The organism is Haliea sp. E17 (assembly GCF_048323675.1).
Taxonomy (GTDB): Bacteria; Pseudomonadota; Gammaproteobacteria; order Pseudomonadales; family Halieaceae; genus Mangrovimicrobium.
Window position 1 is genome coordinate 115,344 of the sequence record NZ_JBLWFK010000003.1, and the last position, 57,671, is coordinate 173,014.

52 protein-coding genes (2 of these 52 cut by a window edge) are annotated in these 57,671 nt (G+C 61.8%); 12 read left to right on the forward strand and 40 right to left on the reverse strand.

Going from position 1 to position 57,671, the window contains the following annotated elements; genetic code table 11:
• Window positions 1-128 carry the 3' portion of an NADH:flavin oxidoreductase gene (locus ACNKU3_RS09145; RefSeq protein WP_418259142.1) on the forward strand. Its footprint begins 949 nt before the window's first position, so the window shows 128 of its 1,077 coding nt (coding positions 950-1,077); the start codon falls outside the window, past its left edge; the stop codon is at window positions 126-128.
• A gap of 30 nt (window positions 129-158) precedes the next feature.
• On the opposite strand, the gene ACNKU3_RS09150 is transcribed toward ACNKU3_RS09145, so the two are convergent.
• The 10 genes from ACNKU3_RS09150 to ACNKU3_RS09195 all read right to left on the reverse strand — a co-directional run bounded on the left by ACNKU3_RS09150 (window position 159) and on the right by ACNKU3_RS09195 (window position 11,842).
• Window positions 159-1,100: an alpha/beta hydrolase gene (locus ACNKU3_RS09150; RefSeq protein WP_418259143.1), complete on the reverse strand. Its 942-nt coding sequence runs from the start codon at window positions 1,098-1,100 to the stop codon at window positions 159-161.
• A gap of 39 nt (window positions 1,101-1,139) precedes the next feature.
• The gene (locus ACNKU3_RS09155) at window positions 1,140-2,546 is read right to left on the reverse strand and encodes an aldehyde dehydrogenase family protein (RefSeq protein ID WP_418259144.1); all 1,407 of its coding nucleotides are present in this window, start codon (window positions 2,544-2,546) and stop codon (window positions 1,140-1,142) included.
• 61 nt (window positions 2,547-2,607) lie between these two features.
• Entirely contained in the window at window positions 2,608-3,714 is a 1,107-nt protein-coding gene (locus tag ACNKU3_RS09160) for an NAD(P)-dependent alcohol dehydrogenase (RefSeq protein WP_418259145.1), read from the reverse strand.
• A 31-nt stretch (window positions 3,715-3,745) separates the two neighbouring features.
• Window positions 3,746-4,579, reverse strand: coding sequence for a hypothetical protein (locus tag ACNKU3_RS09165; RefSeq protein ID WP_418259146.1), 834 nt, complete (start codon window positions 4,577-4,579; stop codon window positions 3,746-3,748).
• Complete coding sequence (locus ACNKU3_RS09170; RefSeq protein ID WP_418259147.1) at window positions 4,576-5,838, reverse strand: sulfotransferase family protein; 1,263 nt, start codon at window positions 5,836-5,838, stop codon at window positions 4,576-4,578. The genes ACNKU3_RS09165 and ACNKU3_RS09170 overlap by 4 nt, the downstream gene beginning before the upstream one ends.
• 20 nt (window positions 5,839-5,858) lie before the next feature.
• On the reverse strand, window positions 5,859-6,995 hold the full coding sequence (locus ACNKU3_RS09175) for a hypothetical protein (protein WP_418259148.1): 1,137 nt from the start codon (window positions 6,993-6,995) through the stop codon (window positions 5,859-5,861).
• Between the two features lie 58 nt (window positions 6,996-7,053).
• On the reverse strand, window positions 7,054-8,094 hold the full coding sequence (locus ACNKU3_RS09180; RefSeq protein WP_418259149.1) for a phosphotransferase: 1,041 nt from the start codon (window positions 8,092-8,094) through the stop codon (window positions 7,054-7,056).
• Window positions 8,091-9,194 carry a TIGR03857 family LLM class F420-dependent oxidoreductase gene (locus ACNKU3_RS09185; protein ID WP_418259150.1) on the reverse strand — a complete coding sequence of 368 codons (1,104 nt, stop codon included), beginning with the start codon at window positions 9,192-9,194 and terminating at the stop codon, window positions 8,091-8,093. Before ACNKU3_RS09185 ends, ACNKU3_RS09180 begins: the two co-directional genes overlap by 4 nt.
• Window positions 9,195-9,378: 184 nt before the next feature.
• Window positions 9,379-10,593, reverse strand: coding sequence for an alpha-hydroxy acid oxidase (locus tag ACNKU3_RS09190; protein WP_418259151.1), 1,215 nt, complete (start codon window positions 10,591-10,593; stop codon window positions 9,379-9,381).
• A gap of 37 nt (window positions 10,594-10,630) precedes the next feature.
• Entirely contained in the window at window positions 10,631-11,842 is a 1,212-nt protein-coding gene (locus tag ACNKU3_RS09195; RefSeq protein ID WP_418259152.1) for a cytochrome P450, read from the reverse strand.
• A 272-nt stretch (window positions 11,843-12,114) separates the two neighbouring features.
• On the opposite strand from ACNKU3_RS09195, the gene ACNKU3_RS09200 reads away from it, so the two are divergent.
• Genes ACNKU3_RS09200 through ACNKU3_RS09220 form a run of 5 tightly spaced genes read left to right on the forward strand, consistent with a single transcriptional unit; the run spans window position 12,115 to window position 17,111 of the window.
• The gene (locus ACNKU3_RS09200) at window positions 12,115-12,516 is read left to right on the forward strand and encodes a Zn-ribbon domain-containing OB-fold protein (protein WP_418259153.1); all 402 of its coding nucleotides are present in this window, start codon (window positions 12,115-12,117) and stop codon (window positions 12,514-12,516) included.
• Between the two features lie 4 nt (window positions 12,517-12,520).
• Window positions 12,521-13,666, forward strand: coding sequence for a thiolase C-terminal domain-containing protein (locus tag ACNKU3_RS09205; protein ID WP_418259154.1), 1,146 nt, complete (start codon window positions 12,521-12,523; stop codon window positions 13,664-13,666).
• A 13-nt stretch (window positions 13,667-13,679) separates the two neighbouring features.
• On the forward strand, window positions 13,680-15,221 hold the full coding sequence (locus ACNKU3_RS09210; protein WP_418259155.1) for an acyl-CoA synthetase: 1,542 nt from the start codon (window positions 13,680-13,682) through the stop codon (window positions 15,219-15,221).
• A 34-nt stretch (window positions 15,222-15,255) separates the two neighbouring features.
• Window positions 15,256-16,119: a MaoC/PaaZ C-terminal domain-containing protein gene (locus ACNKU3_RS09215; RefSeq protein ID WP_418259156.1), complete on the forward strand. Its 864-nt coding sequence runs from the start codon at window positions 15,256-15,258 to the stop codon at window positions 16,117-16,119.
• A gap of 59 nt (window positions 16,120-16,178) precedes the next feature.
• Window positions 16,179-17,111, forward strand: a complete 933-nt coding sequence (locus tag ACNKU3_RS09220; protein ID WP_418259157.1) for an SDR family NAD(P)-dependent oxidoreductase — start codon at window positions 16,179-16,181, stop codon at window positions 17,109-17,111.
• Between the two features lie 6 nt (window positions 17,112-17,117).
• Here the strand turns inward: ACNKU3_RS09220 and ACNKU3_RS09225 are convergent, their stop codons facing one another.
• On the reverse strand, window positions 17,118-18,377 hold the full coding sequence (locus tag ACNKU3_RS09225) for an MFS transporter (protein ID WP_418259158.1): 1,260 nt from the start codon (window positions 18,375-18,377) through the stop codon (window positions 17,118-17,120).
• 51 nt (window positions 18,378-18,428) lie between these two features.
• Window positions 18,429-19,430: a zinc-dependent alcohol dehydrogenase gene (locus ACNKU3_RS09230; RefSeq protein WP_418259159.1), complete on the reverse strand. Its 1,002-nt coding sequence runs from the start codon at window positions 19,428-19,430 to the stop codon at window positions 18,429-18,431.
• A gap of 281 nt (window positions 19,431-19,711) precedes the next feature.
• Here ACNKU3_RS09230 and ACNKU3_RS09235 point away from each other — a divergent pair, with 281 nt between their 5' ends.
• On the forward strand, window positions 19,712-21,877 hold the full coding sequence (locus ACNKU3_RS09235; protein WP_418259160.1) for a TonB-dependent receptor: 2,166 nt from the start codon (window positions 19,712-19,714) through the stop codon (window positions 21,875-21,877).
• A gap of 45 nt (window positions 21,878-21,922) precedes the next feature.
• On the opposite strand, the gene ACNKU3_RS09240 is transcribed toward ACNKU3_RS09235, so the two are convergent.
• The 4 genes from ACNKU3_RS09240 to ACNKU3_RS09255 all read right to left on the reverse strand — a co-directional run bounded on the left by ACNKU3_RS09240 (window position 21,923) and on the right by ACNKU3_RS09255 (window position 25,970).
• Window positions 21,923-22,336, reverse strand: a complete 414-nt coding sequence (locus tag ACNKU3_RS09240) for a nuclear transport factor 2 family protein (RefSeq protein WP_418259161.1) — start codon at window positions 22,334-22,336, stop codon at window positions 21,923-21,925.
• Window positions 22,337-22,368: 32 nt separating this feature from the next.
• Window positions 22,369-23,124: an SDR family NAD(P)-dependent oxidoreductase gene (locus ACNKU3_RS09245; RefSeq protein WP_418259162.1), complete on the reverse strand. Its 756-nt coding sequence runs from the start codon at window positions 23,122-23,124 to the stop codon at window positions 22,369-22,371.
• Window positions 23,125-23,159: 35 nt separating this feature from the next.
• Window positions 23,160-23,588: an SRPBCC family protein gene (locus tag ACNKU3_RS09250; protein ID WP_418259163.1), complete on the reverse strand. Its 429-nt coding sequence runs from the start codon at window positions 23,586-23,588 to the stop codon at window positions 23,160-23,162.
• Window positions 23,589-23,873: 285 nt separating this feature from the next.
• Window positions 23,874-25,970 (reverse strand): PQQ-dependent dehydrogenase, methanol/ethanol family, encoded by a 2,097-nt coding sequence (locus tag ACNKU3_RS09255; RefSeq protein WP_418259164.1) that lies wholly within the window; start codon window positions 25,968-25,970, stop codon window positions 23,874-23,876.
• Window positions 25,971-26,266: 296 nt separating this feature from the next.
• On the opposite strand from ACNKU3_RS09255, the gene ACNKU3_RS09260 reads away from it, so the two are divergent.
• A complete protein-coding gene (locus tag ACNKU3_RS09260; protein WP_418259165.1) occupies window positions 26,267-26,674 on the forward strand; it encodes a hypothetical protein in 408 nt (135 codons plus the stop codon).
• A gap of 41 nt (window positions 26,675-26,715) precedes the next feature.
• Here the strand turns inward: ACNKU3_RS09260 and ACNKU3_RS09265 are convergent, their stop codons facing one another.
• From ACNKU3_RS09265 to ACNKU3_RS09340, 16 genes are all read right to left on the reverse strand, one after another.
• A complete protein-coding gene (locus ACNKU3_RS09265; RefSeq protein WP_418259166.1) occupies window positions 26,716-26,994 on the reverse strand; it encodes a hypothetical protein in 279 nt (92 codons plus the stop codon).
• 53 nt (window positions 26,995-27,047) lie between these two features.
• Window positions 27,048-29,246: a molybdopterin cofactor-binding domain-containing protein gene (locus ACNKU3_RS09270; RefSeq protein ID WP_418259167.1), complete on the reverse strand. Its 2,199-nt coding sequence runs from the start codon at window positions 29,244-29,246 to the stop codon at window positions 27,048-27,050.
• Window positions 29,243-29,752 (reverse strand): (2Fe-2S)-binding protein, encoded by a 510-nt coding sequence (locus ACNKU3_RS09275; protein ID WP_418259168.1) that lies wholly within the window; start codon window positions 29,750-29,752, stop codon window positions 29,243-29,245. The genes ACNKU3_RS09270 and ACNKU3_RS09275 overlap by 4 nt, the downstream gene beginning before the upstream one ends.
• A gap of 10 nt (window positions 29,753-29,762) precedes the next feature.
• The gene (locus ACNKU3_RS09280; protein WP_418259169.1) at window positions 29,763-30,935 is read right to left on the reverse strand and encodes a sulfotransferase family protein; all 1,173 of its coding nucleotides are present in this window, start codon (window positions 30,933-30,935) and stop codon (window positions 29,763-29,765) included.
• A 213-nt stretch (window positions 30,936-31,148) separates the two neighbouring features.
• Window positions 31,149-31,661 (reverse strand): cupin domain-containing protein, encoded by a 513-nt coding sequence (locus ACNKU3_RS09285; RefSeq protein WP_418259170.1) that lies wholly within the window; start codon window positions 31,659-31,661, stop codon window positions 31,149-31,151.
• A gap of 30 nt (window positions 31,662-31,691) precedes the next feature.
• The gene (locus ACNKU3_RS09290) at window positions 31,692-32,483 is read right to left on the reverse strand and encodes a phytanoyl-CoA dioxygenase family protein (RefSeq protein ID WP_418259171.1); all 792 of its coding nucleotides are present in this window, start codon (window positions 32,481-32,483) and stop codon (window positions 31,692-31,694) included.
• 44 nt (window positions 32,484-32,527) lie between these two features.
• Window positions 32,528-33,331, reverse strand: a complete 804-nt coding sequence (locus tag ACNKU3_RS09295; protein ID WP_418259172.1) for a phytanoyl-CoA dioxygenase family protein — start codon at window positions 33,329-33,331, stop codon at window positions 32,528-32,530.
• Window positions 33,318-33,713, reverse strand: coding sequence for a nuclear transport factor 2 family protein (locus ACNKU3_RS09300; protein ID WP_418259173.1), 396 nt, complete (start codon window positions 33,711-33,713; stop codon window positions 33,318-33,320). Before ACNKU3_RS09300 ends, ACNKU3_RS09295 begins: the two co-directional genes overlap by 14 nt.
• 232 nt (window positions 33,714-33,945) lie before the next feature.
• Window positions 33,946-34,323, reverse strand: a complete 378-nt coding sequence (locus tag ACNKU3_RS09305) for a nuclear transport factor 2 family protein (protein WP_418259174.1) — start codon at window positions 34,321-34,323, stop codon at window positions 33,946-33,948.
• A gap of 43 nt (window positions 34,324-34,366) precedes the next feature.
• A complete protein-coding gene (locus tag ACNKU3_RS09310) occupies window positions 34,367-35,905 on the reverse strand; it encodes a class I adenylate-forming enzyme family protein (protein ID WP_418259175.1) in 1,539 nt (512 codons plus the stop codon).
• Between the two features lie 298 nt (window positions 35,906-36,203).
• Window positions 36,204-36,764, reverse strand: coding sequence for a cobalamin B12-binding domain-containing protein (locus tag ACNKU3_RS09315; protein WP_418259176.1), 561 nt, complete (start codon window positions 36,762-36,764; stop codon window positions 36,204-36,206).
• A 256-nt stretch (window positions 36,765-37,020) separates the two neighbouring features.
• The gene (locus ACNKU3_RS09320; protein WP_418259177.1) at window positions 37,021-38,232 is read right to left on the reverse strand and encodes a cytochrome P450; all 1,212 of its coding nucleotides are present in this window, start codon (window positions 38,230-38,232) and stop codon (window positions 37,021-37,023) included.
• A 110-nt stretch (window positions 38,233-38,342) separates the two neighbouring features.
• Window positions 38,343-39,941 (reverse strand): GMC family oxidoreductase, encoded by a 1,599-nt coding sequence (locus tag ACNKU3_RS09325; RefSeq protein WP_418259178.1) that lies wholly within the window; start codon window positions 39,939-39,941, stop codon window positions 38,343-38,345.
• A 19-nt stretch (window positions 39,942-39,960) separates the two neighbouring features.
• Window positions 39,961-40,992, reverse strand: a complete 1,032-nt coding sequence (locus ACNKU3_RS09330) for an aldo/keto reductase (RefSeq protein WP_418259179.1) — start codon at window positions 40,990-40,992, stop codon at window positions 39,961-39,963.
• 104 nt (window positions 40,993-41,096) lie between these two features.
• Window positions 41,097-42,533 carry an NAD-dependent succinate-semialdehyde dehydrogenase gene (locus ACNKU3_RS09335; RefSeq protein WP_418259180.1) on the reverse strand — a complete coding sequence of 479 codons (1,437 nt, stop codon included), beginning with the start codon at window positions 42,531-42,533 and terminating at the stop codon, window positions 41,097-41,099.
• A gap of 239 nt (window positions 42,534-42,772) precedes the next feature.
• Window positions 42,773-45,160 carry a TonB-dependent receptor gene (locus ACNKU3_RS09340; protein ID WP_418259181.1) on the reverse strand — a complete coding sequence of 796 codons (2,388 nt, stop codon included), beginning with the start codon at window positions 45,158-45,160 and terminating at the stop codon, window positions 42,773-42,775.
• A gap of 415 nt (window positions 45,161-45,575) precedes the next feature.
• Here ACNKU3_RS09340 and ACNKU3_RS09345 point away from each other — a divergent pair, with 415 nt between their 5' ends.
• On the forward strand, window positions 45,576-47,033 hold the full coding sequence (locus ACNKU3_RS09345; RefSeq protein ID WP_418259415.1) for an FAD-binding oxidoreductase: 1,458 nt from the start codon (window positions 45,576-45,578) through the stop codon (window positions 47,031-47,033).
• Between the two features lie 45 nt (window positions 47,034-47,078).
• Here the strand turns inward: ACNKU3_RS09345 and ACNKU3_RS09350 are convergent, their stop codons facing one another.
• Window positions 47,079-47,561 (reverse strand): MarR family winged helix-turn-helix transcriptional regulator, encoded by a 483-nt coding sequence (locus ACNKU3_RS09350; protein WP_418259182.1) that lies wholly within the window; start codon window positions 47,559-47,561, stop codon window positions 47,079-47,081.
• 218 nt (window positions 47,562-47,779) lie between these two features.
• Here ACNKU3_RS09350 and ACNKU3_RS09355 point away from each other — a divergent pair, with 218 nt between their 5' ends.
• Genes ACNKU3_RS09355 through ACNKU3_RS09365 form a run of 3 tightly spaced genes read left to right on the forward strand, consistent with a single transcriptional unit; the run spans window position 47,780 to window position 52,394 of the window.
• Window positions 47,780-49,012, forward strand: a complete 1,233-nt coding sequence (locus ACNKU3_RS09355; protein ID WP_418259183.1) for a thiolase family protein — start codon at window positions 47,780-47,782, stop codon at window positions 49,010-49,012.
• A gap of 33 nt (window positions 49,013-49,045) precedes the next feature.
• The gene (locus ACNKU3_RS09360) at window positions 49,046-50,716 is read left to right on the forward strand and encodes a thiamine pyrophosphate-binding protein (protein ID WP_418259184.1); all 1,671 of its coding nucleotides are present in this window, start codon (window positions 49,046-49,048) and stop codon (window positions 50,714-50,716) included.
• A gap of 34 nt (window positions 50,717-50,750) precedes the next feature.
• Window positions 50,751-52,394 carry a methylmalonyl-CoA mutase family protein gene (locus ACNKU3_RS09365; protein ID WP_418259185.1) on the forward strand — a complete coding sequence of 548 codons (1,644 nt, stop codon included), beginning with the start codon at window positions 50,751-50,753 and terminating at the stop codon, window positions 52,392-52,394.
• A 15-nt stretch (window positions 52,395-52,409) separates the two neighbouring features.
• Here the strand turns inward: ACNKU3_RS09365 and ACNKU3_RS09370 are convergent, their stop codons facing one another.
• From ACNKU3_RS09370 to ACNKU3_RS09400, 7 genes are all read right to left on the reverse strand, one after another.
• Window positions 52,410-53,399: an alpha/beta hydrolase family protein gene (locus ACNKU3_RS09370; protein WP_418259186.1), complete on the reverse strand. Its 990-nt coding sequence runs from the start codon at window positions 53,397-53,399 to the stop codon at window positions 52,410-52,412.
• A 97-nt stretch (window positions 53,400-53,496) separates the two neighbouring features.
• Window positions 53,497-54,072 carry a VOC family protein gene (locus ACNKU3_RS09375; RefSeq protein WP_418259187.1) on the reverse strand — a complete coding sequence of 192 codons (576 nt, stop codon included), beginning with the start codon at window positions 54,070-54,072 and terminating at the stop codon, window positions 53,497-53,499.
• 27 nt (window positions 54,073-54,099) lie between these two features.
• Entirely contained in the window at window positions 54,100-55,167 is a 1,068-nt protein-coding gene (locus tag ACNKU3_RS09380; RefSeq protein ID WP_418259188.1) for a phosphotransferase, read from the reverse strand.
• An 11-nt stretch (window positions 55,168-55,178) separates the two neighbouring features.
• Window positions 55,179-55,619, reverse strand: a complete 441-nt coding sequence (locus ACNKU3_RS09385; RefSeq protein WP_418259189.1) for a nitroreductase family deazaflavin-dependent oxidoreductase — start codon at window positions 55,617-55,619, stop codon at window positions 55,179-55,181.
• Between the two features lie 21 nt (window positions 55,620-55,640).
• Entirely contained in the window at window positions 55,641-56,831 is a 1,191-nt protein-coding gene (locus tag ACNKU3_RS09390; protein ID WP_418259190.1) for an amidohydrolase family protein, read from the reverse strand.
• Between the two features lie 45 nt (window positions 56,832-56,876).
• On the reverse strand, window positions 56,877-57,320 hold the full coding sequence (locus ACNKU3_RS09395; RefSeq protein WP_418259191.1) for a Zn-ribbon domain-containing OB-fold protein: 444 nt from the start codon (window positions 57,318-57,320) through the stop codon (window positions 56,877-56,879).
• A gap of 15 nt (window positions 57,321-57,335) precedes the next feature.
• Window positions 57,336-57,671 carry the end of a thiolase family protein gene (locus tag ACNKU3_RS09400; RefSeq protein WP_418259192.1) on the reverse strand. Its footprint extends 804 nt past the window's final position, so only the last 336 of its 1,140 coding nucleotides appear in the window; its start codon lies off the right edge, out of view; its stop codon occupies window positions 57,336-57,338.

The window sequence follows — 57,671 nt, forward strand, 5'->3', positions numbered from 1 at the left end:
CGGAAAACGATCCGGAATTCAGCAGTATTGCGCTGCCGGTAAGCGCGCAATACCTGCGCCGGGAAGGGTTGGGCGAGGCGTTTATCCGCTACATCGAAGGCCAGTGGCCGGACTTTATCGCCGGCTAAGCACAGGCAAGCCCCTGAGGGTTCAGGGCCTCAGGCAAGCGAGCGCAGTGTAATTACCTCTTCGGCAAACAGGCGCAGCCGTGTCCACAGCAGTTCGCGGCTGCCCGCCATGTTATGTGAATGCCCCATCGCCGGGACAATGGCCAATGCCACGGAGGGCGCGCTGCGAAAGGTAGCGACGTCCTCGAGTGGCTCAAGCGTGACGTCCTGTTCACCGTAGACCAGTAACACCGGTACCTGGATATTGGCGGCCTGGCGCGCACTGGCGAAGGGCTGTACCAGTTCACCGGCGAACATCGGGACATTGCGCGTGCGCCACGGCGCAAGCGGTTCTCTCGCGCTGTCCGCGGCGAGCACTGCCTCCGGTACATCCCCCCAGTGGTCATTCTGCTTCCAGTCGACCTGCGCTGTAGCGGCCAGGCGATCGCGGTCACTGGCACTCGCCCGGTAGGGATAGCGCAGGCCTTCGCGCAGATACAGGTGGGTCCCGACCATACTGGCGCCCAGCGGCGCGATAGCGTCGAAGACCCGGTGCGTCGCCTGGGTACCGACAATCACGTGACCGCCCACCGAGTGGCCTGCCCCCAGCACGAGGCTGATCTCGACCGCTGGCAGGCCCTCACACAGCTGCCCTGCTTCCAGGCGGGAAACCACCTGGCGAACTGCGGAAGCTACACCCTGTTCGACCTGGGCCCGCGTCGGCGGCACGCCGTCGACATCGAGGCTGCTGTCGCCGGCCCCGGGATAGTCCATGGCCACCACCAGGAACCCCCGGCGGGCAAACCAGCGGGCCTGGCTGTAGGCATCGTCGCCCTCGATAACGATATCAAAGTAGCGCCGGGACAGGCCGCCGCCGGGGAGCAGAAACAACAGGGGAAGCGCGGAACCCGGCATCAGTTCCGGACGGTAGAGTGTGGCGGCAACAGACGCCATTTCCTCTGTCTGCAATGCAAGCTCTTCGACGGTAATCAAAGCTCGAGTTCCTCCAGCGACCGGGTCTGGCGCAGCGTATCAGCTTTTCGGGACGGTAATAATCCGCGCCTGGGTGTATTCCAGCAAACCCTCACGCGCCTGCTCCACGCCGATACCGGACTGCTTGGCGCCACGGAAAGGCACTTCCGGGTCCAGCGCCATGTGGCTGTTGATCCACACGGTCCCGGACTCGATGCGCTGGGCCACCTGTTCGGCGCGTGCCGGATCGCTGCTCCAGACAGAACCGGCGAGGCCGTAGATCGAGGCATTGACCCGGGCAATGGCATCGTCGAGGTCCGTGTAGGACAGTACCGGCAGAATCGGCGCGAACTGTTCGTCGGCGACAATCGGGTCCTGGTCGGTGACGTCGCGCACCACGGTGGGGGCGATGAAAAAGCCCGGGCGATCCAGCGCCGCGCCGCCGGCGATCACCTTGCCGGTTTTAGCGGTTTCCTCGAGCAGGGCGCGGACCTTGTCGTACTGCATTTTGTTCTGCAGGGGGCCGATCTGGGTGCCCGCTTCCATGCCGTCGCCCACCACCGACTGCGCGGCCTGGGCGGCCAGCGCGTCGCAGAACTCGTCGTACATTGCCGCCGGCACGTAGATGCGTTTCACCGCCACGCAGATCTGGCCGGCGTTGTAGGTGCCCGCGTGGTAGATCTTCGCCGCGACCTCCTGCACGTTGACGTCGTCCAATACCAGCGCGGCGTCGTTGCCGCCCAGTTCCAGGGTGACCCGCTTCAGGGTGTCGGTGCTGCTGGACAGGACTTTCTTGCCGGTCGCGGTCGAGCCGGTAAACGACACCTTGGCCACGTCGGGGTGGGCGGAGAGCAGCCCGCCGAGGTCATTCTGGTCGACGATCGCGTTCACCACACCGGCGGGGAACACCTCCGCGCACAGGGCGGCGATCATCAGCGTGGACAGCGGCGTGGTCGGCGCCGGCTTGATCACCAGGGTATTGCCCGCCAGCAGGGCCGGTACGACCTTGTTCATCAGCAGCATCACCGGGAAATTCCACGGCGTGATCGCGGCGACCACCCCCAGCGGTTTGCGGTGCTCCACCACACGCTGGTTGTCGTCTTCCTTCACTGTGCGCGGCGCCAGATCCAGGGCCGCGTTGAGGCGGAGCGAATAACCCGCGAAAAAGACCTCGCCCTGGGCGTCCTGCAGCGGCTTGCCCTGCTCCCGGGTCAGCACTTCGGCAATCTGCGGCAGTGCCGCATCAATTTTATCGGCCAGCGCCATCAACATGGCGCGGCGCTCTTCCAGCGCAGTCGCGGACCAGGCGGGAAAAGCCGCCTTCGCCGCCGCCACGGCCTGCTCGAGCTGGGCGGCATCGGCGCGCGGCGCCTGGGTGTAGACCTCACCGGTCGCCGGGTTGATCACGTCCAGGGTGGAAGCCCCGTCCACCAGCTCGCCGTTGATCAGCAATTTGAAAGTCGTCATATCTGGAACCTCGTCGGGTGAACTGTTTTGTGCGGCCGGCGGATGGCCGGCCTGTAGATGACTAGTCGGGCATCCGCACGATGGCCTTGATGGTCGCGCCGCGCTCGGAGTCCTCGATGGCCTGGTTGATCTCGGCGAGATCGTAGAAGCGAACCAGCTTGTCCACCGGGAAGCGGCCGGCCTGGAAATGCGCCATCAGGCTGGGAATGAAATTCACGATGTCGCTGTCCCCTTCCATGACACCGACAATTTTCTTGCCGCTGGTCATCAGGCTGACCGTGTTGAAGGAGAAGGCATCCTCCGGGGGGTAGGAAGCCACCAACGCCAGGGTACCGCGCGCGGCCAGCAGCGGGACCCAGCGTTCCGCGAAGGCGGTCTTCCCCGTGGTATCAATCACATAGTCGACACCACCCGGGGACGCAGCCATCACCTGCTCCTGCAGGTCATCGGCGGTACCCACCAGGCTATGGCTGGCGCCGACTGCAGCGGCAACTTCCAGCCGTTCCTGGTGGATATCCACGGCAATCACGGTTGCCGCGCCGGCGATATGGCGCGCCGCGGCCACGGCGGCGAGGCCGACGGCACCAGCGCCGAGTACCGCGATGGAGGCACCGGCGGGCACCTTGAGGGAATTCAGCACGGCGCCGGCGCCGGTCTGGAAACCGCAACCGAAGGGACCGGCCAGTTCCAGGGGAAAATCTTCTTCAACCTTGACCAGGCTGGCGGCGGGACACAGGCAGTGGCTAGCGAATGAGGACTGGCCGAACACGTGGGAGTGCACTTTCTCGCCGTCTTTCTCCAGGCCGCAGGAGCCGTCGAGGCGGGCGCCGAAAAAATTGAGCGGGAAAAACTGCTCGCAGTAGCCGGGCACGTCCTGCTCGCAATGCCTGCAGCTGCCGCAGGCGGCAAAGCTGATCGCCACCCGGTCTCCCGCGGCAAACCCGCTCACACCCGGCCCGACCTCTTCCACCACGCCGGCGCCCTCGTGGCCCAGCACCACGGGACGCGGGGTAATGCCCGCGTCGCGCAGCACCATGTCGGTGTGGCAGATACCGGTCGCCACGACCCTGACCAGTACCTCGCCCTCGCGGGGGGCCTCGATAGCCAGTTGTTCCAGTGCCAGGTCCCGCTTACCGGGCCAGAGTACCGCCGCCTGTATTTCCTTCATGTAACGCTCCGTAACTGAGTTTTCTGGTCGCTTACAAACGGCGCGAGTCCGCGGGCATCGCACCCGGCGGCCAACGCGTCCCGGGACCGATGGCCAGCGCGGTATCGGTGCCGCCGATCGCCGGCAGCCAGGTGCGGCTGATCCGCTCGTTCTCGATGGCAAAGGCCTGCACCCAGTCCCACTGGCGGCCGTCGTCCAGCCTGCAGCTGCAGGTGGCGAAGACCACACCGTCCTGTTCGATCAGGAAATGGCGGAAATCGCTGGCGGATTCGCTGCGCATCAGTGTGCGCATTTCGTCGAAATACTGCGCCGCCGTTACCCTGCGGTCGCCGTCCAGTTGGTCGTGCACCCGGATTTCCGCGGCGAGAAAATCCTCCGCCCTGGCCGCATCGGTGGGCGCGAACAGGAACGCATACCAGTCCAGCACCCGCTGCTTGGCCGGATTCAGCGGTAGCGCCTCGGGAAATTCCTCGCCGGTCCAGGCATTGCGCGGGTGCGGATAACCGAGCGCATCGGTACCACCCATCCCGGTCAGCCAGGTTTCCGCGAGCCGCCCGTCGGCCAGGCGGAACACCTGTACCCAGTCCCACTGGCGATCTCCTTCGAGGATGTAGCGTCCCAGCGCGCCGACGTAGTCGCCTTCGGTAATCAGGTAGTACTCGAATTCCTGGACTTCGAGATGGCCGATATTCGGCTTGAGCATGTCGCGGTAGTCTTCCGCCGGCATCAGGTTGTTGGCGCCGGTCATGTCGTGGCGCAGGTATTTGGCCGCGGCGATGTCGGGGATCAGGTCGAAGTCGGTCTTGCCCCACATGTGGTCGTACCAGTGTTCCAGCACGGCACGGTTGGTTGATTCTGTACTCACTGATGGGTCTCCTCGATTTCTACTGCAAAGCGATCGGTGTAATAGGCGAATTCCTGGCGCACTTCCTCGCGGCTCAGTCCGAAGTCCGCCTCGAGGTCGTAGACCACCTTGCCCTGGCGGTCGCGGGTGTGGGTTGCGGACTCGTCGATCACCCGCTGTTCAGCCGCGGCGTCGAAGTCGAGGCCCGCTGCGTCGTAAATACGTTTGACCGTACCGGTCTTGTCGCGCATGAACTGGTGGAAGTACACGTGTTCCACCGGCCCCTGCAGGCTATCGATATCGCGCACCAGGCCGCGCAGGAAGCCGTGCTGCATGCGCAGGGTCTTGTCGATGATCTGCTGCCGGGTCGGGTTGGCGTAGGTGGAACGCAGCACATAGCCGATCATGGTAATCAGCGATGTGAACACCGACGCCGGATCGCGGTGGGTGAATACCAGGGTGGCATCGGGGAACACGTTCTTGACCGCGCCCAGCGCGCCCAGGTGCTGCGGCGACTTGAGCAGCCAGCGCTGCCCCGGCGGGTATTTTTCCGTCCACTGCACGGCCTGCAGGAAGCGATACAGGAAACGGTAGGCCTCGCTCTGGTCGCTGCCGTAAAACTGCCGGTCGAATTCCGGCAGGTCGCCCTGGAACGACAGGGTGACGCCGTAACAGGCCTTGGACATCACCTCGATTTCCTCGGTGGCGTCGGCGGCGCTGACATCGAAGAGGGCGCGAAAATGCGGCAGGGTGATGTCGAGGGTGGCGTCTTTCTGCGCGCCGATCTCGCGGCGGTTGTCCACTTCGCGGCCCTCGAGCATGGCCCGGGAGGGAAACGAACGGTAGGTCTGCCAGCGCTGCAGGGTGCGGAACTGCGGATCCGCGGAGAGCAGTTTCAGCAGGTGCGTGGTGCCCGAGCGCGGCATGCCGGCAACCACCAGGGGTTTTTCGATCGGGGCTGCGCCCACCTCCGGCCAGCTGTCGTGGATATACTCCATGCGGCTGATATCGGCGATCCCGTCCACCGCCCGGGTATGCAGGGCCATGCGGCCCATGGCGTGGACCTCGCCGTTGGCGAAGACCTCGCGATAGATGGCCTGGAAGCGCTCCAGCATGTCCGGGTCCACGTAAAGGGGCACATCGATTGCCTGCTGTGCAGCTTGCAGCAGGCTGTCGTTGTCCAGCGGAATATCCATGTCCGCCAGCGCCTGGATCAACTCCCGCATTCTCGGGGTGTATACCGGCTGTTCAAAATCGTTGATACGAATCGCTTCTGTCATTATCGTTTTTACCCTGCTCTCTACTTTGCTCCGGCGCCTTCAAACCAGCCCTGCAGGTCGTAGGGCGCGTAGGGGCCGATGTGCATCTGTTCCAGCACGCCGTAACCGACCTGGTCACCGCTGCGCGCGATCACCAGCTGCTGGATGTGCATGTTTTCCCAGGTCAGGGGATCGGGTTCATCGCAGGCCCAGCTCTCGCCGCCGATGGCGAGTTCGCCCTTCCACTGCCCGTGCCCCCACTCGGGATGCTGGTAACCCAGGCCTTTCATGCGGAACAGCGTGCCGGGTTGCAGGCTGATATCCAGCGTCTGGCCGCTGAAGTCGCGCATGCGGAAACTCGCGGCTTGCGCCCGCCTGGTCCCCGGCTCGAACTCCAGCTGGTGTTCGACGGTGCCGCGCCAGCGGCTGATTCCCGGGTCGTGGCCCGCGGGCAGCGCTACGCCCTCCGGGTAGATGGGGGCGGTCACCTGGTCGTTGTGCCACTGGTAACCGTCGCTGTCCTCGAACATCCCCGCCAGGGTTACCCGGTCGGGCCAGTGAATCGGCAGCCACAGGAAATGCACGCTGTGGCGGCTTTCCAGCGGTGCACCGCCGGTATAGCGCGCACCGACCTGGCGGATACCCCAGGAACGGTCCTTGATGCCGTAGACGGGCCGGGAGCCGTCGAGCAGGATTTCCCGGCCGCCACAGCGGATCACACCGCGCCAGGAACCGAACTGGTCGAAGCGCGTCACGTCCTGGATCACGTGCCGCTCGTTGCGCATCAACTGGCGGCCCTCTTCGATGGCCGCGGTGCAGGGCGTGAACACCAGGTCGCACTCGATACCGGTTTCGTTGGGTCCAACGATGACCTGGTGGCGTCCCATGGGCTCGAGAATCGTCAGTTCAAAAGGCCCGATAATGGTCTCGGTGGGTTCGTCGGGCGCGCGGCGCGACGCATGGAAGGCGTACTGGCGCCCGTCGACCACCACGCTGAAAGCGCCGTCCATGATGCCGAGGTTCGGGTAGCGGCCCAGCGCCACACCGAAAAACACCGAGCCATCGCCGCTGTAGCCGTTGTACCAGTAGCGATCGTAGGTGAAGCGGTCGCTGGTCGCTGTGGCGGCCAGCGGCTCCGGCGTCTGGTGAATCGGGTAATCGTCAAATTGGGTAATCATGCTTCAAAACCTTGCCTCGCCAGTGTGCGACGCCCTTGCCGCGCCTCGCGGAAATCCTTCAGTGCGCCAGTTCGAGGGTGCCGAGATCGCGAATCGCCGCGCAGGAGCGCGTCGCCATGGCCAGGAACATGGCATCGCTGTCCGCGCTGCGTTCCCCGGTCGCGTAGATCGCGCCGATCACGGTGATCATCGTAGCCTGCAGCATGTCCCGGCGGTAATCCGCGAAGCAGCGTTCAAAGGGATAATCGTCGATACCGCGCGCGCGCAGTTCGTCGTGGTACAGCCGCACCAGCTGACCTTCCGCATCGCGGCGCTGCGACTCCTCCAGGCAGGTGCCGATGAAGTAGGCGAGATCGCGGGTCGGGGAACCCACGGCGGCGGTCTGCCAGTCCAGCGCCACCACATCGTCAGGTGATTCGCCAAACATCAGGTTATCCAGCCGGTAGTCCCCGTGCAGCACGGTAAACGGTTGCTGTTCAGCACCCAGCCAGGCTTCCAGCTGCGGCACAGCGGCGCGCACGGTGGCGAGGTTTTCCGGCCCCAGCTGGGCGGCATAGCGTTCCTCGAATTCAACTACCGCGGCCACCGCAATGCCGGCGACCGAGGCGGCACTGCGCTGGCCGCTGGTCCCGAGCAGGAAAGTCTGCTCGTACAATTCCGGGTTGTTCCACAGCGGCGCGTGCAGGCCGGCGAGATTGCGCAGCGCCCCCGCCGCCTGTTGTGTGGTGCAGCCGGCTGCCTGCACGCCGGGCCGGCGTGGCGCGAGGTCTTCCAGCAACAGGGTGAAATGCAGGCGGTCATCGGAGATCGCCGCGTAGTAGCAGGCCGGGGTATTGACGGCCACCCGGTCCACCAGGTGGGCGTAGAAGCCCACCTCGGCGGCGTAGCCGCCCTTGACCCGGGCGCGGGCCTCGAGGTCGCCAGCGGCGACTTTGGCCAGCAGGGTTTTCGGCCCCTGCGGCGCTTCCAGAGTGAGCCGGTAGGAGGCGCCGGTCTGGCCGGTGCCGACCTTGGCGCTGCTGCAGCTGGCAACCTCGTAGCCGAGGATGTCGGAGAGACAGCCCGCGTCGATCTGTTCGATATCGAGTGCCTTGTTCATGCGGGATTCCAACCTGGGTTGGCGGGCATCGCCGCGCAGGATGCGCGGCGGATTTCCCGGTAAGCGGGCAGGATCGGCGCCAGTTCATCCGGCGTCGCGCCGTGCAGGATGACGCTGTCGCAGCCGATATCGAGCTGGTGCTGGATCGCGGCCGCACACTGCGCCGGCGTCCCGGTGGCCGCGGTCGCGAGCCACTCAGTGGGGATGATTTCCGCAATCAGCTCCAGTTCCGGGGTCGTCGCGACCGCGTCGATGGCGCCCTTGAAGTCGCGGATGAAGGGGTGCTCGCGGAAGCGCTGCAGGGCGGCGGGGTCCCAGTCATTGGAAGACACCAGCACGTCACCGTATCCCTTGAGATACGAGGCCAGGCGCCCCACGGTCTTTTTCAGCCGCTGGTCTTCCGGGATGTGGTCGCCCACCGTGGCGAGAATCGACCAGATGCGCACGCTGGCCGGATCGCGACCGGCTTGCTCGGCGCCGCGGCGCACCGCCGCTACCGCTTTCTCCACTGCGGGGTCATCGAAAAAGGTGTGCAGGTAGACCGCGTCCATGCAGCGCCCGGCGAGCTCCTGGGTTTTCTCGCCCATCGCCACCAGGGAAACCGGGATGCGCTCGTTGAACTCGCCGAGCAGGGCCAGCATCGGGAACTTGCCCAGGGGGCCGTCATAACCGCTGATTTTCTCGCCCTGCCAGAGCCGGCGATAGATATCCGCGGCCGCCTCGAGTTGTGCACCGGTGATCGGGTCGAGTCCCATCGCCCGGAACAGGCCAGCGAAGCCCCGCCCCAACCCCAGGGAAAAACGCCCCCCGGACATCTTGTGCATGGTCATGCCGAAGGTCGCAGTGATCAGCGGGTGGCGGGTATTGTGGTTGGTGGCGGCGGTGGCGATACCCAGCTGCCGGGTGACGGCTGCAGCGGCGCCACACAGGGTTGTCGCATCCTTGTTGTTGAAACGTTCGGATACAAAGCCCGACCCAAGGCCCAGTTCGTCTGCCCGCTGCGCTTCGCCGATGATGTCGGAGGGGTTGTCCGAGTGCCCGGCCAACAGGTAAAAGCCCAGCTCGCCCAGTTGTGGGGGACGGGTTTCAGTGGATGTCATTAACTACTCCCGGGCCTGCGGCCCCTGGTTCAGGGCACGGATACGACGCTCTCGCCCTGCATTATTCGAAACATTGTAATTTCGTTATTAAGTCTCAAAACCGACTAAGTGTCAACTTTCAGAATGCGCGGTTGCCGCTATGGTTACAGCACAATTGCGCGGCAGGGACAGGCGAAACACGCCTTCAGGAAGCGTCCAGCAACCAGCTGCGATCCAGCGCAGCGATGCCCGGGCAACCCATCAGGGTCAGGTCGCGGCGAATCTCGGCCTGGAAGATATCCAGCACGGACGCCACGCCTTCCTCGCCCGCCGCGGCCAGCCCGTAGAGGTAGGGCCGCCCGATAAACACGCCGTCGGCCCCGAGGCACAGCGCGGTAATCACATCGCTGCCCCGGCGCACGCCGCCATCGAGGAATACCTCGGCCCGATCACCGATGCGCCCGGCAATCGCGGGCAGCGCCGCAATACTGGAAAGCGCCCGGCCCAGTTGCCGGCCGCCGTGATTCGAAACCACCACGCCATCGACACCTACCTGATCGACCGCCTGTGCGGCATCGTCTGCGTCGAGGACGCCCTTGACGTAAACCTTTCCGCGCCAGTTGTCGCGCATCCAGGCGAGGTCCTCCCAACTGAGGTCGGACTGCATGTAGCGCAACTGGGCATCCGCGGAGCGGGCCGCGTCATCCGCCGCACCGGTAATCGCCCTGCGCACGCCCTCCAGAGCAGTGAGGCCGGACTCGGGGTCGCGCTCGACATAGTGGGCGGCGGCAATCCGCTGGTGCTTGAGCAGGTTGTAGAGCCAGACCGGCCGGGTGAGCAGGTTGAGCAGGCGGCCCGGGGTCACGATTCTCGGCTGCGCCATGCCCGAAGTGCGCTCCGCCTCCCGGTTGCCGAGCGTGGGGACATCGACCGTGACGAACAGGGCCGTGTAGCCCATCGCCTCGGCGCGCGCCATCAGGCGTTTGACGCGACCCCGGTCACCGAAGGGGTAAAGCTGGAACCAGTGATTGTGCTCGGTGGCGACCGCGATTTCCTCCAGCGTGTAGCTGGCGGCGGTACTGATCACCGCACGGGTACCCTTGCGTTCGGCGGCGCGGGTGGCGGCGATATCGCCCGTCCAGTGGCTGATGCCCGATGCACCTGTCGGCGCCAGCGCCAGCGGCATGGACAGTCTCTCGCCCGCCATTTTCGCGGCCATATCCGGCTGCGCCACCCCGGCGAGGCTGCGCTGGCGCAGGCGCCAGCGGCTGAAATCGCTGCAGTTGGCCTGCTGGGTAATGCGATCGTCGGCGCCGCTTTCGACGTAGTGCCAGGCCATATCCGGCAGGCGCCGGCGCGCCAGGCGCCGCCAGGCTTCGACACTGACCGGCGGCGAGGGGTCGCGGAATCCGAATTTCATCGCGTTGTATCCTGTTCCGTTTCTTGCTCGTGCTTATTCAGGAATTGATGGCGGTAATGGTCACCGGCGTCGGCCCCCGCAGTGGCAGGGAACTGTAACTGTAGTCGGCTTCCGCGCTGTAATCCGGTACGGCGTCCAGCAGGGCGTTGACGGCCAGTTCCGCCTCCAGCCGCGCCAGCGCCGCGCCGAGGCAGTTGTGCAGGCCGGCGCCGAAGCCCAGGTTGGGCTGGCGCTCGCGATGGATATCCAGTTCATCCGGGCGCGCGTAGCGCGCGGGATCGCGATTGGCCGCGGCCAGCAGGCAGGTGACGTCATCGCCCTCCGCCATGGTCACCCCGCCAATGGTAACGGCCGCGCCGCGCACCCGCCGCGGCAGCGTTCCAACGACGCCCTGCCAGCGCATGATCTCCTCGTTTGCAGGCACCACCAATGCGCGATCAGCAGATATTTCCCGGCGGACTGCAGGCCGCTGGGCATAGGTCAGGAAGATGTGATCGAGCCACTTGGCGGTGGTTTCATTACCGGCAAACAGCAGCTGACGCACGTTCGGCACGATCTGTTCCTCCGACAGTTCCCGCGCGATATCGGCGTGCATCATCAGGCTGATCAGGTCACCTGCAGGGTGCTCACGGCGCTCGCGCATCAACTGCAACAGCAGCTCCGCCAGGGATGCCTTGGCCGCTTCCCGGGCATCCACCGCCGCCTGCCGCGCCGCCTCGTCCAGGAAGGAGGTGCTGCCCCCGGCCATGGCGTCGCTCCAGCGCACCACGTCGGCAAGGCTTTCCCGCGGCACCCCCATCATCCGGGCGATGACCATGGTCGGCAGCGGGCGGCACAGGGCGGCGGAAAGATCGACGGTTTCGCCGTCGCGCAGGCGCGCGAGCAGCGGCGCCATGAGTTCGCCCAGCAACGACCCCAGCTCTTCGCGCAAGTCGCGCAGGGCCAGCGGCCGGAAGGCATCGGCCCAGACTTCCCGCAGGGCGTTGTGGCGCGCCCGGTCGTCCATGGCAATAAACGCATCGCTGCCAAAGAGATCCTCAACCACGGTGCCTTCGACGGTGAAATGGGTGTAATCCAGCGCCACCTGCCGCACCGCCGCGTCAGTGGTGACCAGCCAGCGGCGGTGTTGTTCATGCCACACCAGCGGCCCCAGCTCCCGCAGTGCATGCAATTGCGGCCAGGGGTCGGCGGCGAGATCGGCGCTCATCAGGTCGATATTGGTGGTCGGTGCGTTGTTATTATTCTGCATAGTGTCGGCCCGGCTCGCGCCCGGCACTGTCCCGGTGATCAATGAAAGCTGCTGCACGGCTATGGACGCAGCGGCACATAACTGACATCATATTAGTTATTGTCAGGAAATGCTACTTCCCGGGACACCCCACCCGGGCACGAGTCCCCGCAAGCTGTTGCGATCGGCGGGGACGGCTGGGATCATCCCATGCGGCATACATGAAATAACCAGCTGGCACCGGGGACAGGCGACCCGCCCGGCCCGACCAGCACACAACCCTGGATGCATCAATGAAACGGATCCTACCGAAACCAACGCCGGAGACCGCCCATTTCTGGGAGGGCTGCAAGGCTGGCGAACTGCGCCTGCAGCGCTGTAAATCCTGCGAGGAATCCTGGTTCCCGCCGCGCCCCTTCTGCCCCCACTGCGGCACCCGCGATATCGAAGTCTACGCGGCCAGCGGCAAGGCGACGCTCTACTCCTATGTAATCAATGAACGCCCCCGCCCGGACATGGGCACCGAGCCGCACTCGATCGCGGTGGTCACCCTGGCTGAAGGGCCACGCATGATGACCAACGTGGTCGGTTGCCCGCAGACCCCCGAAGCACTGCAACTGGATATGCCGCTGGAGGTGGTCTTCGAGCCCCTGAGCGACGATATCTCCCTGCCCCAGTTCCGACCCGCGGAGTAAACCCATGAGCATCGCAGCCAACACTATCGCCGTGGTCGGCGCAGCCGAGACGACCCAACTCGGCGTCATTCCGGATGTCTCCGCCCTGGGCCTGCACCTCGATGCCGCCCTCAACGCCCTCGCAGACGCCGGCCTGAAACCCGGCGACATCGACGGCATCGCCTGCGCCGGCGAACATCCCTGGAACGTTTCCACCATGCTCGGCATCACCCCGAAGTGGGTGGATGGCACCAACGTCGGCGGCTGCTCCTTCATGCTGCATGTGCGCCACGCGGCCGCCGCCATCGCCGCCGGCTACTGCACTACCGTCCTGATCACCCACGGTGAATCCGGGCGCTCCCAGGTCGCGCCGCCGCAGTACGCACCGGCGCCCGCCAGCCTGTTCGGCCAGTTCGAACTGCCCTACGGCGTCAGCGTACCGGCGACCATGTTTACCATTCCGGTACTGCGCTACCTGAAGGAGACCGGCGCCGAGGTCGAGGACCTCGCCCGGGTCGCCGTGGTACAGCGGGAGTGGGCGGCGAAGAATCCGCGCGCCTACGCCAAAGACCCGATCACCGTCGACGACGTGATGAACTCGAAAATGATCGCCTATCCCTATCGCAAGCTGATGTGCTGCCTGGTTACCGACGGCGGCGGCGCGCTGATCCTCACCAGCGCCGAGCGCGCGAAGGACTTCCCCACCAAACCGGTGTACGTCATGGGCACCGGCGAGGCGGTGGAGTGCGTCAGTATCAGCATGATGGAGGACTTCACCTCCTCAAAGGCCTTCCGTGTTTCCGGCAAGTCGGCCTTTGAATCGGCGGGCATCCAGCACGCCGATGTCGACCACCTGATGGTTTACGACGCCTTCGCCCACCTGCCGCTCTACGGCCTGGAAGACCTGGGCTTCTGCGAGCGCGGCGAGGCCAAGGATTTCTTCCGCGAGCGGCGCACCGCGCCCGGCGGCGAACTGCCGATGAACACCAATGGCGGCGGCCTCTCCTACATGCACTCGGGCATGTACGGGATGTACGCGCTGCAGGAAAGCGTGCGCCAGATGCGCGGCACCGCCGCGGCGCAGGTGGAAGGAGCGAAAATTTCCGTGTGCCACGGCGTCGGCAATATGTTCAGTGCCTCGGGCACCGTGATTTTCACCAACGAAGCCTGAAGCAGGAAAGCACATGTACCCGGGTACCTACGCACAGAGCCAGCCGGACAAACTGGCGATCATCCAGCCCTCCACCGGGCTGGAAATGACCTACCGCGAACTGGACGAGCAGTCCAACCGGCTCGCGCACCTGCTTTACTCCCAGGGGCTGCGCCGCGGCGACCATCTCGCCCTGTTCCTGGAAAACCACCCGCTGTTTCTCGCCGTGGCCTGGGCCTGCCTGCGTTCGGGGCTGTACTTTACGCCGATCAACCGCCACCTCTCGGCGGCGGAGGCGGCCTACATCGTCAACGACTGCGACGCTCGGGCGCTGGTTGCCTCCGCGGCACTGGAGCAAAGCGCCGAACTCGGCGACCTGGCGCCAGACTGCGAGCTGAAACTGGCCATTGGCGGCGACGTGGCGGGCTTTGCCAGGTTCGAGGACGCGATCGCGGATCAGCCAACCGGCAATCTCGATGAGGAAAGCATGGGCGCGCTGATGCTTTATTCATCCGGCACTACAGGCAAGCCCAAAGGGGTCAAGCGCCCCCTGCCGGAAGGAAATCCCGCCAGGGGCAACCCGGCCACCCTGTTCGCGGCGAAAATGTTCAACATGGACAGTGACACCATCTACCTCGCACCGGCGCCGATGTACCACGCCGCACCGCTGGGCTACAGCAATGCCACGCTGGTCTCCGGCGGCACCGTGGTGATGATGGACAAATTCGAACCGGAACTGGCGCTGCAATTGATCGACCAGTACCGCGTCACCCACAGCCAGTGGGTGCCGACCATGTTTATCCGCATGCTCAAGCTGCCCGGGGAAATTCGCGACAAGTACGATGTTTCCAGCATGCGCTGCGCGATCCACGCCGCTGCGCCCTGCCCGGCGGAGGTCAAGCGCCAGATGATCGACTGGTGGGGCCCGGTGATCGAGGAGTACTACTCCTCCACCGAGGCGGCCGGCTATACCCGCATCACCAGCGAGGAGTGGCTCGCCCACCCCGGTTCGGTGGGACGCTCGGCGGGCAAGCCCTTCCATATCTGCGATGAAGATGGCAACGAACTCCCGGCGGGCGAACCCGGCATGATCTACGCTGAAATGGCGCCCGGTACCGAGGTCACCTATCACAAGGACCCGGAGAAATCCGCCTCCGCCCGCCACCCGCGACACGATGACTGGCTGTGCGTGGGCGACGTCGGCTACCTCGACGCGGAGGGCTATCTCTACCTCACCGACCGCAAGTCCTTCATGATCATTTCCGGCGGCGTCAACATCTACCCGCAGCAGATCGAGGACGTACTCGCCCTGTACCCGGGCATCGAGGATATCGCGGTAATCGGCGTGCCCAACGAGGAGCTCGGCGAGGAAGCGCGGGCGCTGGTCCAGCTGGCCCCTGGCGGTGTCCCCTCGGAGGAACTGGCCGAAGAGATCAAGGCCTTCGTCCGCGACAAACTGGGCAAGCAGCTGGTGCCGCGCTCGCTCGAGTTCGTGGACAGCCTGCCGCGCACCCCCACCGGCAAGCTCAACAAGAAAAGCCTGCGCGAGAAGTACTGGCCCGCAGCGAAACCCTGACCCGGGCAACCGGCAGCGAATAACGAGGAACACCATGCCTTTCACCTACGACGAGATTATCGCCAAGCGCGCTGACGACGTTCCCTTCAGCTATACCGACACCCAGATGCTGCTCTACAACCTGAGCGTCGGCATGGGCCGCGACCCCTACGACGAACAGGAACTGCCCTTCGTGTTCGAAAAACCGGCATTGCAAGTGCTGCCCTCGGCCGCCGCCGTACTCGGCGGCGGTGGCGCCAGCATTCTCTCGAGCGTGGACATCGACTGGAACAAGCTGCTGCATGGCGAACAGCGCCTGCAGATGCACCGCACCATCCCGGCCAGCGCCGAACTGCTAGGCACCACCCGCATTTCCGAGGTAGTGGACAAGGGCGCGGCGAAAGGCGCGATCGTCACCCTGGAGATGGATGTGCGGCTGGCCAGCGGCGAACCGCTGTACACCATGGAAAACGTGATTTTCATGCGCGGCAATGGCGGCTGCGGCGGCCCGGACAAATCGGCAAAAACACCCCACACACTGCCCGAACGTGCGCCGGACCTGGTGCACGTCAGCGAGACCCGACCCGACCAGGCCCTGCTGTACCGGCTCAACGGCGACCGCAACCCGCTGCACGCGCAGCCGGCCTTCGCCGAGCGGGCAGGTTTCCCCCGGCCGATCCTGCACGGCCTGTGCAGCTATGGCATCGCCTGCCGCGCAGTGCTGGCCAGTGTCTGCGCTTACGATCCGGCACGCATCCGCAGTTTCGACGTGCGCTTCACTTCCCCGGTGTACCCGGGCGAGACCATCCACACCGATATTTGGGTCGATGGCGACACCGTCTCCTTCCGCTGCCGCGTCGAGGAACGCGATATCGTCCTGATCAACAACGGCCGCTGCGAACTCAACCCGGCGGCGTGAACCAACATGAACTGCTGCGTTGGTCGCATGTCGGCCAACGCATCTGACAAGGAGCAAGCATGAGCAACAATCGATCTGAAAGCCCGGTGGCCATCGTCACCGGCGCCGGACGCGGCCTCGGCCGGGAACACGCCCTGGCCCTCGCCAAAGCCGGTTATAACCTGGTGATCAACGACCTCGGCGGCGCGGGCGACGGCACCGGTGCCGACAACACCCCGGCCCAACAGGTGGTCGCCGAAATCGAGGCGCTCGGCCAGCAGGCGGTCGCCAACGGCGCCGACGTCTCCAACTGGGCCGCCGCCGGCGAGATGATCCAGTGCGCCATCGACACCTTCGGCCGCCTCGACGGTCTGGTGAACAATGCCGGCATCCTGCGCGACCGCACCATCGCCAACATCACCGAGGAGGACTGGGACCTGTCCATCGCGGTCAACCTCAAGGGCACCGCCGCGCCCCTGCACCACGCCGCCGCCTACTGGCGCGACCTGAGCAAGCAGACCGGCGAACCGGTCAACGCCTCGGTGGTCAACACCACCTCGGCTTCCGGGCTCTACTCCATGGTCGGGCAATCCAACTATGCCGCGGCGAAGATGGGCGTCGCGTCGATGAGCGTGGTCGCCGCGCGGGAACTGGCGCGCTACGGTGTACGGGTCAACGTCCTGGCGCCGGCGGCGGTTACCCGCCTGACCGAGGGTGTGATGAAAACCGAGGACCTGAAACAGCGCCTGCAGCCGGGTTTCGTCTCCCCGCTGGTGGTCTACCTGCTGAGCGACGCCGCGGCAGAGGTTTCCGGCCGGGTATTCGAGATGGGCGGCGGTTCGCTGGTCGCGGTGGATATGCCGCGCCCCGGCGCCGGACTGCGCCATGCGGACGGTGAATGGACGGCCGAGCGAATTGCCGCGGTGATGCCGCAGCTGCTTGCGGAAGTCCCCGACGCGCCCAATTCCGCCGAGGCCATGAAGTTCATGCTGACAGCGCCCCTCGACGAGTAAACCGCATTACACCCCGGCTTCCGCCTGGCGGAAGTCGGGATATTTCCCCATCGTGAACAGCAGCGCAGAAGCCACCAGGAACAGCGGGATAAACAGCCACAACGCGCCCTGGTAACTGCCTGTCAGGTCGTAGATATAGCTCGCGACCAATGGCCCCAGACCGGTGGCCACACTCCACAGGCTGACGATACAGCCAAACACCACCCCATAGCTGCGAATGCCGAAATGGCGTGTCGCGAGGTAGGCGACGACATCCAGTTCCGCCCCCAGCGCCAGGCCCAGCACCACCACCGCGAACAGCGTTACCGCCACGGACTGCGGCGCGAAGAGAAAACACAGGCAGGTGACAATCGGCGCCAGCACCACCAGTCCGCCGATCAGGTTGCCGTTGAGGCGGTCGAGCAGTACGCCGGTACCCAGCCTGCCGATGATCGAGGTGATACCAACCGCGCCGGCGATCGCCGCGGCGGAGTCGCGGCTGAGACCATTGTCGGTGATGATCGGTACCAGGTTCATCACCAGCCCGATAATCGCCAGGGTGATGCAGAACGCGGCCAGGGCCAGTTGCGCGAAGCGCCGGGAAAGAATCGCCTCGCGTGCGCCGAGCCCGGGTAACAGAGCGGCATCCCTGGCGACAGCGCCGGACCTGCGGACATTATCCGCTGCGCTGGTAAAGCAGAGGCAGGCCAGCGGGAAGATAATCACCAGGCAGACAAGCGCGAGAATCACATAGCTGCTGCGCCAACCGAAATTCTGGATCAACTGGTTGCTCAATATCGGCACCAATGCGGAACCGAGGCCGGTGCCGCACAGGGTGACCGCCAGCGCCAGCCCCCGTCCCGTCACGAACAGGCTGGATACCGCCGCGGTCCACATGGTGGGCTTGGTGAACAGGCCGCCTGCCGCCAGCAACATCCACAGGCCCCACCAGGTGTAAATGGAAACCCCGGTGAGCGACAGCGCGGCGAGAAACCCGCAGTACATCAGGATGCCGGCGAGCGCCAGCCGGCGCGGTCCGAAGCGGTCGATCAATGCACCCACAAAGGGTGCCAGGGCCGCGCCGACAAAGGTCAGCAGGGTGAAACCGAACATGATCTGCGAGCGGCTCCAGTCGTACTCGGCTTCCAGCGGTGCCAGGAACACCCCGGTCGAATAGATGTGTACGGTACCCAGCGCCATGCCGAGCAGGCCGACCAGGACTACGGACCAGTGGGCGCGCCATTCCGCACTTGCGGCGGGGCTGGCAAATTCCTGTGCGTTGTTCAAATGATGGTTTCCTTGAGCGGGTTATTGTTATTCGCCTTGTTGATACAGCGGTCAGCGGCACACGTCCACCAGGACCTTCACCGACGCGGCGGGGTCCAGTGACTGGGCCATGGCGCGATCGATCTGCGCCAGGGGAAAACGGTGGGATACCAGCGCCGTCACGTCGAGGCCGTCGGCGATCAATTGCAGAGCCGCGGGAAATTCGTCGTCGTAGGCCATCGAACCGATGAGTCGCAGCTCCTTTGCCACCACCTGGTTGATATCCAGCGCTACCTCGCCCGCATAGGTACCCAGCACCAGCAGGTCGCCGCCCATGCGCAGCAGGCCGACACCCGCCGCCAGCGCCGCCTCGCTGCCGGTGGCATCCACCACCAGGTCTACACCGGCAGTACGCGAACTGCCCGGCCGCGTGGCGAATACCGCTTCGACTTTCGCGTTGAGGTCACCCCCACCCAGGGTATGGGGAATGGCGCCCAGCTGTTCGGCGAGGTCCAGGCGCATTCCGGCGCGGTCCAACGCCAGGATGTTCCTGACGCCTCGCTGCCGCAACAGCAGTAACGCACAGAGACCGATGGTCCCGAGCCCCTGCAGCACGACCCGGCTATCGGGGGTGAAGTGGCTGCGATTCAGGCCGCGCAGCGCGACCGCCAGGGGTTCGACCAGGGCGCCCTGGTCATCGCTCACCGAATCCGGCAGGGGAAAAACCGAATGCCCCGGCCGCGCGTCGGGAACCTCCAGGTATTCCGCAAACGCGCCGTCCCGCCTGATCCCGATCAGCGAACGCATCGGGTTGACGGTGACCCGCTGCCCGACGGTGATGCCCTGCACCCCTTCGCCGAGGGCTGCGACAACCCCGCTGAATTCGTGACCTGGAACCAGCCCCGGCACCAGGGCGCCACTGCGGTACATTTTGAGGTCCGAACCACAAATTCCCACCACTCCGACCCGGACAAGCACCGCACCAGCGCCGGGCTTGGGAATTGGCCGGCTGATGAGGTCGAGTTGCTCCGCGGCAAGCAGGCTGCAACCGAGCATGGTCTGGTCTTCGTACATTCTCCTGGTCCTGTCCTGTTATACCGCCCCGGCGTAAAACACCACCGAAGAAAAGGTAAGTATCCTCTCTATTAGTTGACTATTAGTCATTTTTATGCCAAAAATATTTCATTGATAGCGCATAAAAGCAATAAAATTGGCTGCATTTAAATGCTTTTAATGTCTATTGATAAACACCTCTTATAATAATTCGGTAGGCGCTCCGCGCTTCGGGAGTCATAATGATAACTGAACACAAATCATTTAACAGGCGAATTCTACCTGTAATTATCAGTGCCACAGTGGTCTCGCTGCCTACGCTGGCACAGGAAACCACCGACAGGTCAGCGGGGGTCATCGAGGAAGTGATGGTGACCGCCCAGCGGCGGACGGAACGCCTGGAAGACGTTCCCATGGCCATCAGCGTGGTCACCGGCAGCATGATGGAACGCGCCGGCATGGACAATATCGAGGACATCAGCCGGGTCGCCGCCGGCGTCCAGGTCAACCGCGGCGGCGCCTTCAGCCAGCCCGCGATTCGCGGCATCAGCACCCTGACCCTGGGCAACGGCCTGGAGAACAACGTCGCCGTCTACGTCGACGGCGTCTACCAGCCGGATGCCGTGGCGATCAACGCCGAACTCGCCAATATCGCCAGTGTCCAGATTCTCAAGGGGCCCCAGGGCACACTCTACGGTCGCAACGCCACCGGCGGGGCCATCGTGATCGATACCCTCGCGCCCTCCGACGAATTCGAAGGTAACGTCAAGGCTTCCTACGGCCGCTTCGACGACACCAAGCTCCAGGGTTATGTATCCGGCCCGATTACCGACAACGTCGGCTTCAGTCTCGCCGGCAACTGGCGCGAGAGCGATGGCTATATCGAGGATGTCGGCGATGATCCAACATCCTCGAAAGACAATTACGACGCGGCGCCCCTGAAAAGCAGCGCCCTGCGCGCCAAGCTGAAGTTCACGCCGACCGAGGACCTCGATATCAACCTCGGCTACAACTACGTGGATTACCTCGACGCGCGCGGACTCGCCTACCGCATTCCGAAATACGCCGTCCTGCCGGGTGGTGCGACAGCCAAAGACAAGGTCTCCCTGAACATCAAGGGCGACAATGCCATGGAACTCAACGAGGGCTCCCTGGGCATTAACTGGCAAACCGGGATCGGTAACCTGGCCGCGGTTACCGCGTTCGCGAAACGCAAAAGCAACAGCAGCTTCGACTTCGACGGTACCAAGATCGACCTGGTCCGGGGCGAAAGCAAGGGCAACACCGAGTACACCCTGCAGCAGACCCTCAACCTGAATATCGACTCCTTCGAGCGGCTGAATATCAATGTCGGCGGCATGTATTACGACGACCGGTACCGGCAGGAAAACTACCAGAGCTGGCGCTACGACGAATTGCAGTACACCTATAACCTGCAGACGGACGCCGAAGCGTTTGCCGCCTACGTCGACGCCACCTGGGAGTTCAGCGACGACTGGTTCCTGACCCTGGGCGCACGCTACAGCGAGGAACAGCGCCGCGGCGCCTACCAGGTAAACAACATTACCGGGGCTCCCACTCCTTCCACGGACAAGAGCAAGGACTACGACGCGACCACGCCCCGGGCGGTACTGCGCTACCAACTGGACGACAACAGCAGTGTCTATGCGTCCTACACCACCGGCTTTCGCAGCGGGGTCTTCAATACCGGCATCCAGCCAGACCCGATTCTCTACACCCCCGTGGACCAGGAAGAGATCACCGCCTACGAAGTCGGCTTCAAGACCGCCCAGACTTTTTACCGCCTGAGCGCCGCGGCGTACTACTACGACTATACCGACCTGCAGGTCGGCATCACCATACCCAATCCCATCGGCACCGGCGTGGTGCAATCCATGTTCAACGCCCCGCAAGCCGAGGTATACGGTGCTGAAGCGGAGATCGATGTCTCGCTTGGCGAGAACCTGAACCTGCGCGCGGGACTGGCCTATATCCACGGTGAATACACCGACTTCCCCGACACCACCGGGGTGGGACTGGACGCGGCATCCCAGAGCAATATCTCTCCCCAGTTCCAGGACTGGACTGACCAGGAAATGGCCAGGGCCCCGGAGTGGACAGCCAACCTCGGTATCGACTACACGCTGGCAGTGGCTGATGGCGAGCTGACGCTTTCCGGCAACGTCAACTACAGTGATTCCTACGTGGTACAGAACCTGTCGCTGTACGGCCCACTGGCCGGGGACGCGGGCGGCGCCAATGAGCAGCGCTACCGCCAGGACAGTTTCGTGCTGGTCAACGCCCGCGCCGACTGGACCAGTCCCGGCGGGAGCTACAGCCTGGCTGTCTACGGCGACAACCTGACCGACGAGCGTTACTTCCTGACCAATTCCGGCAGCAGCCTCGGCGACTATAACCAGTACGCCTGGCCTGTAACCTATGGGGTCAGCGTCGGCTACAACTTCTAGTACGACCAGGCTACCGACCCGAGCGGTCGGTAGCCTGCACTCCCCTTACATCTCCACGATATACCGCGCCAGCTTCAGGTACGCGATCTTCCACGCACCGCCCTGCTTCACCCAGCGCTCGTGGTAGGTGCCATAACCGGTCAGCGCCATTTCCTCGCTCCAGATTACCCGGTCCTGCATCGCCCAGATCACCAGGATGTCATCGCCGTCGCGGGTCATCTCCGGCAGGTGCACCTGGTGGGCGGTTTTGGCTCCGGTGAGACTCTCCTGCACCATTTTCAGGGCGGTGTCGCGGCCCTTGATAATGTCCTTGTCGGTGCCATCGGATACGTCGAGCTCGTAGTCTTCGGTAAACAGGCTGGCGAAAGCGTCCCACTGCTTGCTGTCCAGGAAGCGGCAGTACTGCGCCTTGGCGTTGCAGATGGCCTGCCAGTCCTCAAAACTGATGGCTTCGCTCATGGATATTTCCTCTCGGTGTTATCACGTGTCGTTCAGTAGGCGATAGAGAAACCGGCGTCTACTGCCAGTGTCTGGTTGGTGACGCGCCGCGCCGCGGGCAGCGAAAAATACAGTACGGCAGAAGCGATGTCCTCACCTTCGCACAGGCCCAGGGGCGTTGCGCGACAGGCAGGGCCCTCCGGCGCCGGCCCCTTCGCCTGCAGGGAACCCGGGGTCATGACCCCGCCGGGTAGAACGGTGTTGACGGTAATACCGTGCTCCACCAGTTCCAGCGCACTGGCCTGGGTAAGCGCCGCCAGCGCCCCCTTGGATCCGACGTAGCAGGCGAGACCCTTGACGATCTGCCCGCGCAACGACAATGAAGCCACATTGACTATGCGTCCACCCTCGCCCTTTTCTACCATGTCGCGACCCAGTTCACGGATCATCAGGAAGGGGCCGCGCGCATTCACCGCGTTCATCCGGTCCCACTCTTCCACGGTGCCCTCCAGCAGCAACTGGCGATCCTGCAGGCCGGCGTTGTTCACCAGCGCCCAGGGTGCGCCGTGCTTTTCGACGATCTCCTGGCATCCCGCTACCACGGATACTTCATCAGCGAGATTGATGATGACGGCGTCCGCACCATAGCCCGCTTCCTTCAGTGTGGCGACCTCGGCCTCCGCGGTCTCGCGGTTGATATCCACCACCACCACGAAGGCACCGGCCTCCGCCATGGTCCTGGAAATCGCTGCGCCAATGCCACTGGCGCCGCCGGTCACCACGGCGACGCGTCCTTTCAAGTCATACATAACACTTAACCTCAGGTTTTTACTCGCCAAGAAAATCAGTTGCCGCCCTCGGGTTCCAGGTAGGCCGCCAGGCTGGAGAGCAGGAAGTCGAGATTGCCATTGGCAGCGCCGCTGGCCTCCTCCTCGCTCATCGCGCCGGGGTCGAACTGGCAGTGCCAGTCCACCCGGCATCCCGACGCGGTGGGAACTACCGTAATGTGGCCTCGGTAGTCGGCCAGCTGGAACAGGGTACTCACGGCGATGGTGTAGTCGATGGTCATTGCGGCCTGATCGCTGGCCAGCAGGGTTTCCTCAATGGGTTCCGCCCCGGGAATAAACAGACGACGGGTGATACAACCGCCATCGCTCACCACTTCGGTTTTTTCCAGGCCCGGCAACCAGGCGGTATTGCCCCAGTCAGCCAGCAGGGACCAGGCGGTATCAGCGGTTACGCTGAATTCACGACTCACAGTGGTTTCGAACATCACATAGACCTTTTTTGTTTTACAGGGTATCTGAAGCGACACCCCCCTTCTACCGGATGGATTACTCCGAATTGCTCAACCTGAATTTCAACTGGAAATCCGTACTGAACAGTCCGCTCGTTTTCTCGGTGTTTTTCACCGAAGCAACCGCCGAGACATACATCACTCTGCCTGGTTGCAACCGGGCAACCAGACTCGAATCCACCCAGGCCGATAAGCCGAACATATGGCACGCAACAGACGTGGAGGTTCAAGTGAATCACGCTGAGCGACGCAAAGCGCAGTCTAGCTGGAAACCCAGGCTGCCACCCTGGCGAGAAGGTCGTAAAACGACATTTGCAAACCGAGCCACCACGCAGGCTGTTGCAAGCGCTCCCACTCGTCATTGGCTTCATCGAGCAAATAGGCCTTGATGGCACGACTGTCCGCTTCCGTCAGCACATCGCGAAAGCCGACCATCCCCGCCTTCTCCATAAGGCCGTCCAGCACGATGGCGTCGAAGTTGTCGTAGAACACGGCGGGGAGATTGCGCAGGTCGGGCACCACACCGTCGCTCACCGCGCCATGGCCATGGCACATGATGCAGTACTGTCCGTAGAGCTGTTCCCCACGCTGGGTCAGCGCACTGTCGACACTGCTGCGGGGCGGCGGTTGCCGCATGGGCTCGAGCGCCTCCAGGGGGGGCAGCTCTCCACTGGCATCCAGCCGGAAGGTCAGCAAACGGCCGTGTTCGGGTTCCGCCCTGGCGCCACTGCCCAGCGCCAGCGGCGCCCCGCCCCCCCAGCCGACAAGGATGGACAGGTACTGCTTGCCATCCACGCTGTAACTGACCGGCGAGCCAATTACCCCTTCCTGGGTAGCGAAGGTCCAGAGCTCGTCTCCACTGGCGGCATCGTTGGCGACCACGAAGCCATCGCCCGTCCCCTGGAATACCAGGTCGCCCGCGGTTGCCAGCACGCCCCCGTTCCACAGCACCCGACGCGGCACCTCCCAGGCGGCGCGTTGCAGCTGTGGATTCCAGGCCAGCAGTTTTCCCGAGGTCATGTTCCGCGCCAGCGCGCGCACCAGGAGATCGTTGTCGACAGGCGCCGACATCCCGGCGACGCCGGTATTCCAGTGTCCCCAGTGATGGACGTAGTCCTGCGCCTGGGCGTACCCCATCATCGCATCCATGGCCGGAATGTAGACCAGCCCGGTCCCCGGGTGGTGGGCCATGGGCTGCCAGTTGTGCGCACCGACACCGGAAGGCAGGATCATTGCGGGTTCCTGCCGGTAGTCCACGCCCGGGTTTTCCACCGGCCTGCCGCTATTCATGTCGTAACGGTTCGCCCAGTTGACACGTGCATAGGGCTCCGCGGACAGCAAGCCGCCATCGCGGCGGTCGAGGACGAAAAAGAAGCCATTCTTGGGGGCATGCCAGATCACTTTCCGCAGCTCGCCGCCGATCTCCATATCCGCCAGCATGATCTGCTGGGTGGCGGTGTAATCCCAGCTCTCCGCCGGCGTCTCCTGGTAGTGCCAGAGATAGTCACCCGTATCGGGGTTCAGCGCGATAATCGATGACAGGTAGAGATTGTCGCCGCCCTGTGGGCTGCGAATATGCCGGTTCCAGGGTGAGCCATTGCCGACGCCGATGTAGAGTTGGTTGAGTTCCGGGTCGTAGACGATGGAATCCCATACCGTCCCGCCGCCCCCGTAGCGCCACCACTCCCCGGTCCAGGTGGCGGCCGCCCGTTCCATGGCCGCGTTTTCGAAACCCTCGGCGGGATTCCCGGGCACGGTGTAAAAACGCCACACCAAATCGCCGCTGTCGGTGTCGTAGGCGCTGACAAAGCCCCGCACACCGTACTCGGCCCCGCCATTGCCAATAAAGACCTTGCCGCGGGCGGCCCGGGGAGCGCCGGTAATCGTGTAGGGAAACTCTGCAATATCCGCGGTCTGCACCGACCAGCGTACCTGCCCCGTCGCCGCGTCGAGGGCGACCAGCCGGGCATCCAGCGTGCCGACAAACACCTTGCCTTCGTAGACAGCGACTCCCCGATTGACGACGTCGCAACAGGCCATCTTGCCCCAGGCCTTTGGCACTTCCGGGTCGTACTTCCAGAGCAGCGAACCGTCACGGGCGTCCACCGCGTAGACCACACTCCAGTTGCCGGTGAAGTAGAGTACGCCATCGACAGCGATGGGCGTGCCTTCCAGTCCGCGCGCGTAATCGAGATCGAAGTACCAGGCGAGGCCGAGGCGACTGACGGTGTCGCGATTGATGTGCCGCAGGGGACTGAAGCGCTGCTCGCGGTAATCCAGGCCATAACTGAGCCAGTTCCGGCCATCCTGGTCTGCGATAGCCTCGGTATCGACAAAAGCCGCAGGTCGCCTCGACACAGGTTCATTTGCCAGGGCAGGGTTCGCCTGCAGTAACAGCATCCCGGTGAAACCTGCCAGCAAAGGCACTCTCCACCCGATCCCGCCATGGCCACGTGCCAGCCACGCAAAACAGCGGATCAACCGCACTCCGGAATCCCCTCTTCATTATTATTAGCCCGCTTAATATAACAGTTCAGCGAGCAAGTCCGCCAAAAACAAACAACTGTCCGGGTGGAAAAAGCCGGTAAACATGCAGACGGCGGATTCGATCGGGTAGAATAAATTCGCTATAGCAAAATAAGGAAATATCGCTTATGCCGGTCTCAAAACTGAAAGAACTTCCCAAGGGTGGCGGCGGTCGCTGGCCCCTGTGTGGCGAAGGTTTCCGCTCGGTGAAGTGGGGTGACCTCGAGGTGGGTTACACCACTGCAGGCCCGATGACCGCAGCCGCCGCCTACGAGGGACTTCCCGGCGGCATCTGTATGTGCCCCCACTACGGCTACGTTTTCAAGGGCCGCATTCGCTGCACCTATCCAGACTCAACATGGGAAGACGAAGTTGCCGAAACCGGCGACGTGTATTTTTTCCGACCCGGCCATCACCTGATCTACGAGGAGTCCACCGAGGCGCTGGAGCTGAACCCGGCAGATGCGCTCGAAGTCCTGATGGATCATGTGGAGGCGTATGCACAACGACAACTCGCGCAAAGCCGGGATGAATAGCGATAGCCAGAGACAATCTGGCCGTTGTTTGCCCGCCGTAATCACCAGTCGAAATCCACGACAATCAAGTCAACGACTGCTCCGGGTGCTTTTCGAATCCCTGGGAACCCATATTCGTTCCCGGCATCAGAACCCGGCCAGGCGGGTGCACCCCAGCCCTGGTGGGCCAGGCGTTCGATCCACAGATCCAGATCGTGGCCGAGATCCTCGTCCAGGCCCGCCTCCTCCATGCCGGCGGTTTTGCCCGCCAGCGAAGGTGGAAAATTTTCAGCAATAAAATGGCGCACGCTGCTGCGAAATGTCTCGAGCTCAGCCTGCATGTGGTTACCTGTTGCGAGTCTGAATTTAAAACTGCGGCTGCCGTGCAGCCACGTCAGGCCAGCTTCAGCGGCAAGTCGCGCAGGCGCTGCCCGGTGGCCGCAAACAGGGCATTGGCCACTGCCGGTGCCACCGCCGGCACACCGATTTCGCCCAGGCCTGTTGGTGCTTCATCACTGGCCACGAAGTGCACTTCGATCTCCGGCACTTCATCCATGCGCAGCACCGGCAGATCGTGGAAGTTACTCTGCTCTGCCCGCCCGTCGCGGAAAGTAACCGGCGCCTTCAGCGCAGCGCCCAGGCCATAGACGATGGCCCCTTCGATCTGGGCGTGGGCACCGTCCGGGTTGATAACGCGGCCACAATCCACGGCGGCGACTATCCGCTCCACGCGGAAAGAGCCGTCATCGACAGCGACCTCTGCCACCATCGCGCAATAGGAACCGAAGGGGTTCGAAATGGCCACGCCCTGCGCCAGCCCCGCTCGTGCCTGCCCCCAGTTGGCCCGGGCGGCGGCCAGCTCCAGCACCGCGCGATGGCGGGAGTCCGCAGGCAGATGACGCCGACGAAATTCCACTGGGTCGTGCCCGGCGCTGTGACTCAGCTCATCCATGAAGGATTCCACCGCGAAGACGTTATAGGACTGCGATACCGAGCGCCAGACACCCACCGGGATACCCGGGTCGTACTGGATGGTGGCCACGCGCAGATTGCTGACGCGGTAGGGGATTTCAGCACCGTCGGCGGCGATGGGATCAAAATCCGCCAACACCGGACCAATTTTGCGGCCGAGGCTGCGCGCGGTGGCGCTGGGTATCCAGCTGGGCAGTTTGGTCGCCATCGCCTCAACCGCAAGACCGCTGATGATGCTGGCCGACACCACGCTGTGCTGCCAGCTGACGATATGGCCCGCCTCATCCACGCCCCCGTCCAGCTGGTGCAGGGACGACGGACGGTAGAAATCGTGTTGCATGTCGTCTTCCCGCGACCACTGCAGTTTCACCGGCACGCCCGGCATCTGCCGCGCAATGGCAGCCACTTCGCCGACGAAGTCGGGATAGCCGCGACGGCCAAAGCCGCCGCCCAGGAGCGTGGTGTGAACGGTGACCTGGTCGCGCGGCACCTGCGCGAAGTGGGCGGCGATGGCGCGACAGATATCGGGTGACTGATTCGGCGCCCACACCACACACTGCGGACCGCCTGCGCTTTCGCTGTACAGCGCGGTGGCATTCTGTGGCTCCATGGTACTGTGGTGGGTATAGGGCGCCGAGTAGCGACTGCTGAGCTGCCGCCCAGGCGGCAACTGCACCTGGGTGATATCGCCCTCTTCCAGCCGGACCCTGGCCTCACCGCTGGCCAATGCGGCCGCCTGGCTGGCGCTGATCGCGGCGCTGTCGAGATTCGCCAGCGGCCCTTTGTCCCAGCTCACCTGCAGCGCCTGGGCCGCCTGGCGCGCCTGCCAATAACTGTCCGCGACAATCGCCACCCCGCTGTGCACGGGAAACGCGGCCACCACCCCCGGCTTGCCCGAGATGCTCGCCTGATCCCAGGCATCGAGGCTGCCGCCATAGTGGGGACAGCGCACGATGACCGCGGTTTTCAGGTTCTCCTGCTGCACATCGATGCCGAATTGCGCGCGGCCGGTGGCCTTTTCCACACCGTCCAGGCGCGGCAGCGACGTGCCTATCCAGCGGTAATCCGCCGGCGACTTCAACTGGAAACCAATGTCGCGGAACTGCCCCGCGTCTGCCGCCAGGTCGGCGTAGGCCAGCCGCGCGCCGGTTGCGGGGTTGATCACCACGCCGTTGTCGGTGCGGCACCCGGCCGCCGGAATCTCCCAGCGCCGCGCCGCGGTCGCCAGCAACATGGCTCTGGCTGCCGCACCGGCTTCGCGCAGGGATTGCCAGCTGCCCGCCACACTGGTGCTGCCACCGGTGATTTGCAACTTCGCCGCGGGATCCGCAAAAGCCGGGTGCAAGCCGGCCATGGCGATCTCCAGCCGCGCCGGATCAAAGTCCAGCTCTTCACCGATGAGCATGGGCAGCGAGGTCATTACTCCCTGTCCCATCTCCACCTTGTGCAACTGGAAGATAACCCTTCCGTCAGTGGTGATCTGCAGCCAGGCATTGGGCTGGAAGCTGCCCTCCTGCGTTCCCGGGACTGGCGGTGACGAGCGTCCGAGGGTCAGGCCAATTATCAATCCGCCTCCCACCAGGCCACTGCCAATGAGGAACTTGCGACGACTGAGGCTCATGCGGCTGGCGCTCCACTGACATCACTGGGGTCGTAGAACTGCACCGAGCTGGACTGGATCTCCATGGTCGCCGCCGCCTGCTGAATGGCACTGAGAATGCGCGGGTAGGTGCCACAGCGGCAGATATTGCCGGACATGGCGCTGCGTATCTCCGCCCTGGACGGCCTGGCGTTGCTCGCCAACAGACTGACCGCTGACATGATCTGGCCCGACTGGCAGTAGCCGCACTGCGCCACGTTGCCGGCAATCCAGGCCTGTTGTACCGGGTGATTTCCACCCAGGCCCTCGATGGTGGTAATGCTTTTACCCGCCACCGCCGCCACCGGCAGCACGCAGGTGCGGGTGGCCACACCGTCCACCAGCACCGTACAGGCACCGCACAGACCGGCGCCACAACCGAACTTCGTACCCAGCAGCTGCAACTCGTCGCGCAGCACCCACAACAGTGGTGTATCGGCCGCCGAGCTGACCATGACGGACTGATTATTCAATGCAAAGGTCGTCATGCCCTGGGCCTCAGCCCGCAATACGCGCGAGACCTTCGGCTTCCCGCGGAATGCCAAAGCGCTGGATATAGTCACTGTATTCCTCGGCAACTTGGCCGGCGTCCAGGCCCCACTGTTCGATGGTGTAGTCGTTGCTCCCACGGGCATTCTTGGGGTTGTCACGGTGCCAGGCGCCAACGGCCTCGGCCACGGCGTCTGGCGTCTCGATTCCCACACCGGCGTGGATGCGGCGCATCTCTGCCACGGGATCCTTCACTAGGCTGTAGTAATCGACATGGACAACCCTGCCTGCGTGCTCACCCCGATCGAAGGCCATGATCCGGTCGATGTGGCGGCGGATAAAATAGCGCATCTGCCGCCCGACCTCGTGGGGATCGACCGGTTCGGCGCTGCGCATGCTGCGCAGGTTGAAGGTCATCTTGCAGATCGAGGCGAGTGTCTGGACCGGGTCGCGATGAGTCATCAGGAAACGCGCGTCCGGGTAGACCTCAAGAATCTCGTTCATGCCAATGACGTGATTCGGGTACTTGAGCGCCCAGGGTTTGGTCTCGAGCTTCCACTGCAGGAGCTGCAGCTGGCGCTTGTGAATGCGGTAGCTTGCCACCAGGTCGAGTTCATCGAGGAGATAATCGAAGTATTCCGGCACATTGAACAGATTGTGCAGGCCGGCTGCGCCGTAGCTCTGCTGGAGGAAGGCATGGCACTCGTCGGACCCGTCGGCATCGTAGAGATGCATCGAGTCGAAGCCCTCGAAAGTCGGCCTGGCTTTCAGGGCTTCCATGAACTGCGTCTTGCGCCGCTCTACGGACTGCGGATCGAACCCGGGGGGCGGGTTGGGCATCATGCTCTGCCAGGTACGGATCAGGCGGAAGCGCTCATCGCGATCGAACAGGTACTGGAAGTAGGTAGTTCCGGAGCGCGGCAATCCCTCAAGGAACAAGGGCGATGCGATCACCTCATCGGCGACCTCCGGGTGCTCCTGTAACCAGCGCTGGGCTTCAATACGATTGGCGTTTTCAGCGACGAACTGGTGAAGGGTCATCGCTTCACCTTCGGGCGACAGGCCGCCAGTGCGCTGCAGCGAATCCACCAGTCGTTCGAGATTGGTTCGCACCGATGTGTCGGAATCCGCCTGGCCGGCTCGCTGTTCCGCTTCTGAAATGATCGTTGCCGCGTTCAACATCCTGTGAATCCTTAAAATTCTGCTACTGGTGTGGGCTCAAACCGGGGTTTAACCTGGTCGCGAAATCCATCGCAGGAAAAACGCGCGCCGGGAAGAGGGCTGACTGCGAGTACTTCCCGGCGCTGGAGGGCATGAGGCGCAGAACGCATCCTCACCTGTTTCGATTGCGCGTGCAACTGCGGGGCCAGTTGCAGCGCCGGTCATTCAGGAGCGCTATTTGCTGGAGGGCTTTACCGCGTTCTTCCAGTCTTCCTGGTTGGCGGCGCAGGTTTTTTCCGCCTTGTCCCACCAGGCTTCGTTGTGCGACAGGTTGACGAAGTCGAAGCTGGTTTTATGCCGCATTTCCAGCACTTCGACACCCTCCGGCCCCGGCACGTACACATAGGGCACCCCGGCGGGCACGAAGAAGCAGTCCATCGGGCCGAGCTCCTCGGTCCCCAGTTTCAGGCTGCCGGCAATGACGTAGTACATGCAGTCGGAGTCGTGGGAATGGCGCATCAGCGGGTAGTCTTTTTTCAACCAGGCGTAGGTCAGGGCGAATCCCGGTACATTCACCAGCACCTTGAGTTCATCGCCTTCGAGATAGCCGGACTGTACCAGCCGCTTGATACCCTCGACCTGGACTTCGCTCATGGGCTTCATTTCCATGCAGCCTTCCTCGACCAGGCCTTTGGCCTCGCTGGCGCGGTAGATTTTTAACTGTTGCCGTTCTGTGGTCTCGCTCATTGCAGCCTCCTTGTTTTATCGGTGCCTTGCTTATGCTGTATTTCTGGCGGTATCCGGCAGGCGGGTCATCGCCGCACCGATGCGGGTATTGCCAGTCGGGGTGACGCCGAACAGTGCCTTGGTGCGCGCATCCATGGACGATTGTACTTCGGCCGGAAGGCACAGCGCCCAGTTGGCCTGGGGTCGGATGAAATCCGTCGAATAATAGGCAAACATCATACGCCGCTGCTCGTCCACGCTGGTATTGCATCCCGAGGTATGCCACAGGCGCCCCTCCATCGCGACGAAAGAGCCCGCCGGCGCCTCGAAGGGCAGGGTCTGTTGCAGCGCGTTCTCCGGCACCTCTTCAAGCGTGGTGAAGCGGTGGCTGCCGGGCAGGTACCGGGTGGCGCCGTTGCCTTCATGGACGTCGTCCAGGCACCAGATGACGTTCATAGCCCAGGGATGGTGCCAGGGGCCGGGGATCACCAGCGCCTGGTCCGAGTGCAGGTTCATGGAGCCGGAACCCGGAAGGGCGATATTCGCCGTGAAATTGGAGACGATGTAATTCTCGCCGATGGCGGCGGCCACCGCGTCCAGCGCGTCACTACGCACCAGCAGGTCGATGAATACCGGGGCGATCGCGGGCAGGTTGTTGACCCGGATATTGCGGTCATTCGGGTCCAGGGTGGCAATATGGGTGCCGCCCATAATCTGCCGGGTAATTGCCACGCCGCGCTCGAGGCCGGCGCGTGCGAGTTCGAGTTCCCCGGGGGTCAGCGCGTTCTCGACGATGCAGAAACCCTGCTCCTCGATCTGGCTGCGCATTTCCTGCTGGTTCATATTATTGCTACCTCGTTAAAATCCAGCCTGACTCTTGCCTGGAGCTACTCCGGCGAGACACCGTTGACCAGGCCAAAACCGTAGGTCTTGTAACCGAGGAGGGTCAGCATTTCCTCCGAGGCGAACTGGCGGATTTCCGGCTTCAGGGCCAGGAACCAGTTCTCCTGTGTACGGACGTAGGTTTTGGTGTACCAGGAAAATATGCCGGCGCGAGTCTGGTCCTGCGAACTGTTTACGCCGGTCTTGTGCCACAGGCGGCTTTCGAACACGATCATCGAACCCGCCGGCGCTTCCAGCGCCACGGTACCAACGCCCATCTCCTCCACCGTGACGCTGCGATTCAGCTTGTGGCTGCCCGGGACAATGCGGGTGGCGCCGTTGGCCTCCGTAAAATCGTCGATCGCCCAGGCCACGTTGAGCCCCTGTGGGCCGGTAGTCGGCCAGGGTTCGGCGAGGAAGGTCTGGTCCGCGTGCAGGTGGCCGCCCGCGCAACCGGGACTGCAGATATTGGCGGAAATATTGCCCAGCAGGGCTGGCCAACCGATCGTCTCGCGCACGTATTCCAGCGCCATCGGGTGTTCCGCCAGGTCCTCGAACAGGGGATCCCGGCTCAACACGTTCCAGATACGCTGGGTCAGCGACTGGTCGCCGATATCCAGTGCAAACTGCTCGATTTCCCGGCCGCGCATCCGGTCCGATTCTGCGGCACGGTAGAGAGCGTCGCGGGTACGCTTCAAAGCGTCGCCGCAAAGCACCTCCGGCACCACCGTAAAACCGAGGTCGCGAAGATTGGCAAGGCCGGTGGCCAGATCCCGGGTTGGCGCGGGAAGCGTTTCAATCGCGCTCATAGACTGGTACCTCGAGTGATCTGGACAGGTCTATGTACTCGTCGAGGCGGGAGATCTTCCCCCCCTGGAAGCGAACGAAAATACAGCAGAATTTGGCCTTCAGGGCGCCATCGTCCCCGCGCAGGAAGAAACGATGCCGCTGTACCAGGCCGGAGGGAATGGGATCCCATTCCACGGAGTCGATGCGGTTTTCCGCGAAGCCCGCGAACAGACCCTGCCAGCTTCCTGCAGCCTGCTCAAGGGACAGTTCCACCCCGTCAAAATTGTGCCAGAACACCGCTTCCGGACGACAACAGGCGATTGCACCCTGCAGGTCCTTGCGGCTCAGGGCTTGATAGAAATTGGCGACGACTTCCGCCATCGCAGCAGGGCTTGCGGACAAACCACCCCCCCCTTCTGTTTATCGGAATACAGGGACGAAGGGGCAGTGTACGGTCAGCTATACCGCCAATCAATAGCTGACTATCTGTTATTTTTTGTCCGGTTCACTTTCACCGGCAATCGCTTCACGCCAGGCGGCACGACCAAGCCGCGGGGCGCAGCGTTGCGCGCCATTTCCCGCCCTGCGACAAGTCCTTGATATTGAAACGATTAGCCAACCATGTAGTGAGGCGCTATTGGGGTATCGGCGTCTGCTGGTAGGCCAGCAGGCGCCAGTCGTCGCCTTCCCGGGCCCATACGGACAGCGAGCGGTTGTCGATGGCCCTCGGCCGCCCCGCGACTTCCACGTCGGCTGTCAGGCGGGAAAAGAGCAGGGCCGTATCCCCCTGCTCGACGACCCGGGTATCACTCACGGCGAGGGATTTGTAGATGATTGTCCCCGAACGCAGCTTGTCCAGCAGGGTCGGTTTGTCGTCGTAGGTCGCCGTCAGGTGGCCGAAGGACAGGCGCTCCGACAGCAGGGGCGCCAGCGCATCGGCATCGCCGGCGCGCAGGGCGGCACAGCGTTTTTCCTCATTTGCGAGAATGGTAGGGGCGATTTCGGAACTCATCAATTTCTCCACTGACTATCTTATCGGTACTTGCAGAACGGGATCAGTTAACCTGGCGCCCCTGCTCCGGCCAGAACTGCTTGCGCAATTCGCGTTTCAACACCTTGTTGGTCGCGCCTTTGGGCAACTCTGCAAAGAGCATTATCTGCCGGGGCTTCTTGTACCCCGCGATTTTGTCGTCCAGCCATTCCATCAGGGCGGCTTCAGAGAATTCCGAACCACTGGCGGGTACGATGCAGGCGGTGACGATTTCGCCCCAGCGGTCGCTGGGCGCGCCCACCACCGCGACTTCGCTGATGCCGTGGTAGCTGTCCAGGACGCGTTCGACCTCTGAAGGGTATACGTTCAGGCCTCCCGATATTATCAGGTCGCGCTTGCGGTCGCGCAGCGAGAGAAATCCCGCATCGTCGATAACACCGACATCGCCCGTCGCGTACCAACCGGGCTCGGGAAAGACTTCCGCCGTCGCTGCCGGGTTTTCCCAGTAGCCGGTCATCAGGTGATCGCCGTTCACGAACAGCTCACCCTCTGCGCCGGCGGGCAGGATGCGGCCCTGGTCATCGCGAATCTGGATCCCCGAGGCGAGCGCAGGCCGGCCGGCATACTCGGCAAGTACCGAGGGGTCGTCCAGGCCGATGTAATCATCCGGCGTCACCAGCGTAATCGGATGCGGCGCTTCACTGGTCCCGTACACCTGGGTAAGAATCGGGCCCAGTTGCTCCACGCAGCGGCCGAAAAGGTTGTTGGTAATGGGGGCGCCGCCGAAGGATATCTGTTGCATGCCCCTGACCCGCTCGACGGACTCCCGGCCACTTTCCAGGATCATCTGCAGCATGGTGGGCACCAGGAAGGTATGCGTGCCGCCCCTTGCCTCGACAAGCTGCCCGAGTTCAGCCGGCTCGAACTTCTCCATGAGGATATTGCGCGCGCCGACAGCGAGGAACGAAAGCACCTTGGAGCCACTGCCATGACTCAGAGGCCCGCAATGCACCATTGCCGAGTTACGCCCGATGCGCAGTTCGCTCGCCAGCATGTTCAACATGGCCGCCATCCGCCCCCCCTGGCTATGGGTGGCTCCCTTGGGCCTGCCGGTGGTGCCGCTGGTGTAAAGAATATAGGCGGGATCATCCGGTGAGACCGCACTGGCCGAGACAGCGGCCACTCCCCGGGCAAGCGCCTGCTCATAGTTACCCGCAAGCTCACCGACCCGCAGCAACTGCAATTCGCTCAGCGAGCTGTCTGCAATCTGTTCATACAGGCTGTCCGTGGTAACCAGTACGCTGGCGTTTGAGTGCTCGAGGATATAGCGGCACTCATCCGGACTCAGCCGCGTACCGATGGAGACCCGCGTAACACCGGCGCGCATGCAGGCCAGGTCTACCTCGACCGCTTCAACCCGGTTGGGCAGCAGTATCGCAACGGGTCGCGCCAGGCTCGCGCCCATGCCCAGGAGCGCATTGGCGAGGCGTCCGCTGCGCTCACGCAATTGTCCATAGGTAATTGCTCTCTGACTGTCCTCAACTGCCACCTGCCCGGTATACATGGGCAGCAACCGCTCGATAAATTGTTGCGTTGTTATCACGTCTGTCTCACTTGTGTCTTTATCGGGGCCGGTCGTGAAGCGCGCAAGAAAACCTTGCCGAATTCGATCCCCGGCCATCGGGAATGGTCCAACCTGGTGTTGCCCTCGACCACCGTCGACCGGAGGCTTGCCCGGACGCGTTTTCCGCCTGGCCGCGACTTGCTTGTGCAAATGGCTGTTCTGCGTTCGTGACCTGCGCCGGTGTGCCTCGAAGTGAACCGGGAATCAGCCACTCGAAACGAGTTCCCCTCCAGGGGAAGTACAAAGCCCGAAAAAACGCTGGCGTCGGATACCGGCCTTATCGCCCGGTGGCGCCGGACACCGGTGGCTGCCCGGCGGTGTCGCTCCTGGCGCGATGACTGTCAAGGGGTACGATATTCTCCGAACCGGTTGCCACGGCGGAGGTTTCACCCTGACCGTGTTCCGCATGTTCACCGCCGCGGGATACGGCGACCAGTTCATCCAGTACCGTTGCGGTGAAGGCGGGATCAATACCGGTATCACCGGGATGGAACGCGCGATACACGCCGGCCTCTTTCAACGCAGCGGCGTCCTCCCGGGGAATGACCCCACCCACGACCAGCGGTACGTGGTTGCATCCAAGCGCATCGAGTTCCCTGCGAACCGATTGCGCCAGGCCCACGTGGGCGCCAGACAGGATAGACAGGCCGACGACCTCGACGTCGTTGGTCTTTGCTACACTGGCGACCTGAGCGGGTGTCTGCCGGATACCCAGGGCAATTACCTCAAAGCCTTCATCCCGCAGCATCCGGGCCAGTACCTTGACGCCCCTGTCATGACCATCCAGCCCGACTTTCGACACGAGAATTCTTCCGCGATTCCTGCTTCCAGAACTCATCTGCAACGCTCCTTTATGGCCCATTCGATTTAATAAGTATACTCATGATATAGGGGTTTGCAAGGACGAAAAGGCGCCTTGGCGAATCACCGACTGTGGATCCGGAACCGGATAAACCCCGCATGGCCACGCACAATTATCCACACTCAACACCCGCCGGCCGTGGGACGAGCTTGTTGCGAGGGCTGAAGAGAGGTTTGCTGGCGAGCCGGAGAGATTCCGGCTCGCGAACGCGAAGCGAAATTCCGCACAGCAACTAGGTGCCAGTCTCCCACACCAATGGCAGGACCTGGTTGATCGTAGTGACACGGGAATTGATTTTCGGCTGGGCGCCGGGAGCAATACTGAATTCCGGAATCCGGTTGAGCCATTCCTCAAGAAACACGCGCAGTTCAGTGCGCGCGAGCAGGGCTCCCAGGCAGCGGTGGACCTTGCCGCCGAACGCCACATTGGAGGACAGTTGTTCCCGGGTAAAGTCTACCCGGAACGGGTCTTCGAACTTCTCTTCGTCGACATTGTGCAGCACCAGGGGCACCGCCATCATATCGCCCTCGCGCATCTCGACACCGCGCAGGTTCAGGTCGACGCGAACTTCCCGGGTGAGCGTGGTATGCGCGTAACGTCGCAGCAACTCCTCGACCGCATTGGGAATGAGATCGGGATTGTCACGAATTTCGCGTCGCTGCTCCGGGTGGCGCGCCAGGTGCTGGACAAAGAAACCCAGCATGCCCGAAACCGTATCGAGGCCCGCGATCAGCAGCAGTCCAAGCACCCCAAGAAGTTCTTCCTCATTGAGCTTGCGGCCGTCGATTTCCGCACGACAGAGTTTTGCGACAATGTCGTCCTCCGGACCGTCACGGCGTTCCTCGATCAGTTTCAGGGAGTAGTCGTCCATTTCAGCGTAGCCTTCCAGTCGCTGGTCCGGATATTTCGGGCGACTGATTTTCTCGGCGATCGCCAGCAGCGGCTTGCGGTCTTCCTCGGGGATGCTCATGATCGCCATGAACATGCGTATGGGCAGGTGCTGGGCGAAGTCTATGACGAATTCGCATTGCCCACGGGGCTTGAAACCCTCGATCAGCTCAATCGCCAGTTCCTGTACCGCGTCACGCCCGGCCGCGACAATCTGCTTGGTCAGCAACCCCGCCAGCAAATGGCGGAAGGGAACACTATCAGGCGGATCCTGTTGGAACGGGCGGAATATCCGCGCCGGGTTCAGGTGTTTGGGAAGCCCGACATAACGATTGGAAAAGTGGTCGGAATTGTCGATCACTTCCTCGATGATCGAGGCGCGCGTGATTACCCAGTGACCACCGTTATAGGGGCTCCAGAATATTTCCGGCATCCCCTCGGCACGCACCTGCCGGTAGAGGTTCTGCGGGACGTCCCACTCGTTGGCGGGGTAACCGTACATGTCAAAATCACGCACCAGTTCCCGGGGTACGTGGGGCGGCACAGTTTTTTCCATTATTGTCTCTTCAGGCATGGTCTTGCTCTCCCTGGATGCTTTTCATGTAGACGTTTTCGACGACGTTTCGCCCTGGCCCGGGAACCCGGCCCGGCCAGGAACACGCTCCCTCATCGAAGTATAAAATCGGCCGCGCGCTCCCCGATCATCATCACCGGCGCGTTGGTATTGCCATTCATCAAGGTGGGCATTACCGAGGCATCGGCGATACGCAGGTTTTCGACCCCCCAGACCCGGAGTTGCGAATCAACCACTGAACTTCCGGGTGCGCTTCCCATCCTGCAACTTCCCGCCACGTGAAACTGGTTGGTCGCCCGTTCACGTACCGCGTCGCGAAGCGCCTGCGCGCCGCTTATCCCGGAGCCCGGCAGGATCTCTTCACTGACCACCGCGGCGAGCGCAGGCTGCGAGGCGATGTCACGGACTTTCCGGATACCGCTCACCAGACACTCGAGATCGGACTCGACGTCGAGGTAGTTGGGGTCTATCAGCGGCAGGGCATCCGGATCGGCAGAACGCAGCCTGATCTCGCCCCGGCTGCGCGGCGTTCCATGGCTGACAAAAAAGGTAAAGCCATGTTGCCTGGGCAACAGCGCCCGCCAGCCTTTGCCGGCGAGTCCAACCACGGCGGGCGGCGCAAACAACTGCAGGTCGGGAAAGGCCTGGCTATCGTCGCTCTTGAAAAACCCACCCGCCGGGGCCGATCCTTCCGCGAAAAATCCCTTGCTTTCCCGGATATAGCGCAGCACTTCGAGCGCAGCATTCCAGGGAGAAAAGTAACGGTAGGCGGTGATCGGCTTATTGGTCGCAAAGGCCAGCTTGAAACACAGGTGATTTTGCAGGTTCTGCCCCACGTGGGGCTGGTCCAGGTGTACGCGAATACCCAGGCGATCCAGGTGTTCCGCCGGGCCTATTCCGGAAAGCATCAACAACTTGGGTGTATTAACCGCCCCGCTCGCCAGAATGACCTCACCGTTAACGCGCGCAACAAAGACCTCGCCGCAGTGGCGATAGCGAACGCCGGTGACACGCCCGCCCTCCATTTCAAGGGAAAGCGCCAACGCGCCGGTATGCGTGGTTATACAGCGAGGATCTGCCGGACGCAGGAACGCACGGGAGCTGCTCGAACGCCTGCCCTTGCCGATGGTGAAATCGTAGTACCCGAAGCCTTCGGAGTCCGCGGCACAGAAATCGTCAACCTGGGGATAACCGGCTTCACTCGCCGCGTCCAGAATCAGTTCACATACTGGCAGGCTGGAGCGACCCCTGCTGACCTGCACGGGCCCCTGGTCGCCGTGCCATCGGTCGCGGCCGCGCTCGCTGGTTTCCAGATTTCTGAAAAAAGGCAGTACGTCCTCATAGCCCCAGCCTTCGCAGCCGGCATCGCGCCAGTTGTCGTATTCCCGGGAGAATCCGCGGGTATAGACCATGCCATTTATCGAACTGCCGCCACCGAGTACGCGGCCCTGGGAAAGGTACAGGCGTCGGTTGCCCAGCGCTGCCTGCGGTTCGGTCTCATAACTCCAGTTGAAGCGCCTGGCCGAAGCTCCGAAGGCGCCCGCCCCGGGGACTGATAACAGCGGTGAGCGGTCGCCGGGACCTGCCTCCAGCAGCAATACGCTCCTGCCCTGCCCGGCCAGACGCCCGGCCACGACGCAGCCGCCGGAGCCCCCCCCGACCACGATATAGTCGTATTCCGCCGCTGTCACAACAGCCTTTCCAGCGCGATCAAACGTAGGGTAGCCGGGAATCGGCGGAACCGCGCACCGACCAGATGCCGTAGTCCATGACCGGCTCGGCTGCCGCTGAAATCAGCGCGATGTCCTCCGCCTCCAGCTGGATTTCCGCGGCCTTGACGTTCTGCTCGACCTGCTCTGGACTGCGGGCGCCAAACAGCACGGTGCTGGCACCTTTCTGGCGCATTACCCAGGCCAGTGCGCACTGGGCCACGGTAGCTTCCCTGCGCCCGGCAACGATTCGCAGCGCATCGACCACATCAAACAACTGGTCGCGGCCGATCACTGCAGGCACATTGCCTCCGGTGCGCCCTTCCCCGGCGCCGCCGCCGTCACGGGTGTATTTTCCGGAAAGCAGTCCGCCCAGCAACGGTCCCCAAACCATGATGCCCAGTTCCTGGTCGAGCGCCAGGGGAATCAGCTCCCGCTCTATGCCGCGAGTCGCCGCGGACCATTGGGCTTCCACCACCTGGAAGCGCTCGAGGTGTTCTTCCGCCGAGATTTTCAGCCCCTTCATGACCTGCCAGGAGGCGAAGTTGGAACAGCCGATGTACCGCACCTTACCGCTGCGGACCATCGCATCGAGTGTTCTCACGGTTTCTTCCAGCGGGGTCGCGGCGTCAAACAGGTGGATCATATAGACATCCACATAGTCGGTGTCCAGGCGCCGCAAGGTGGCCTCCAGAGCCCGCATCAGGTAGCCGCGAGAGCCGCCCATGCCATTTGGGCCCTGTTGCATCTGTAGCCCGCCCTTGGCAGCAATCACCATATCAGCACGGTTGATAGCGAGGTTCTTGAGGCCCTGGGCTACCCGCTCTTCCGACTCGCCATCGGCATAGCGGTCTGCCGTATCGATGAAGTTGATTCCCGCCTCAAACGCCGCAGCCATCACGGCATCGGTTGCGGCCTGGTCGAGTCCGCCAAAGGTCTTCCACCAATCGGACTTGGCGCCGCCGAAAGTATTGGTACCGAGGCACATCCCGGAGACTATCAGTCCGGTTCGACCCAGTCGTTTGTATTGCATGCGGTTTCCTCCAGGTACGGGTAATTATTGTTCCCGCAGCCAGAGCCCCCGCTCTGCGGCACGCGGTCGCCCAGCGGGGTAATGCTCTGGCCAGCGGGTGTCGTCTAGATTTCGAGCTGGGTGACCAGGCGGGTGTGCAGGTACGCCTCCAGGCCTTCGACTCCCCCCTCACTGCCTATGCCGGAATACTTGATACCGCCGAACGGTGTTTCGGGGAAGGCAATGAAACTGCTGTTGATCCCCAGCATGCCGCTTTCCATGTCCCGGGTCAGCCTCAGTGCCGTTGTCGCATCACTGGTGTAGGCGTAGGCAGCAAGCCCGTAATCGAGGCGGTTTGCCTTTTCGAGAACCTCGTCGTAGGTCTTGAACGAATTGATCGGGACGACAGGCCCAAAGACTTCCTCACGCATCAGGCTGGCCTCCTCGGGAACGTTCCTGAAGACCGTGGGCTGGAAAAAGCTACCGCAATCCCCAATTCGCTTTCCGCCGCAGAGTAACTCAGCCCCCCGGGCAAGGGCATCCTCGACGATAGATTCCATGGCGTGAACCCGCCGCTTTGCTATCAATGGCCCCATTTGCACTCCTTCCTCAAGGCCATTGCCAACCTTCAGGCTCTCTGCATAGCTCACGAATCCCTCAACGAATCGATCAAACAGCCCTTCCTGGACATAGATCCGACCAACAGACGTGCAAATCTGGCCGGCGTTGCGAAACTTCTGGATGGCCAGCGACTGCAGTGCATTATCGAAGTTGGCGTCATCGAAGACAATCGACGGAGAGTGTCCACCGAGTTCCATGGTAGTGTGCTTCATGGTCTCCGCGGCCAGTTTCTGCAGGTGAATGCCGACCGCCGTACTCCCGGTGAAAGCAACCTTGCGAATGACCGGCGATCGCAGCAGATGTTCGGAGACTTCGCCCGGGATACCAAATACCAGATTGAGTACGCCGGGGGGAAGACCCGCCTTCTCAAAGGCGCGTACGATCTCAACAGAGGTTCCGGGGGTTTCTTCACTGGCCTTGATGACGATCGAACAGCCCGCGGCGAGTGCCGCGGCGATCTTGCGAATGACATTGACCCCGGGGAAGTTCCAGGCCACAAAGGACGCAACGGGGCCTACAGGGTCTTTGAGTACCAGCTGTTGCATACCCGCTGCGCGCGAAGGTACCACCCTGCCATAGGCGCGCTTGCCCTCCTCCCCATACCAGCGGATTATGTTGATGACAAAATCCATCTCGCCACGGGATTCGGCCAGGGTCTTTCCCATCTCAAGGGTAAGAATCCTGGAAATGTGTTCCTTTTGTTCCTCGATGATAGCCGCCGCGCCTTCCAGCACCTGCTGCCGCTCTACCGGCGTTTTTTGCCGCCAGAGCTGGAATCCTGACCGAGCGGCCTCCAGGGCCATATCGAGGTCTGCTGTACTGGCGTGGGGTACATGCCCCAGCACCTCATCGGTGGCGGGGTTTATCACGTCACTCCCCGCACCCGAAGTACCGGAAGTCCACTCTCCCCCGATGAAGAGCCTTAAATCTGTGTATGTCATACGAAGTTCCGCGTCCCCGCCAAGTGTTATGGATAGCGATGTTTGCAGCAAGGCTTGCTATTGCGATTGGGGCTGATATCGCCAATTTATTGAGTATACTTATCTATTGCCACGACGCAAGTCTCGTGCGCCGTACCTCAACGGGTATTCAAAAAAAAGGCGTCCGGAAAGACGCCTGAAATGGCTTGCCGGCCTGCCACAGAGGGTTAAACCGGCTTGCCTCGCACTACACGATGTTATCAATCAAAATTGACGACCAGATCAATACCGTAACTGCGCTCCTCCTGGAAATCCCCTGCAGGAAACGCGCCGTAGTTTACGTAGTAGGTAACTTCGTCGTTATCGGTGAGATTGCGACCCCACAGGGAAATCTCGCCGGACAGGTGATCGCCAATGGCCACCTGCTTGAGGGAAACCCTGGCATTGACAATCCACGACGCCGGACTGAACTCCACGACACCAAACGGGGTAGCCTCGGCCCTGCCCGGGTTGGGATCCATCCGGATGTCATCCCGCCAGATTCCGGTAATACCGAAATTCAGGTAGGCGGAGTCAAACAGCGGGTTGGTCTCGTAACTGGCTGAAAGATTACCATTCCATTCCGGGGCGAATATGGGCAGGTAATCCGAATTGGGGAACGCATTGGGACCCGCCGCGGAAGCACTGGCTGCAAGCAGATAGGACACATCGGTAAATTTCGTGTCCTGGTACCCTAGCGTCGCCGAGAGCGTCAGTCCTTCCAGCGGCAGCGCAGTGACCTCCAGTTCCACACCCTGGGCCGCCTCGGTGCCACCATCAATGACCAGCACAGCGATGTCCTCCATACCCTCGACAGCACTGCCGGTTTGCGGCTGCTGCAGGTGCTCGTAGGTTACATCGAAGAGGGCCAGGTTGGTGCGAAGCCGGCCATTATAGAAATCCGCCTTGGCGCCGATCTCCCAGGATTCAGCTTCCTCCGGCTCAAATGCAAGCCCCGCAACCGATCCTCCGGAAACGAAGGCGGTGGAATACTTTGCGTAAGCCATGACCGCATCAGTAAACTGGTAATTGACGCCCAACAGGTAGCTCATGTTGTCGTCACTATACTCAAAATCCTGGAAGGCCAGGTTGCTTTGGGCATCGCCCAGCACGTAACTACCGGACTTTTCGTCATTGGTATAACGCAGGCCCGCGATCAGATCGAATTTATCCGTGATATGAAATTCAGCCTGTGCGTAGGCGGCGTAGGACTTGGCGTCATTCAGTGAGCGACTGTCATTACCGGCAGGGACGACATAACCTGGCATGAAACCAAAAATGATACTGTTCGTAGAACCAGCAGGTCCGCCACCCACCGTATCCTGCTCGAAGTAAAGTAGACCGGAAGTCAAGGTAGCGAACTCCGCATCGTAATTCAGCTGCAACTCGTTACTCCACTGGTCTCCGGTGGAATTGTTCTGCGAACACACATAGCACATCGTTGTCTCTGCCGGCAGGCCCACTGCCGGCCCGATGATCCCACCGAGCTCCCATCCACTGGAGGCGGTAAGATCCGCGGGGGCGAATACTTTGTATTTGCGATAGGCAAGGGTATTTTTCAACTGCAGGCTGTCGTTCACTTCCCACAATGCGGTCAGGTTGTGCCCCTGCACTTCCTGGTCACGATTCGTCGTGAAGGCATTATTGACCTTGTCAGGACGGGTGGTCTTTCCATTCCAGAACAGGTCGGGATTGGCCAGCGCCAGAAACTTGATAAATGCCGCACCGTCGGGAGGCAGAGTACCGGTGTAATAATCGCTGAGGATAGCAGCGCCGCGAGGGCTGCCCTCATCTGTACTGTAATCGTACTTGTAGCTCAGGGAAAAGTTGTCAGTGGGCTCCCAAAGAGCCGAGAGAAAGAAGCTTTCGGTATCTACCGCACCGAGAGTTTCCGAGGACTTCAACCGCCCCTTGCCGAACGCCGTCCTGTCCCAGGTAACCCCGGCACCCAGGTTGTTGATATCGCCGTCCTGCTCTTCAACCGCGTAGGTCATATACGCGCTGAAATTTCCGATCTCCGGCAAGTCCAGGGTAGTTTCCGAGCGGTAGTAATCCCTGCTGCCAAAACTCAGCTTCTGGCGAAAACCGGCCTGACCGTCCGGTTCCCGGGTGGCAATGCTGACGGCACCACCAGTAGCATTTCTGCCAAACAGCGTTCCCTGGGGGCCGCGCAGGACCTCGAGACGTTCAATATCCGAGAGCTGGAAAATCGACCCTGTGGATGAACCGATGTACACCCCATCCAGGTAGATGGAAATCTGCTTGTCGGATCCCGGCACGACACCGTAACTGGTGATACCCCGCATGGTGAAACCGGGCGTATTTACCCCCCCTGTCGTCGGACGGACGGTCAGGTTTGGAGCCAAACCGGAAAGGTCACTCACATCGATGACATTGTTGACCTCCAGAGCCTGCTGGGTCAGCGCGGTTACAGCGATCGGGACGTCCTGCAGGCTCTGTTCACGCTTCTGTGCTGTAACGATGACCTCCTCCAACGCTACAGCACGGGACTGGGCAACCGCATCCTGAACCTGCATCCCGGCGACAATAGCAGACGCCAACAGGATGTTTACGCGCAGGGACGATTTCTTCACGTTGTTTATGGACATTGCCTACTTCTCCAATACATCTAATTGTTTTATTAGTCCGCTAGAGAGCACGAGGCCATCCGCCGGAAACCGTCATCAACATGACGGCAGCAACCTGCCTGCTGTCGCAAAACAGTCCTGAAACTTCGAAGGCCATACCATTCCAGTACCCAAGCTGCTTTGTTAGATCGCGTTAGATGCAGCAGGGATGGCGCCGTTGTGAACCGGGTCGAAGCGACTTACTTGCTGAGTATACTCACTTGTTTTACAATCGCAAGCCCTGCATGTAACAAGTTGACGTCACAACCTCCAGGTGCGGTATGAGAGCAAATCTGCACTTGGCCGGAAGGACAGGGCACACTTTGGTACAAATATGGTATAGATTTGGCCGCAGCAATCCGGCATTCACGATGCCTGCAATCCCATGGAGAAAATGATGCGTTTCCCTGCAGTGCCTCCCCCCCTCCTTGAACGCCCGACAGAGGCGGACATTGCGTTTCTTACGGCCATAGTGGGCGAGAAGCATGGGCTGCGGGGGAAGCTCGAACAGGCCCCCTACCTCACTGAATTGCGCGGACAGAAAACTGGACACTCGCCCCTGGTATTGAGGCCCCGGGATACCGGGGAAGTGGCGCAAATTCTGCACTATGCCAATCAACGCAAACTGGGCATCGTCCCCCAGGGGGGAAATTCGGGACTGGTTTACGGCCAGGTGCCGGATGACAGCGGCGACAACATCGTTATCAACCTTGGCCGTCTCAACCAGGTCCGGGAGATCGATACACAGGGCAATACCGTAACGCTCGGAGCGGGCGTAATACTTGAGAACCTGCAACAACTTGCGTTCGAGCACGACCGCTTTTTCCCGCTTTCACTGGGCGCCGAAGGCAGTTGCCAGATTGGCGGCAATATTGCCACCAATGCCGGCGGAACCGCTGTGCTTGCCTACGGCAATATGCGTGAACTGGTGCTCGGTGTTGAAGTAGTGCTTGCCAACGGTGATATCTGGAACGGCCTGAGAACCCTGCGCAAGGACAACACCGGATACGACCTCAAACAACTCTTTATCGGCTCAGAGGGAACCCTCGGCATCGTTACCGCGGCGGTCGTTAAACTGTTCCCGCGGCCCCGGTCCCGGGCCACGGCATTGCTCGCCCTCGAATCTCCCGCAACAGCCCTGGCAGTCATGCACACGATCACCGCGTCGACCGGAGGACAGCTCACCGCCTTTGAACTGATACCTCGCATTGGCATTGATTTTGTTGTGCGCCACTCAGCAGATGCCCGCGATCCCTTTGACCGGGCCTACCCCTGGTACGCACTGATAGAAGTTTCCAGCGGTGCCGAAGGCGATAGTGACGAAGACCCGCTGACCGACAGCCTGACCGGGGCTTTTCAGCAAGGCTTGCTCAAGGATGCAGCGATTGCCGGTTCGATTGCCCAGGCGCAACAGTTCTGGCATCTGCGTCATGCTATCGTCGAGTGCCAGCGTCACGAGGGAAAATACATGAAATTTGATCTCTCGATCCCGATTCAGTTGATCCCTGACTTCCTGCAACAGACAGCAGATACGATAACGACCCTGATACCGGGCTCCAGACCATTACTGTTTGGCCACCTCGGGGATGGCAACATCCACTACCATATCAGTCAGCCACCTGCTGAAGATGGCACCTCATTTCTCGCGCGCTCTGCGGAAGTCGAGAAGATTATCGAGGACTCGGTCAGTGAACTAGGCGGCTCGATGTCGGCAGAACATGGAATTGGCGCCATGAAGGCCGCCAGGCTACCCGACTGGAAATCACCGCTGGAACTCGAAATGATGCGCGGATTGAAATCCGCCCTGGACCCGAACTGGATACTGAACCCCGGCAAGCTACTCTTGCGCAGTTGACCATCCTCCGGCCATTCGCCCTATGGCCAAGTCGTGAATAAAAGTTCAGGAAAGCTTCTTGTTGCCACGCTGCCAGGGACCGGAAATTTCATCTGAACCGATGTTTTCATGGAACACCAGGATTTTTTCCAGCGATGCCAGGAATCTATCCCGCTCAGCGGGGGCAAGTGGAGACAACAGGAAATTTTGCGCTGCCTCAATCTTTCCACTGACGCGCTTCAACAACTGCCTGCCCTGGCGGGTAATATTCACGACCCGGGAACGGCGATCCATCTCGCTTACCTCCCGGGAAAGCAGGCCGCGCTTTTCCAGACGCTTTACTACATCGCCGGTCGTCGAGGCATCCAGGAATGCCAGTGAAGCGATAGTGCTCTGGTCCAGATCCTTATTCGCCGCTGCGGTTTTGAGAATCGTATGTTGAATCGGCGTTAGCTCCTCGGATTCAAGGCTGGAATGAAAAATAGAAACCGATACCTGCTGTAAAACCCGGATCATGAATCCGGGCGCCAAATCAATCTTGTTATCCACTAACGAAAATCCTTCTGTTTTAGGCGTTTCCTCACACCATCCATGAGGATGGTCACGCACCGGAAATATTGAGCAGACCTTATCGCGGATTCACATAATACCGCTGTTACCGAAGGGACTCTAGAATTATCCCGACGGAGCAAGAACCGCCTGTTGAACTCACTGCAATATATTGAGTATACTTATCGTATAGAAGAATTACGCTGCATGAGCCCCAAATGAAAGGAACCTACATCGTTGGCACTGGCGCTACCGCCCTTGGGAAATTCCCCGGCCAGTCGGTCAAGGACCTTACCCGTTCAGCCGTATTTTCCGCACTGGATGATGCCGGCCTGCAGATCGGCGATATTGAGGCTGCCTGGTTTTCCAACACGCGACAGGGCCTGCTCGAAGGCCAGAATGGCATTCGCGGACAATGCGCGCTGCGTTCTATGGGTTTTGCAGGCATACCCATTGTCAATATTGAAAACGCCTGCGCCAGCGGGAGCACCGCCCTGCGCGAAGCCCTGGCGCACATCCGCGCTGGAATGTGCGATGTCGCCCTGGTGACAGGCGCGGAGAAAATGTTTTATCCGGAGAAACGCGAGGCCATGTTCAAAGCGTTCATGGGCGGAACTGACATCCATCAACTGGAACAACTCCGACGGGAAATCCACGCGCCTCAACATACGGATTCAGGAAGCGTGAATGTAACCACCCGCAGTATTTTTATGGACATCTACGCGTATACGGCACGTCTTCACATGCAGCAGTTCGGTACAACCGAGAGGCAGATAGCCCACGCGGCCGCCAAGAACCACTTCCATTCCACGTTCAATCCCCTGTCCCAGTACCAGACAGACATGAGTGTAGACCAGGTACTCGCCGACAAGCTTATCTGTCCTCCCCTGACTCGGGCCATGTGCGCACCGATCAGTGATGGCGCTGCAGCTGTCATTTTGTGCAGCGACGCCGTGCTCGACAAGCTGGGATTGCGCAAACGCTCGATCAGGGTGGCCGGTCTGTCACTGAAGAGCGGAACGCAGCGCCCGCTGGAGGATTTCAACCGGCATATTGGCCGTTTTGCCGCCAATGAGGCCTATCAGGAGGCTTCGATTGGCCCTGAGGAAGTCAGTGTTGCAGAAGTACATGACGCGTGCGCCTTTGCCGAAATACTGCAGATTGAGAACCTGGGGTTCTGCGCGCCTGGGCGCGGCGGTGAACTGACAGAGCAAGGCGAAACTACACTGGGCGGACGTATACCGGTTAACCCTTCGGGCGGGCTGGTTTCCAAAGGTCATCCGGTGGGTGCCACCGGCATTCTTCAATGGTTCGAACTGGTAACACAGTTGCGTGGCGAAGCGGGCAGGCGCCAGGTGGCGAACGCCCGGGTAGCGGTCGCAGAAAACGGCGGTGGTTTCTGGGGTGTCGAAGAAGCGGTGACGACAGTCTCTGTTCTAGTCAGGGATTGATGATTCCAAGCAAGCAGTACGAGTACGATAACTATGACCATTGGATTGAGCACCGGTAAATCAGCCTTTCTCCAGATATTGAAAGAAGAAGGCATCGAGTATCTTTTCGGCAACCCGGGAACTACAGAGTTGCCGATCATGAGCGCGCTGGCAGACCATCCGGATTTGCACTATGTATTGGGCATGCACGAAAGCGTCGTCCTCGCCATGGCCGACGGTTTCTCGCGCTCCTCCGGCAAACTGGTAGCCTGTAATGTCCATGTCACGCCTGGCCTTGGCAATGCCATGGGCTCGCTCTACAACGCCTGGTTCACCGGTACTCCGATGATTCTCACCGCCGGTCAGCTCGAGCAGGGTTACGGCCTGATGGAGCCCTTACTTCATGGCCCGATGCTGGAAATGGCGAGACCGGTGGTCAAATGGGCTGTAGAAGTCACCCGCCTCGAGGACCTGCCACGGATCTTGCGTCGCGCCGCCAAGGTTGCCACGACACCTCCCACAGGCCCGGTGTTTATCGCCCTTCCAGGAGACATCCTCAACGCCGAAGGTATGCTCGATCTCGGTCACCCCACCCGCATCGATACCCGGGTAAGGCCCTCCGCCCAGGCACTGGCCGAGCTTGCCAGCCGGATACTCCAGGCTGAGAATCCAGTCCTGGTCTGCGGCGATGAAGTAGTCAAAAGCGATGCGCTGGAAGAAGTAGCAAAACTCGCAGAAATACTCGGCTGTCCGAGCTACCAGTCCTCGGCGCCCTACGGTGCGCACTTTCTTTCCGGGCATCCCTGCTACATGGGCGGCATGAGTCGTTTGCAGGCAGAGGCCCATAGCATATTGCTACAGCACGACCTGCTGATCGCCATCGGCGGGGACGTAATGCGCATGATGGTTTACACCGGTGCCGAGGCAATGCCAGAGTCGATGCAGATAGTCCAGGTCGGACTCTCGGACTGGGAGATTGGCAAGAATTATCCCACCAGTATCGGCATCAAGGCAGACGTCAGGGAAACCCTGCGGGAACTCAACCCGGTACTGCAGGAACTCGGCGGAAAGGCACTGCAGGAACGCGCCCGCCAATCACTGGAACAACTGCAGACGAACAACTGGACTGCCCGGCGCGAGTCACTGGTCCGGACAACCACGGAGACTGCCGACAGCGGCACGATCTCCAGTGACTTCCTGTGCATGACGGTAGCCGACTGTATTCCCGAGGACGGTATCGTCATCCAGGAAGGACTGACCACAACTGTCAACCTGACCCGGTTCTATCCCTTCCTTGATCGCTACAGCTACCACGGACTGGCCTCCGGCGGCATCGGCTGGGGACTACCGGCCGCTGTCGGTGCGCAACTGGCAAATCCGGATCGGCCTGTAACGGCAGTGATTGGCGATGGTTCAGCCATGTATTCAGTCCAGGCACTGTGGACGGCGGCCCACAAGAACCTTCCCATCACTTTTGTCATCTGTAACAACAGCGGCTACAAAATCCTCAAGCAACGACTGGTGACGATGCAGCAAAGCGACCGTTTTATCGGTATGGACCTCGATAATCCGGAAATCAACTGGGAGCGCCTGACCACTTCGCTGGGCGTCGGCTTTACCCGCGTTAGCGAGGCACAGGACCTGTTCCCGGTTCTCAATGAGCGATGCCGGCGGCGCGACGGCGGCCCCACGCTGGTGGAAGTCATACTGGAAAAAAATCCCTGAACCTCCACCATCGATGTGTTGATAGGAGTCTTACGTGTCATCCAGTGAAAAAATCCGCGGCTTGCTCTGCGGCATCAGCCAGACTATTGCCCACGAAGAGGCGTTCCAGGGCAATACCTCGGCATCGGCGGGATTGCCGCTGGCGAAAATCTACACCGCCAGTGCGAACAAAGGCGAGGTTGCCGGTGAATACCCGTTCACACGGGGCGTTACCAGCAACATGTACCACGATGGCCACTGGGTGATGGGGATGTATTCCGGTTATGGTTCGCCAACCGAGACCAAAAAACGCTTCAAGCTGCTGCTCGAAGCGGGACAAACCGGCCTGTCCGTCGCTCTCGACCTGCCGACCCAGACCGGCGTCGATTCTGACGACCCGCTGGCAAAGGGTGAGGTGGGCAAGGTAGGGGTGGCGTTGAACTCCGTCGACGATATGATCGCGATGCTGGACGGCTTGCCCCTGGAAAACCTCAGGCAGATGCGCACTACCGCCAACGCGATCTCGCCCATATTTACCGCGTTTACCCTGGTCGCCATGGAGGAGTTGGGGATCGACCCTTCCTCATTCAAACTGCTCCTGCAAAACGACCCGTTGAAGGAATTCACCTCCCGCGGGACCTGGATCTTTCCCCCGGCCGCGAGTATCAAGTTTTCGGTGGATGTCATCGAATACTTCCAGGAGTATTACCCCAGTTGGCAACCGATCCAGTTCTGTGGCTACCATATTCGCGACGCGGGGGGGACCGCCACCCAGGAGGTTGGCGTCAGCATACTCAATGGGCTGGCCTATCTCGACGCAGCCGAGGCGCGCGGCGTCGACATCAGCAAGATTTCGCCCACGCTATTCACCTTTCTTGCAGCCAGCGTGGATATTTTTGAAGAAGCAGCCAAATTCCGGGCGACACGCCGTCTCTGGGCGAAAATCCTCCACGAGCGCTATGGCGTACCCGAGGAAGCTGCCACCATCCGTATTTTTTCCTACACCCTCGGCGGCGCCCTGACTGCTCAGGAACCACACAATAATATTGCCCGCATTGCCTACGAAGCCCTCGCGGCTGTGCTCGGGGGCACCCAGACCCTGGCGACCAGTTCCTGGGATGAAGCACTTTCACTGCCCTCGGAAGATGCCGCCCACCTTTCCTTGCGAATACAGCAAATTATCGGCGCGGAGGCGGGAGCAGCCAAAGTGGTCGACCCCCTGGGGGGCTCCTACTACGTGGAAAACCTGACAGACCGCCTGGAGGCCGAAATTGCCGCCTATGTCGTCGAACTAATTGACGCCGGCGGCGCGGTAAAAGGCATTGAAGACGGCAGTATCAGCGCGCAACTCGGTGAATCCGCCTACCGCGAATACCGCGATATCGCCGAGGGCAGGAAACTGCTTGTCGGGGTCAACTACAAAACCCGTGCCGCAGAAAGCAATGCCCTTCCGGTTGCAACCCCGGCGTTTCCGGATGCCACCGATGAAGCCATGGCTTCGCTCGCGGCGACCCGCGAGAAACGCATACCGGAGCGGGTCGATGGGGCACTGCTGGCCGTCGAACTGGCAGCGCGCAACGACGAGAATACCATTCCAGCGATTATCGAAGCCGCGCGTGCGCGCGCCACCATCGGTGAAATCTGCACAACCCTGGCCAAGGTGTGGGGAAGGCATCCGGTGAGCCAGGAATCGATCTAGGGAGAAAGACCCGATTCAACGCGAGTTTTCAAAGCGTATTTCCGCCGCAGGGAACCTGTCGTCAATATGCTGGAGCGAATACAGCGCTTTCTTGTCGTGCTTTAGATAGGCGTTGAAAAAATCCAGCAACGCAGTGCGGGTAATTTCTCTCTGCACTTGTGGTTCGATAAGATCAACCGGTTGCTGGCATCCCGGCACCTGCATTGCGGGGGCACTCCTTGCGAAAAACAGGCAATCGGGATTCAGCCCGTCTGGATGTTTGTCGTCCCCATCGCGAAACCAGACATGGGTCCCGCCGGCAATGAGGACCTCCTGCTTGGGCGGTTCCACCCGCGAGTAGGCGGCAAACGGCCGACCGGTAAGGCTGGCGAAAACATCGTGCTGCGCAGAGAGAAACAGTGCCGGCACCGCAACCGGGGCATGCTGCACACCGACAAACCCGAAACCGAATGCCAGAACTGCCTGGACCGGGTCGCCGGCCCCGATCATGGCGTTGGCGCCGATCCGCGGATCCCGCAGCTGGGCGCCGTAGTTCAGGAAATACCCGGTGACTGCACCGAGGGAATGACCGACGACGCCGATTTCTTCCGGGTCAATGATCGCGCCCAGTTCCGGGTCGGCCAGCAACTGGTCGATGACAAAACTGACGTCCTTTGGCTGGTTGGGTGCGTCGGTGCCTACTGCCATGGGTATACCGGTGAACGATTCCCGCGAGGTCAGGGGGAAGGTTGGGGCGGCTACCACATAACCGTGCCGCACCAGGTGGTTGACGAAGTGCGAGGCGTTACTCGCATAACCATAGGTGCCATGACTGTAGATAATCAGGGGCAGCGAATGGGCGCCCTGCCCCGCAGCCCCCGCCGGGTACCAGACGGACACATCGATCCGGCGATCGGGCGTTCCGGGAAACTTGAACGCCTTTTTGATGGATCGGGACACATCGGTGAAGCTGCGCTTCTCGAACACCACATCTGGCGAGTCTTGCGCGTAGCCCGTTGAAGTCACAGCGGCGACCAATATAAAAACAAATAAACGGGAAACTCTGCACAGTACTGCAGGCATAGTTATTATCCTTGGGTTTCTATAATTATTTTGCGCGGTATCAGGCGACCTGCAATCCGCAATAGACCCCGAGCTTGTTGCCATCCGGGTCGCGCAGGTAGGCGCCGAAGGCGCCACGCGCCTGGGGCTTGGGCTCCGGCACGCCCTCGCAACTTCCGCCGTTGGCAAGACCCGCCGCATGCCAGGCCCGCACTGCGTCTTCACTGGTCGCGGTAAAGAGTACGGTGCCTCCGTTGGCATGGGTCACCGGGTTACCGTCCCGCGCCGGCCCGAGGATCAGCGAGGTGCCGTCGGGAAACTGATACATCACGATAGGATGCTCCTCGGGTGCAATGCCCGGGGCAGCCCCTAGAGCGCCTAATGTGGCATCGTAAAAAGCCCTGGCTTTGACCCGATTATCGGTTCCCAGGCGGACACTTTTTAACATGATGTATTCTCCAGTTCGATAAGGATTTGCAGCGCCAACTCCGGCGTCTGGCGCAATTCGTAGTTCATTGATCGCTCGTCTTCGGCAGCCAGGGGTAACACCACCGAGACCATGCAACATCGCATTTGACGCCAACAGTAAGAGCGCCAGGTTTGTTGCGAAAGGTTCTACCTTCAGAAATGACGGCATTGTTCATAGACACTCGCTGAACTGAACTCAGCTCATCACACCCAGGCGACGATAGGCATCACTACGGGTTACCGCAGCACCCAGCCGCTGGAAATTTTCCTTGGTCTTTGCCGGATCCACACGGGTGGTGATCGCCCACAGGTAGAGGCCGTAGGGCGTCGCACGGCAGTATTCGTCCCATGCCGTTTCTCTGTCTACAGACTGGCCACCGTGTCGATCGAGTGCGTCGCGGTAGTAATCCACCAGCTCTCGCTCATACTGCTCCGCCAGTGCAACCGGTAATACGCAGTTGATGTGGTAGGCCACGTCGATGGCCCAGTTGGCGGACTTGATCAGCTGCCAGTCGGCAAAGCCGGGACCATCCGCCGTGCGGTAGACATTGGCGATATGGGTGTCGCCGTGCAGCAGTGTCTGCGGACCCTCCCGGCTCTGGTCCGCGAGCACGCGCAGGCCGGCCAGCAGGTTGCCGCCATCCAGGGTCGATTCCGGCAGGCCCTTGCCGCGCCCGTCGTGCATCTGCTGGTGAATCCAGGACTGGGGGAAATGCTTCGATTCCGCCATCCAGTCCAGCCCCCGGGGAATCCAGGGATTGCTCTCCAGCAGATGGGACGAGGCATGTAACAAAGCTATCTGCTCCAGGGTTTCCCGGGCCTGTTCCACGGTGAAGGGCGAATGGGTATCACAGAAGCTGCCGCCGGTGGCGATCACGTCCTCCATGATCATGATCGCCTGGCCGCTGTCATCGGTTACCACGCTGGGGCATGCGGGTACCCGCATACTGAGGTGCGGCGCAATGCGGGTATAGAAATTCGACTCGCGGGTGGTGACCTCGCCAGTGCTCTGGCGGTCCTGGTCGGTATCCAGGAAACCCTTCACGCAGTAGTGGAGGACGGTCTCGGGATCATTGGCGAAGCGTACCCCAATGCGCACCTTGGCCGCCATTGCCTTTACCACCTCGGCAAGCTGCACTTCGATGACCGGCGAATTGCCACTCACGGAAGCAAGGGCTTCACCCAGCCAGGCCGGGTCAATCGCCTCCTGCAGCGTCTCGGGAATCATCAGGCCGGAACTTATTGTTTTATTTGCCTGCGCCATGCGGCTCTCCTTCAGTTATGCGGCGTGAGTTTCACCACGGGAATCAAGCGCTCGGTGCGCTCCGCGTACTGGTCGTAGTTCGGCCATACCTCCGTCGCCACTTTCCACAGATGATCGCGCTCCGCACCCTCGACGGTCACCGCCGTCGCCTTCATCACCTTGTCCAGTACCTGGATCTCGACTTCAGGGGTCTTGCTGATATTCAGGTACCAGGCGGGGTGCGTGGGCGCCCCCCCCTTGGAGGCGATGATGACGTAGTCGTCGCCTTCTTGCGCATAAATCAGCGGCGTGGTCCGCGGCTCGCCGGACTTGTTGCCGATGGTGGTCAGCAAAAGGGCGGTGGCGCCGTTCCATAGGTGTCCCACCTCGCCATTGGTTTCCCGGTAGCGCTTTACATGTTCCTGGTTGAGCAGGCTGATATCCGTCTGCACATAGCGGCTGGCATCGCTCATTTCATACTCTCCGACAACGGCCTATTCACCGATCTTGTAGAAACGTTTCGCCCGTTCGCAAACGATCGCGTTGATGTCCGCAGCGGGAATGCCCTCGAAATCACGTTCAATCACACCCAGTGAATTCGGGAAGGTGGTTTCCGAGTGCGGGTAGTCGGAGGACCACATGATGTTCCTGCCGCCCGGGAGGTTGCGATTGAGAATGCCCACGCGGTCGTGGATAAACGAGCCGTAGACATTCTGGTCCATGAACACGCTGGGCTTTTCCTTCAGCGGGCTATCGGTCCAGTAGCGCTGGCGCTCCCAGGTGCGGTCCATGTACTCCGCCATCCATGACATCCAGCCCACCCCGCTCTCGACGATGGCGAGGCGCAGCTTGGGGAAACGCTGGAATAATGCGCCGTAGATCATGATCGCCACCGGCTCGGCCATGGCGGTTTTGCTCATGACGAGGTCGGGCAGGAAGTGCTGCTTGTTACCGAAGCGCGGCACGCGGCCGCCCAGGTGCATGGTCAGGGAAATGTCCAGTTCGCTGACCGTTTCCCAGAGCTTGTCGAATTCCGCATCGATGTAGGAGCGCTCGCCATTGGGGTTGCCCGACAGGCCCAGGGCCTGGGCGCTGAAGCCACCGGCTTTCGGCACGTCCGGGTCCATGGGGAAGGCGGGAATATTGATGGTAGTGAAACCCAACTGCGCGAGATTGCGGATCATCGCACAGGATTCGTCCACGTCGCGCATGGGCACGTAGCCCACTGGCACCAGGCGCTTGCGATCGGCGCCGCAGAAATCCCACAGCCAGCGGTTGTAGGCCTCGAAGCTGGCGATGTAGAGGTCCGGGTTGGCGGTGCCCAGCGGGCCGCCGCCAAACAGGACCGCCGCATCCATGCCGTCGGTGGTCATGTCCTCGAGGCGGGTCTCCGGCAGCCAGACCGGACGCATCTCCGAGCGCCGCCCGACCATCTTGTAGTCCTTGCCCTGGCGACCGGCCTGGTTGGAAATCATCAGCACTGGCCGCTTGTTGCCCTCGAACACGATCCAGTCGTGTTCGTCACCGTGTTCGATCCGCGGTGCCAGGTCGGCGAGGTGGGCCGGCAGGTAGTCCTTCCACATCTCGTAGGGCGGATCCATATGGGAGTCCGCATCCACGATGTAGCGTTTCGCGGCAGTGCCGCGCTGGCTATCGTCGGTCTGTTTCAGTGCTGCTGTAGACATACCAAATCCTCCTCGTGATTTGATCCTTTACTTGTTCTGCGCCGGTCACCGGGTGAGCGGCCTGAACTGGGGGATGGTCAGGCCACTGTCGTGGGGCTGCAGGACCACGTCCAGTGGCATACCGATACTCACTGCGTCACAGGCACAATCGAGAATATTGCTGTGATAGAAAGGCCCTTCCTCCAACTGCACGACCGCAATCACGAAAGGCACCTTGTCGCGGGTATCCGGGGTATAGGCGCGATGCATCACCGTGTAGGTGTAGAGTGTTCCCCGCCCGGAGGCCTCCACCCACTGCATGTCGGCATCGCCGTGCTCGACGCAGCGACTGGCCGGCCAGTAGTGCTGCTGGCACAGGTTGCAGCGGTGCAGGAGGAACCTGCCCTCTCTGCACCCTTCCCAGAAGGGCACGTCGGCGGGGTCGCCACCGTAGCGGCGGATAGCTTCCATCAGCGGGTGTTGCGCAAGTTCTTGTAAGGTCTCGCTCATAGTCTGTCCTGCCCCTCAGGGATTGCTGCCGAGGATCATGCAGGCGTGGGCCCAGGTGTTCTGCACGCCGGCGTTCATGCCGTGACCGGAGACCAGCGAGGTTTCCGCCTTTTTCAGTTGGCCCGCGCCGGCCTCGCCGCGCAATTGCTGTACCGCCTCGGCGATGCCGGTAAACCCGGTGGAATAGTAGGCCGAGAGTTGCCCACCGCCGGTATTGGTAGGAATCAGGCCGTCGGGGCCCGCACCACCTTCGGCGTAGAGCGGCCCACCTTGCCCCTCTTTGACGAAGCCAAAGGCTTCCAGTTGCATCAGCGGCGAGATAGTGAAGGGGTCGTAAAGCTGGGCCATGTC

Excerpts from the sequence above, each read along its gene's own strand:
- ACNKU3_RS09155 (WP_418259144.1), bottom strand. The coding sequence starts at position 2,546 with ATGACGACTTTCAAATTGCTGATCAACGGCGAGCTGGTGGACGGGGCT.
- ACNKU3_RS09160 (WP_418259145.1), bottom strand. The coding sequence starts at position 3,714 with ATGAAGGAAATACAGGCGGCGGTACTCTGGCCCGGTAAGCGGGACCTG.
- ACNKU3_RS09170 (WP_418259147.1), bottom strand. The coding sequence starts at position 5,838 with ATGACAGAAGCGATTCGTATCAACGATTTTGAACAGCCGGTATACACC.
- ACNKU3_RS09175 (WP_418259148.1), bottom strand. The coding sequence starts at position 6,995 with ATGATTACCCAATTTGACGATTACCCGATTCACCAGACGCCGGAGCCG.
- ACNKU3_RS09180 (WP_418259149.1), bottom strand. The coding sequence starts at position 8,094 with ATGAACAAGGCACTCGATATCGAACAGATCGACGCGGGCTGTCTCTCC.
- ACNKU3_RS09185 (WP_418259150.1), bottom strand. The coding sequence starts at position 9,194 with ATGACATCCACTGAAACCCGTCCCCCACAACTGGGCGAGCTGGGCTTT.
- ACNKU3_RS09190 (WP_418259151.1), bottom strand. The coding sequence starts at position 10,593 with ATGAAATTCGGATTCCGCGACCCCTCGCCGCCGGTCAGTGTCGAAGCC.
- ACNKU3_RS09195 (WP_418259152.1), bottom strand. The coding sequence starts at position 11,842 with ATGCAGAATAATAACAACGCACCGACCACCAATATCGACCTGATGAGC.
- ACNKU3_RS09200 (WP_418259153.1), top strand. The coding sequence starts at position 12,115 with ATGAAACGGATCCTACCGAAACCAACGCCGGAGACCGCCCATTTCTGG.
- ACNKU3_RS09205 (WP_418259154.1), top strand. The coding sequence starts at position 12,521 with ATGAGCATCGCAGCCAACACTATCGCCGTGGTCGGCGCAGCCGAGACG.
- ACNKU3_RS09210 (WP_418259155.1), top strand. The coding sequence starts at position 13,680 with ATGTACCCGGGTACCTACGCACAGAGCCAGCCGGACAAACTGGCGATC.
- ACNKU3_RS09215 (WP_418259156.1), top strand. The coding sequence starts at position 15,256 with ATGCCTTTCACCTACGACGAGATTATCGCCAAGCGCGCTGACGACGTT.
- ACNKU3_RS09220 (WP_418259157.1), top strand. The coding sequence starts at position 16,179 with ATGAGCAACAATCGATCTGAAAGCCCGGTGGCCATCGTCACCGGCGCC.
- ACNKU3_RS09230 (WP_418259159.1), bottom strand. The coding sequence starts at position 19,430 with ATGTACGAAGACCAGACCATGCTCGGTTGCAGCCTGCTTGCCGCGGAG.
- ACNKU3_RS09240 (WP_418259161.1), bottom strand. The coding sequence starts at position 22,336 with ATGAGCGAAGCCATCAGTTTTGAGGACTGGCAGGCCATCTGCAACGCC.
- ACNKU3_RS09245 (WP_418259162.1), bottom strand. The coding sequence starts at position 23,124 with ATGTATGACTTGAAAGGACGCGTCGCCGTGGTGACCGGCGGCGCCAGT.
- ACNKU3_RS09250 (WP_418259163.1), bottom strand. The coding sequence starts at position 23,588 with ATGTTCGAAACCACTGTGAGTCGTGAATTCAGCGTAACCGCTGATACC.
- ACNKU3_RS09260 (WP_418259165.1), top strand. The coding sequence starts at position 26,267 with ATGCCGGTCTCAAAACTGAAAGAACTTCCCAAGGGTGGCGGCGGTCGC.
- ACNKU3_RS09265 (WP_418259166.1), bottom strand. The coding sequence starts at position 26,994 with ATGCAGGCTGAGCTCGAGACATTTCGCAGCAGCGTGCGCCATTTTATT.
- ACNKU3_RS09270 (WP_418259167.1), bottom strand. The coding sequence starts at position 29,246 with ATGAGCCTCAGTCGTCGCAAGTTCCTCATTGGCAGTGGCCTGGTGGGA.
- ACNKU3_RS09275 (WP_418259168.1), bottom strand. The coding sequence starts at position 29,752 with ATGACGACCTTTGCATTGAATAATCAGTCCGTCATGGTCAGCTCGGCG.
- ACNKU3_RS09280 (WP_418259169.1), bottom strand. The coding sequence starts at position 30,935 with ATGTTGAACGCGGCAACGATCATTTCAGAAGCGGAACAGCGAGCCGGC.
- ACNKU3_RS09285 (WP_418259170.1), bottom strand. The coding sequence starts at position 31,661 with ATGAGCGAGACCACAGAACGGCAACAGTTAAAAATCTACCGCGCCAGC.
- ACNKU3_RS09290 (WP_418259171.1), bottom strand. The coding sequence starts at position 32,483 with ATGAACCAGCAGGAAATGCGCAGCCAGATCGAGGAGCAGGGTTTCTGC.
- ACNKU3_RS09295 (WP_418259172.1), bottom strand. The coding sequence starts at position 33,331 with ATGAGCGCGATTGAAACGCTTCCCGCGCCAACCCGGGATCTGGCCACC.
- ACNKU3_RS09305 (WP_418259174.1), bottom strand. The coding sequence starts at position 34,323 with ATGAGTTCCGAAATCGCCCCTACCATTCTCGCAAATGAGGAAAAACGC.
- ACNKU3_RS09315 (WP_418259176.1), bottom strand. The coding sequence starts at position 36,764 with ATGAGTTCTGGAAGCAGGAATCGCGGAAGAATTCTCGTGTCGAAAGTC.
- ACNKU3_RS09320 (WP_418259177.1), bottom strand. The coding sequence starts at position 38,232 with ATGGAAAAAACTGTGCCGCCCCACGTACCCCGGGAACTGGTGCGTGAT.
- ACNKU3_RS09330 (WP_418259179.1), bottom strand. The coding sequence starts at position 40,992 with ATGCAATACAAACGACTGGGTCGAACCGGACTGATAGTCTCCGGGATG.
- ACNKU3_RS09335 (WP_418259180.1), bottom strand. The coding sequence starts at position 42,533 with ATGACATACACAGATTTAAGGCTCTTCATCGGGGGAGAGTGGACTTCC.
- ACNKU3_RS09340 (WP_418259181.1), bottom strand. The coding sequence starts at position 45,160 with ATGTCCATAAACAACGTGAAGAAATCGTCCCTGCGCGTAAACATCCTG.
- ACNKU3_RS09345 (WP_418259415.1), top strand. The coding sequence starts at position 45,576 with ATGCGTTTCCCTGCAGTGCCTCCCCCCCTCCTTGAACGCCCGACAGAG.
- ACNKU3_RS09355 (WP_418259183.1), top strand. The coding sequence starts at position 47,780 with ATGAAAGGAACCTACATCGTTGGCACTGGCGCTACCGCCCTTGGGAAA.
- ACNKU3_RS09360 (WP_418259184.1), top strand. The coding sequence starts at position 49,046 with ATGACCATTGGATTGAGCACCGGTAAATCAGCCTTTCTCCAGATATTG.
- ACNKU3_RS09375 (WP_418259187.1), bottom strand. The coding sequence starts at position 54,072 with ATGCCGTCATTTCTGAAGGTAGAACCTTTCGCAACAAACCTGGCGCTC.
- ACNKU3_RS09380 (WP_418259188.1), bottom strand. The coding sequence starts at position 55,167 with ATGGCGCAGGCAAATAAAACAATAAGTTCCGGCCTGATGATTCCCGAG.
- ACNKU3_RS09385 (WP_418259189.1), bottom strand. The coding sequence starts at position 55,619 with ATGAGCGATGCCAGCCGCTATGTGCAGACGGATATCAGCCTGCTCAAC.
- ACNKU3_RS09390 (WP_418259190.1), bottom strand. The coding sequence starts at position 56,831 with ATGTCTACAGCAGCACTGAAACAGACCGACGATAGCCAGCGCGGCACT.
- ACNKU3_RS09395 (WP_418259191.1), bottom strand. The coding sequence starts at position 57,320 with ATGAGCGAGACCTTACAAGAACTTGCGCAACACCCGCTGATGGAAGCT.